Origin of the sequence: Streptomyces sp. NPDC057307 (genome assembly GCF_042667665.1) — a bacterium.
Lineage (GTDB): Bacteria > Actinomycetota > Actinomycetes > Streptomycetales > Streptomycetaceae > Streptomyces.
This window is the reverse complement of sequence record NZ_JBHUZM010000035.1, coordinates 1-57671: the sequence shown is the minus strand read 5'-3', so window position 1 is coordinate 57671 and position 57671 is coordinate 1. Positions and strand designations below refer to the sequence as shown.

At 71.1% G+C, this 57671-nt stretch carries 30 protein-coding genes and 1 pseudogene (1 of these 31 running past the window's edge); 11 read left to right on the top strand and 20 right to left on the bottom strand.

The window, feature by feature from the left end:
- The 7 genes from ACFUN8_RS15785 to ACFUN8_RS15755 all read right to left on the bottom strand — a co-directional run.
- A protein-coding gene (locus ACFUN8_RS15785; RefSeq protein ID WP_383636767.1) for an aminotransferase class I/II-fold pyridoxal phosphate-dependent enzyme crosses the window boundary here: on the bottom strand, nt 1-3180 show its 5' portion. 852 nt of this gene lie to the left of the window's left edge; 3180 of the gene's 4032 nt are visible here — the first part of the coding sequence; its start codon is at nt 3178-3180; its stop codon lies beyond the left edge, outside the window.
- Nucleotides 3177-4298: a DNA alkylation repair protein gene (locus ACFUN8_RS15780; protein WP_383636764.1), complete on the bottom strand. Its 1122-nt coding sequence runs from the start codon at nt 4296-4298 to the stop codon at nt 3177-3179. The genes ACFUN8_RS15785 and ACFUN8_RS15780 overlap by 4 nt, the downstream gene beginning before the upstream one ends.
- Nucleotides 4291-10416, bottom strand: a complete 6126-nt coding sequence (locus tag ACFUN8_RS15775) for a beta-ketoacyl synthase N-terminal-like domain-containing protein (protein WP_383636761.1) — start codon at nt 10414-10416, stop codon at nt 4291-4293. The genes ACFUN8_RS15780 and ACFUN8_RS15775 overlap by 8 nt, the downstream gene beginning before the upstream one ends.
- A gap of 26 nt (nt 10417-10442) precedes the next feature.
- A complete protein-coding gene (locus ACFUN8_RS15770) occupies nt 10443-19616 on the bottom strand; it encodes an SDR family NAD(P)-dependent oxidoreductase (protein WP_383636758.1) in 9174 nt (3057 codons plus the stop codon).
- Entirely contained in the window at nt 19613-29107 is a 9495-nt protein-coding gene (locus ACFUN8_RS15765) for an amino acid adenylation domain-containing protein (protein ID WP_383636755.1), read from the bottom strand. Before ACFUN8_RS15765 ends, ACFUN8_RS15770 begins: the two co-directional genes overlap by 4 nt.
- 2 nt (nt 29108-29109) lie before the next feature.
- The gene (locus ACFUN8_RS15760; protein WP_383636752.1) at nt 29110-30423 is read right to left on the bottom strand and encodes an SRPBCC family protein; all 1314 of its coding nucleotides are present in this window, start codon (nt 30421-30423) and stop codon (nt 29110-29112) included.
- A 381-nt stretch (nt 30424-30804) separates the two neighbouring features.
- A complete protein-coding gene (locus tag ACFUN8_RS15755; protein WP_383636749.1) occupies nt 30805-32049 on the bottom strand; it encodes an NAD(P)/FAD-dependent oxidoreductase in 1245 nt (414 codons plus the stop codon).
- 697 nt (nt 32050-32746) lie between these two features.
- Between ACFUN8_RS15755 and ACFUN8_RS15750 the strand changes: the two genes are divergently transcribed.
- Nucleotides 32747-33295, top strand: coding sequence for a GNAT family N-acetyltransferase (locus tag ACFUN8_RS15750; RefSeq protein WP_383636746.1), 549 nt, complete (start codon nt 32747-32749; stop codon nt 33293-33295).
- A 57-nt stretch (nt 33296-33352) separates the two neighbouring features.
- On the opposite strand, the gene ACFUN8_RS15745 is transcribed toward ACFUN8_RS15750, so the two are convergent.
- Both ACFUN8_RS15745 and ACFUN8_RS15740 read right to left on the bottom strand, forming a co-directional pair.
- Complete coding sequence (locus ACFUN8_RS15745) at nt 33353-34300, bottom strand: aldo/keto reductase (protein WP_383636743.1); 948 nt, start codon at nt 34298-34300, stop codon at nt 33353-33355.
- 47 nt (nt 34301-34347) lie between these two features.
- Complete coding sequence (locus ACFUN8_RS15740) at nt 34348-34908, bottom strand: ester cyclase (RefSeq protein WP_383636740.1); 561 nt, start codon at nt 34906-34908, stop codon at nt 34348-34350.
- A 139-nt stretch (nt 34909-35047) separates the two neighbouring features.
- On the opposite strand from ACFUN8_RS15740, the gene ACFUN8_RS15735 reads away from it, so the two are divergent.
- Complete coding sequence (locus ACFUN8_RS15735; RefSeq protein ID WP_383636737.1) at nt 35048-35815, top strand: TetR/AcrR family transcriptional regulator; 768 nt, start codon at nt 35048-35050, stop codon at nt 35813-35815.
- Nucleotides 35816-36048: 233 nt separating this feature from the next.
- Here the strand turns inward: ACFUN8_RS15735 and ACFUN8_RS15730 are convergent, their stop codons facing one another.
- Nucleotides 36049-39402 carry a BTAD domain-containing putative transcriptional regulator gene (locus tag ACFUN8_RS15730; protein ID WP_383636734.1) on the bottom strand — a complete coding sequence of 1118 codons (3354 nt, stop codon included), beginning with the start codon at nt 39400-39402 and terminating at the stop codon, nt 36049-36051.
- A gap of 158 nt (nt 39403-39560) precedes the next feature.
- Between ACFUN8_RS15730 and ACFUN8_RS15725 the strand changes: the two genes are divergently transcribed.
- Both ACFUN8_RS15725 and ACFUN8_RS15720 read left to right on the top strand, forming a co-directional pair.
- Entirely contained in the window at nt 39561-40322 is a 762-nt protein-coding gene (locus ACFUN8_RS15725; RefSeq protein ID WP_383636731.1) for an SDR family oxidoreductase, read from the top strand.
- A 40-nt stretch (nt 40323-40362) separates the two neighbouring features.
- Entirely contained in the window at nt 40363-40884 is a 522-nt protein-coding gene (locus ACFUN8_RS15720) for a nitroreductase/quinone reductase family protein (RefSeq protein ID WP_383636728.1), read from the top strand.
- A gap of 139 nt (nt 40885-41023) precedes the next feature.
- Here ACFUN8_RS15720 and ACFUN8_RS15715 read toward each other — a convergent pair whose 3' ends face one another.
- From ACFUN8_RS15715 to ACFUN8_RS15675, 9 genes are all read right to left on the bottom strand, one after another.
- Nucleotides 41024-41152, bottom strand: a complete 129-nt coding sequence (locus ACFUN8_RS15715; RefSeq protein ID WP_383636725.1) for a hypothetical protein — start codon at nt 41150-41152, stop codon at nt 41024-41026.
- A gap of 104 nt (nt 41153-41256) precedes the next feature.
- Nucleotides 41257-41937, bottom strand: a complete 681-nt coding sequence (locus tag ACFUN8_RS15710; protein ID WP_383636722.1) for an N-acetylmannosamine-6-phosphate 2-epimerase — start codon at nt 41935-41937, stop codon at nt 41257-41259.
- Nucleotides 41934-43031, bottom strand: a complete 1098-nt coding sequence (gene nagA, locus ACFUN8_RS15705) for an N-acetylglucosamine-6-phosphate deacetylase (protein ID WP_383636719.1) — start codon at nt 43029-43031, stop codon at nt 41934-41936. Before nagA ends, ACFUN8_RS15710 begins: the two co-directional genes overlap by 4 nt.
- Complete coding sequence (locus ACFUN8_RS15700) at nt 43028-43873, bottom strand: GntR family transcriptional regulator (protein ID WP_383636716.1); 846 nt, start codon at nt 43871-43873, stop codon at nt 43028-43030. The genes nagA and ACFUN8_RS15700 overlap by 4 nt, the downstream gene beginning before the upstream one ends.
- Nucleotides 43874-43978: 105 nt before the next feature.
- The gene (locus ACFUN8_RS15695; RefSeq protein WP_383636713.1) at nt 43979-45004 is read right to left on the bottom strand and encodes an SIS domain-containing protein; all 1026 of its coding nucleotides are present in this window, start codon (nt 45002-45004) and stop codon (nt 43979-43981) included.
- Nucleotides 45001-46239 carry a sugar ABC transporter permease gene (locus ACFUN8_RS15690; protein WP_383636710.1) on the bottom strand — a complete coding sequence of 413 codons (1239 nt, stop codon included), beginning with the start codon at nt 46237-46239 and terminating at the stop codon, nt 45001-45003. Before ACFUN8_RS15690 ends, ACFUN8_RS15695 begins: the two co-directional genes overlap by 4 nt.
- A gap of 2 nt (nt 46240-46241) precedes the next feature.
- On the bottom strand, nt 46242-47063 hold the full coding sequence (locus tag ACFUN8_RS15685) for an ATP-binding cassette domain-containing protein (protein ID WP_383636707.1): 822 nt from the start codon (nt 47061-47063) through the stop codon (nt 46242-46244).
- Nucleotides 47060-48025 (bottom strand): ROK family protein, encoded by a 966-nt coding sequence (locus ACFUN8_RS15680; RefSeq protein WP_383636704.1) that lies wholly within the window; start codon nt 48023-48025, stop codon nt 47060-47062. Before ACFUN8_RS15680 ends, ACFUN8_RS15685 begins: the two co-directional genes overlap by 4 nt.
- Nucleotides 48026-49108 carry a substrate-binding domain-containing protein gene (locus tag ACFUN8_RS15675; RefSeq protein ID WP_383636701.1) on the bottom strand — a complete coding sequence of 361 codons (1083 nt, stop codon included), beginning with the start codon at nt 49106-49108 and terminating at the stop codon, nt 48026-48028. It abuts the gene before it with no gap.
- 687 nt (nt 49109-49795) lie between these two features.
- Between ACFUN8_RS15675 and dhaK the strand changes: the two genes are divergently transcribed.
- The 6 genes from dhaK (at nt 49796) to ACFUN8_RS15645 (ending at nt 56439) form a co-directional block, all read left to right on the top strand.
- Complete coding sequence (dhaK, locus tag ACFUN8_RS15670) at nt 49796-50788, top strand: dihydroxyacetone kinase subunit DhaK (RefSeq protein ID WP_383636698.1); 993 nt, start codon at nt 49796-49798, stop codon at nt 50786-50788.
- An 81-nt stretch (nt 50789-50869) separates the two neighbouring features.
- Nucleotides 50870-51499, top strand: coding sequence for a dihydroxyacetone kinase subunit DhaL (dhaL, locus tag ACFUN8_RS15665; RefSeq protein WP_383636782.1), 630 nt, complete (start codon nt 50870-50872; stop codon nt 51497-51499).
- Complete coding sequence (locus ACFUN8_RS15660; protein ID WP_383636695.1) at nt 51496-51906, top strand: PTS-dependent dihydroxyacetone kinase phosphotransferase subunit DhaM; 411 nt, start codon at nt 51496-51498, stop codon at nt 51904-51906. The genes dhaL and ACFUN8_RS15660 overlap by 4 nt, the downstream gene beginning before the upstream one ends.
- A gap of 147 nt (nt 51907-52053) precedes the next feature.
- Nucleotides 52054-54096, top strand: coding sequence for an FAD-dependent oxidoreductase (locus ACFUN8_RS15655; protein WP_383636692.1), 2043 nt, complete (start codon nt 52054-52056; stop codon nt 54094-54096).
- A 29-nt stretch (nt 54097-54125) separates the two neighbouring features.
- Nucleotides 54126-54713 (top strand): PadR family transcriptional regulator, encoded by a 588-nt coding sequence (locus ACFUN8_RS15650; RefSeq protein ID WP_383636689.1) that lies wholly within the window; start codon nt 54126-54128, stop codon nt 54711-54713.
- A gap of 226 nt (nt 54714-54939) precedes the next feature.
- Nucleotides 54940-56439, top strand: coding sequence for an NAD(P)/FAD-dependent oxidoreductase (locus ACFUN8_RS15645; protein WP_383636685.1), 1500 nt, complete (start codon nt 54940-54942; stop codon nt 56437-56439).
- Here the strand turns inward: ACFUN8_RS15645 and ACFUN8_RS15640 are convergent.
- A pseudogene (locus tag ACFUN8_RS15640) lies at nt 56440-56940 on the bottom strand (aminoglycoside phosphotransferase family protein); the annotation flags it as partial.
- A 184-nt stretch (nt 56941-57124) separates the two neighbouring features.
- Here ACFUN8_RS15640 and ACFUN8_RS15635 point away from each other — a divergent pair.
- Complete coding sequence (locus ACFUN8_RS15635) at nt 57125-57580, top strand: tellurite resistance TerB family protein (RefSeq protein ID WP_382563979.1); 456 nt, start codon at nt 57125-57127, stop codon at nt 57578-57580.
- Nucleotides 57581-57671 lie beyond the last annotated feature (91 nt).

The following is a 57671-nucleotide window of genomic DNA, read 5'->3' as shown; positions in this document are numbered from 1 at the left end:
GTAGCCGCTGGAGAAGACGATGGCGTCCTCGGTGCCGAGGAAGCGGGCGAGCGCCAACTCCAGTTCCCGGTGCAGATGCAGAGTGCCCGCCAGCAGCCGTACCCCGTGCGCGCCGGTCCCGTGCCGCTCCACCGCGCGCAGGGTCTGGTCCTCGATGTAGTCGTGCCCGATCAGTCCGAGATAGCTGTAGGAGGCGAAGTTGAGGAACCAGCGGCCGTCGAACTTGATCCGGGGACCCGTCGCCTCTTCGATGACGGGCTCGTAGAAGTACTCGTCCTTGGCGACGATCAGGCGGTCCTCCGTCGACAGGGCGTCGATGCGCCGGTCGAGGAACCTGCCGTGCGGGGCGTCGGCCAGCCGGCCCGGCAGGGTCCGCCGCGGAAGGCGAGTAGCGGCAGCCTGGGCGGGAGCCGGGGTCGGGGCTGGGGCCGGAACCGGGGCCGGGCTCGGGGCGGAGGGCGCGGCACGGGGCGGCGACACCGGCGGGGGGACTGGCAGGGGCACCATGACGGGCGCGGCATCGACGGGCGCGTTGTCGACGGGCAACGTATCCCTGAAGCGGTCCCAGTCCGGGACGAAGGAGTCGGCGGTGCCCGGCGCCGTGGCGGCCGGCGGCTGCCACGGCGGTGGTGGCGGCGACGGGATGTGCGACGCACGAGCCGGAGGTGTCGCGGGCGACTGCGGTACGGGCAGGGGCGCGGGGACGGGCGCGGGCGCCGGGACGGCGGCGGGGGCCGCGGCCGGGGCGGTGCGCGGCAGCGATTCGAGGTGGGCGAGCAGCCCGCCGACGTTGGTGCGCTCGAAGAACACCATGGGGTCGAGGTCCAGCCCGTCGGCGTTCAGCGACGCCGCCAGCTCGACGGCCATCATCGAGTCGAGGCCCAGCTCCAGCAGGTCGTCCTCGGCGGACACTCCGTCGAGATGCAGGACGCTCGTGAGCGCGTGGGTGAGTGACGGCCACAGCCCGGATTCCGGTGTGACAGCGGTCATGGGTACATCCTTCGCTTCAGTGGCGGCGGACAGGACGTAGTGCGCGGGGGGCCGGCCGAGGGCCATGCGGAGCAGGTCGATGCCGTCGTCCCCGGTGAGGGCCGGGATGCCGTGCGCGGCGGCCTTCGGGGCGATGGACTCTCCCATCCCGACGGTCCACAGGCCCCAGCCGAGGCTGTACCAGGCGCGGCCTTCGGCGCGTTGGCGGGCGGCGTAGCCCTCCAGATAGGCGTTGGCCGCGGCGTAGGCGCTCTGGCCGAGGTTCGCCCGTACGGCAGCGACCGAGGAGAACAAGGCGACGAAACCCGGCTGTTCGTGACCGGACATCAGGTCGGTGAGCGCGTGTACGCCGCCGACCTTGGGTCCGAGGACGGTGTCCACCTGCTCGGGCGTCAGGCTGCGCGCCAGTCCGTCACGCAGGACTCCGGCGGCGTGGAACACCCCGTCGTACCGTGCTGCGCCGGCCAGTTCCTCGCGAAGTGAGCGGACGTCCGCCGCGACGACCGTCAGGTCGCAGCGCGCTCCGAGCCGATCGAGGCGTTCCCGGGCCGGGCCCTGCTTCGGCGCGGTTCGCCCGACCAGGGTCAGATGGGCGCAGCCCTCGTCCGCGAGGAACTCCGCGACGCGCAGGCCGATGCCGCCCATCCCTCCGGTGATCAGGAAGCGGCCACCGGCGTATCGCACCGGGGTGGTGGTGCTCGTGTGCTGCGGCCGTACTGAGGGCTCGTACCAGACGTCGTCGCGCAGGGCGAGTTCCGGCGACCGGTCCTGGCCGAGCGCCTCTCGGAGGACGGCGGCACCACCGTCGTCGGGGCCGGTCGCGCTCTCGGGGCCAAGATCGACCAGGCGGATCCTGGTACGGGGGTGCTCGACGCGCAGCGTGCGGCCGAGGCCCCACAGGGCGGTCATGAACGGGTCGACGACGTCCGCCGCCGCCACCTGGTGCGCGGCGGAGGTGACGATCAGCAGGTCGGACATCGGCGGGCGCGCCGCGAGTCGGCGGACCAGTGTGAAGACACCTTGCAGAGCGTCCGTCACCTGCGCCTCGCCGCGCAGCCCGCGCGGTGCCACGTACACGACGTCTCGGAAAGCGGCGTCGGCCGGCAGTGTGTCGAGGCCCCCGTCGGACAACTGCGCCGGCGTCAGGTGTATGTCGTGCCGGTCTCCCGGTGGACGGAGGTCGTGCTCGGACACGATCAGCACGGGAGCTTCGGGTGCTTCGGGTACTTCTGGGGCTTCGGGCTTCTGGGGCCCTTGGGCTGCTTCGGTCGCTTCGAGGGCGGTCGGGTGTACGGGAGTGGCGTCGGCCTTCCGCCAGACGACGGTCTCGATCAACGCGGCTCTCGGCAGCCGCTGTTCGGCGGACGCCGCAGGCGCACCGGACGCCTTGGGGACTCTGGGTACGTCGGGCTTGGCCGCCTTGAGGGTGATGCGGTCCAACTCCAGCAGGACCTCCCCCTGTTGGTTGCAGACCGTGGCCCGCCCCCGTACGACACCCCCCTTGCCTCCGGTGTCGCCCGGCTCGTCCCGCTCGACCAGGGCGATCACCGTGCCGGAGATCCTGCGGCGGGCCACCAGCCGGCCGACGTACCAGGGCAGGCACGCCCCGGCCGCACCCGCGTCGAGCATCCCGAGCGCCTGGAAGACGCTGTCGAGCAGTGCCGACGGTACGAAGGGAGGAGCCGACGCCGCGTTCGCGTCGTCCCCGGCCCGGAGCATCAGCAGCATCCGGTCCGGGCCCCGGTGCGCCGACCGGATCACCTGGTACGCCGGCCCGTACGCGATCCCGCTCGCCTCGCGCCACGCGGTCACGTCCGACAGCGGCACCTGCTCCGAGCACCCGGCCCGCAGGGCGGCCATGTCGACATAGCGCGGCGGCGGCAGTTGGCTGCCGGACACCCGGGCGGTGCTGTGCACGACCGGTACGCCGTCCTCGGGCCGCACGGAACGGACCGCGCAGTCGCCGTCCTCGCCCGTCCGGATCTCGATCTCCGCCTCGGAACCCGCGACCAGCAGCGGCACCCGGAAGGCGACCTGCTCAAGGGTCCACCAGCAGTCCGGGCGGCGGGCGTCGCCGGCGGACAGCATGGCGTCGATCTGCGCGGCGGCGGGTAAGACCGGGATGCCGCCGATCCGGTGGTGGGAGACCAGCGGATCGGCAGCGCTGAGGACGGACCTGACGCCGGTCATGTGAGTAGGCCGAATCTCTCGGTGGCCTGGACGAGGCCGTTCACCTGGATGTCGACGGTGTGCTCACCCGCGTAGTACTTACGGGTCTGCACCTCCTTGATCGAGTGGGTCTTCTCCAGTGACCGCCGCTCACCCGGGCCCAGTTCGAGGGTGGTCAGCTTGAAGACCTTCGGGATGCTGCGCCCGTTCTTGCGCACGTGGTGCACCACATAGTCGATCGCGATGCTGTGCACCCGGTCGTCGGTGTTCTCGATGTCGAAGCTGATGACGAGGGTGTCCCCGATGGTCACCGTCTGGGGGGTGATGCTCAGCCGGGGTACGCGGACGTGCTCGCCGCCCGTGGCCCCGAGGATAGCGAGTGCCTGCTGATCGCCCTTCTTCACCAGGGTCCGCAGCCCGTGCTTGACGATCCAGTTGGTCTCGGGGGTGGGACTCTCCGCCAGCCACCGCAGAGCCGTGGCGAGCGCGAGATCGGGGGCGTCCTTGGAGATGTCGTTGAGGTTGTTGGCGACGGACTTGCGGACGTATTCCGACGGGTCGCTGCGCAGTGGTTCGAGGATTTCCAGAACCGGCCGGGGGTCCTTGACGAACACGGTCAGGGTCCGGGCCCAGGGCAGTCGGGAGCGGACGCCTTCGGTCGCCAGGCGCCGCACATTGTGGCTCGGGCTCTGTGCCCACCGGGCGACGCGCTCCATCGTCGGCGCGTAGTGCTGTTCGACGTAGGGGCGGATCGCGTACTCGCCGGTGTGCCGCTTGGTGATCTCCTCGATGGCGTCCAGCGACAGGTCGGGGTGGTCGAGGCCGTACTCCTCGACGAATCGCGCGACCGGCATGAGGAACCAACTGGTGTTGAACATGCCCTCCCCTTCGGCGAGTTCGTCGCCGAGGACGGTGAGGAGGATCGGTACGGCGCGGGTGTAGTCGGCGGGCAGGCGGGTGCGCAGGCCCTCGGCCAGGACGAGGACGCGGTCCTTCAGTTCTCTGTCGGGGATGCGCGACTCGACCTCGGCCGCGTAGCCCTCCACGTCGAACTCGGGGTGGACGGCCCGGATCCTGTCGCCGATCAGGCGTGCCGCGTCGCCGTTGAAGTGTCGCTTGAGTCCGTATTCGCTAGCCATGGTTCAGGTGCCTCTTCGTCTCGTTCGTGTGGTTCGACTCGTGCTGGTGGTTCGACGCGGTCTCGGGCGGGCCGGAGGAGATCCAGAACCGCTGTCGGTTGAAGGGGTAGGTGGGGACGGCGGTGGCGCGCCGGCCCGTGCCCTGGTGCAGCCCGGCCCAATTGAGGTCGGCGGAGGTCTGGTTGACGTACGCGGCGACCGCGGCGTGCAGTTGGGCCTGGTCGATGCGGTCGCGGCGCAGAGTGCTGAGCCAGACGGGCTGTGTCTCGCCCCATGACGCGCGGGCGAGCGAGGTGAGTTGGGGGTGGGAGCCGATCTCCCACACCGATCCCGCGCCGATCTCACTCAGCGCGGTTACGGCCTGGCTGAAACGGACGGGCTCGCGGATGGCGCGGCCCCAGTACTCGGGGTCGGTGGCCGTCTCGGCGGAATGCCAACCACCGGCCACCGTCGAAGCGAAGCCGATCACCGGAGCTGCCAGTCTCCTTTCGGTGATCGCCTGGACGAAGGGGGCGACGGCGCCCCGCATCGAGGCCGAGTGGAAGGCATGACTGACCGTCAACTGCTGGGTCCGCAGACCGGAATCCTGACAGAAACCCGATACAGCGTCCGCCGGACCCGTGATCGTGACCGATCGACGCGCGTTGAACGCCGCGACCTCCACCCCCGGATACGCGGCAACCGCAGCCAGAACAGCCTCCGACTCCACATGCACCACCGCCATCGCACCCTCACCCGGCTGCGACTCCATCAACCGCCCACGCACCGCCGTCAACTCCAGCAGATCCCCCAGATCCAGCACACCCGCCACCCACGCCGCCGTCAGCTCACCCAGACTGTGTCCCACCACCACATCCGGACGCACCCCCACCGACTCCAGCCACCGCACCAACGCCACCTGCACACTCACAATCGCCGGCTGCGCACACTCCGTACGATCCAGCCGGCCCACAGACCCCTCACCGAACAACAACTCCAACAACGGCACATCCACATGCCCGGCCAACAACCCCGCACACTCGTCCAACGCCGCCCGAAACACCGGCTCCACCTCATACAACCCACGGCCCATACCCACATACTGCGAACCCTGCCCCGTAAACATGAAGGCGGTCGGAGCAGTAGTGCCGCCGCGTCGGGACGCGGGGATCCGGCCCGCGGCGACATCCCGCAGACCCGCTGCCAGTTCACGGGCGTCGCCACCGTGCACGACGGCACGCAGGCGGTGGGCGGCACGGCCGGTGTTGGCGGTGTAGGCGAAGTCGCTGAGCTGGTCGTCGGGTGTGTCGGTCAAGGCTTCGGCGTAGGTGCCGGCGAGGGTGCGGAGCGCGGTCTCGTCGGCGGCGCTGACCCGTACGACATGCGAGTCCCGAGGCGGTGTCTGCGGTGTCTGCGGTCTCGGATGTGCGGGAGGTTCTTCGACGATCACATGGGCGTTGACGCCACCCATACCGAACGCACTCACCGCCGCACGCCGTGGCACCCCGTTCCGGGGCCACTCCACCGCACGGTCAGCCAGATAGAACGGCGTCTCCTCGAACCGGATGTGATCATTCGGCCGCACCACATGCAACGACGGCGGAACCATCTCATGCTCCATCGCCAGGAGGACCTTCACCAGTCCGGCCAGCCCGGCGGCCGGCTCCAGATGACCCACATTCCCCTTCAACGAACCGATCGCACAGAACTGCGACCTGTCCGTCACCCCACGCCACGCGCGCGTCAGACCCTCGATTTCGATCGGGTCACCCAGACTCGTCCCCGTCCCATGAGCCTCCACCAACCCGATCGACTCGACCGGTACACCCGCGTCCCGGAGCGCGGCGGAGATGACTGCCGCTTGGGCCCGGGGGCTGGGTGCGGAGTAGCGGGTGGTGCGTCCGCCGTGGTTGACGGCGGCTCCCTTGATGACACCCCGGATCCGGTCGCCGTCGCGCCGGGCATCGTCGTACCGCCGCAGCACCACGGCCACGGCACCCTCCCCCGGGACGAACCCGTCCGCGGTGCTGTCGAACGCACGGCTGCGGTGCCGGGGCGACAGTGCCCTCAGGTCCCCCATCGACCGGAAGTACTCCGGGCTGATACCGGCGTGCACGGCCCCGATGACCGCCGTGTCGATGTCACCGGTGCGCAGGTGCTGAAGTGCCGAGTGGATGGCGACCAGAGACGACGAGCAGAGGGTGTTGACGAGTCCGCTCGGGCCGTGCCAGTCCATCAGGTAGGACAACCGGTTCGCGATCATCGCCTCAAGTCCGAGGCCACGTCCGTCGGGTACGCCGTGACGTACCCGCTCCTCGTGGTAGTGATCGTGGCTGTACGCGATCCACAGGCCGGTCTTGCCGCCGTCGGCCCGGCCGCCGATCCGGCCGCCGTCCTCCAGTGACTCCCAGATCGTCTCGTACACGATCCTCGCCTGCGGGTCGATCAGGGGAGCTTCGCGGGCCGAGATCCGGAAGGGGGCAGGGTCGAACTGGTCCACGCTGTCGAGGAACGAAGCGTACGGGGCCGGCCCGGCCGCCTTGTCCCAGCGGCCCTCGGGCAGCGGGCGGACTGTGTCCCGGCCTTCGGTGAGCAGTTCGGCGAAGGCGGTCAGGTTGCCCGCGGTGGGCAGTCTGACCGCCGCTCCCACGACTGCGATGTCGCGCGGTCGTGACGCCGGGGCGGTCTCGGGGAGCGCGGCCGGGGGCTCGGGTTCGGGGCTTCGTGACGTGACGGTTGTCCGCGTCACGGGCGCGGGCACTTCCGGTGCGGGCACTCCCGGTGCGGCCGGGGCGGCCAGCGTGTCGATGAGTTGCGGCGCCTCGTCGACCAGGAAGTCGGCGAACTGGCGGGGCGTCGGATACTCGAAGAAGACCGTCGGGTAGAGGGACAGGCCGTGCTCCTGGGAGATGCGCTCGCTCAGCGCCACCAGGCCCACCGAGTCGAACCCGGCGGACAGGAACTCCGTATCGCTGTGCTCGTCGGAGGTGCCGGTCAATGCCAGGAACCAGCTGAGCGCCCGTGCGGAAGGGGAGGCGGCGGGGGCGGCAGGACGAGGTGACGCCGGCGCGGTTGGCGCCGGCGCGACCGGCACCACCGGTGCGACCGACAGCACCGGAACCACCGGCGCGGGCGTCTCCCCCGGCGCGGGCGTCTCCCCCGTGCTGAACGCCTGGACGGGAACCCGCTTGGACGCCATGTCACCGAACACCAGCAGCGGCGTGCCCGCCTCGTCGGTCACGGTCTGGGTGACCCGGCAGGCTTCGTCGTTCCAGAAGGCGATCTCCGTACGTACGAAGGCGGCGTCCGCCAGCGGCCCCAGGACATCCAGTCGGCCCACCGAGAGCGGGATGAACGCGGACGCGTCCGCCGCGCCGAACACCGGGTTGGCCGGGTCGATCGCCGCGACCGTGACGCTGTCCAGGAGTCCGGGGAACAGCTCCACGCCGGGTGGGTTCAGCTCCCGCTGCCGGGCGCCTTCGATACGGGCGAGGGTGCCGCCGTCCGGCAGGCTCGCCACCCAGGAGATGTTCCGGTAGTAGCGGCCGTGGTGGTAGCCGATCCGCCGCAGCCACCGGTAGAGGCCCGAGCCCGCGTGTACGGCGGAGCCGGCGCAGTCGGCCAGCAGGGCGGCCAGGGGAACCGGCAGCGGCGGCTCGGGCGGTGGCGCGGTGGCGAGCCGGCCGGTGACGAAGAGTTCCCCGCTCTCGGGGTCCTCCACCCTGAACCGGTTCTCCGCGTCGACCCGGCCGATGACCCGGTGGGCCCCGGACGGGATGAGCGGGCGGTGGAAGAGGATGTCCCGCGCCCCGTGGAAGGGTTCGCCGCGCAGGGCGGCGCCTTCGCGCAGGAAGTCGAACCACGCCACGCCCGGAAGCATGAGCGTGCGGTACACCGCGTGCTGGGCGATGGGCGCCTCGGCCGGACCGAACACACGGGAGAACGTGTACCCGGCCTTCCCCTCGTCCGACACCAGCTCGGCGGGTGCTCCGGGTTCGGCCGAACGCTGGGGCTCGGCCAAGTTCAGCGCGGGCCCGCGAAGTTGGGCGGAGGGCAGCAGGCGCTTGCTCCACCGCACTCCCGTGGACCGCTGGAACGCCGCCCAGTCGATCTCCTGGCCCTCCTGGAAGAGTTCGGCGGCGAGCGCGGCGAGTGCCGACGTGACGTCCCATTCGTCGCGGGCTTCGGCGAGGCGTGCGCCGATGTCGTGGCTGCCGGGGGCGGCGTGCCCCTGGGTGGCGCGCGCGAGTTCGTTGTCGCCGCGCAGGACGTCGGCCAGCGCCTGCTCCAGCGGGACGCGTCCTCGTACGAAGTCCCCGACCGCCCCCCAGCCCGGGGGCAGGTCGACCACTCCCTCCGGAAGTCCCAGGTCACGCAGCGCGACGGCGAGGGCGACCCCGGAGACAATCCGCAGCAACTCACCGTTGAACGTGGCCAGTTGGGTGCCGGTGGCCGCCTCGAACTGGCCGACGACCTCGTGGACGGCTGGCGCCGAGCGGTCGAGCGCGGTCAGCCAGGCGGGCGGGGCCTCGGCCGCTTCGGGGCATATGGAGACGGTGGTGCGGATCTCCTGGACGGCGTCGGCCCGCAGCAGCCAGGTGCGCAGCGCGGCGGCCAGTTGATCCGCGTCCGCGCCGACGACGGCCAGTCGCTCGGTACGGTGCGGCCTGGCCAGGCGGGCCGTGGCGCACACGTCGCCGATCTCACGAGGCCCCGTCGGCACGGTCGGCAGGAACTCCAGCCATTGGGCGGCCAGTTCGCGCAGCGCGTACGGGGTGTCGGCGGAGAGCGGCAGTACATGGACGGCCGGTGCGGACGGCCCGCCGGGGGCGCCGTCCACCGGGGGCGCGGCCTCGGCCACCACATGGGCGTTGGTGCCGCCGAAGCCGAATCCGCTCACGGCGGCCCGGCGCACCGGAGCGTCCGGCCAGGGGAGGTGCGTCTCGGGCAGGTGGAAGGGGCTGCCCGCGAGGTTGAGGCGCGGGTTGGGTGACTCCACGGCCACGGCCGGGACGGTTCCTTCGCGCATCGCGACGATGATCTTCGCGAGTCCGGCGAGCCCCGACGCCGAGTGGAGGTGGCCGATCCGGCGCTTGATGGAACCGAGCGCGACGGAGTTCCTGGCGACGCCGTGCCCGGCGAACACCTCGGTGAGCGCCCGTACTTCGATCGGATCGCCGATGGCGGTACCGGTGCCGTGTGCCTCGACGTACTGGACGGTCGCCGGGTCGATGGTCTGGTACGCCTTGCCCAGCAGGTCGATCTGGGCTTCCAGGTTCGGTGTGGTGACGCCCATGGTGCGGCCGTCGTTGTTGACCGCGACCCCGCTGATGGCTCCGAGGATCACGTCGCCGTCGGCCAGCGCCGCCGGCATCGGCTTCAGCACCAGGGCGGCGGCTCCCTCCCCGGGCACATAGCCGTTGGCCCTGCTGTCGAAGGTCTGGCACAGCCCGTCCGGGGAGAGGGCCCCGGTGCGGGAGAGGAGTACGAACGTCAGCGGGTCGATCAGCAGGTCGACCGCGCCGACCAGGGCCAGCTCGGAGGTTCCGGCCGCGAGGCTCTGGCAGGCGAGCCAGACCGCCGACAGGGAGGACGAGCAGGCGGTGTCGACCACCAGACTCGGGCCCGCCAGATCGAAACGGTCGGACAGCCAGGCCGCCATGAAGTTCTGCGACCGCCCCCACAGGGCGGCCGGCCCGGGTATGCCCACGGGGCCGGCCGGGCCGGGCGGAACAGTGCCCCGGCCCTGGTCGAAGCCGTACGCGTTCATGCGCGCGGCGATGAACACGGCGGCGTCGAGGCGACGGCGTACCCCCAGATACCCGGAGTCCTCCAGGGCCCGCGCGCCGACCTCCAGCATCACGCGCTGCTGGGGGTCCAGGAGCACGGCGTCCTCGGCGGTCATGCCGAACGCCTCGTGGTCGAAGGAGAACGGGTCCACCAGGAAGCCGCCTCGGTGGTGCGTGCCCTGGTGGGGGCCCTCGCCCCGGTACAACTCGCGGGCCCACCGGCTCGGCGGGACCTCACCGACCTCGACCCCGTCGCGGCCCAGCAGGGCCGTCAGGTCGACGGCGTCCTCGGCGCCCGGGAGCCGTACCGCGAGGCCGATCACGGCGATGCGGGTGTCGAGCTCGCTCACAGCGGTCCTTTCGTTCGGCTCTCGGGTCATGCCTGTCCCCGCCCCCGGTGTCCGTCGTGCACGAGCAGAGGACGCAGCAAGGCGCTCAGAGCGGAGATGGGTACGGACTCGTGGTCGCGGTCGTTGTCCTGCTCGTGGTCTCGCTCGTTCTCGGGCGTGGGCGTGGGCGTGGGCATGGGCGTGGGCATGGGCATGGGCGTGAACGTCGTTGTGGGCGTGGGCGGATGGTCTGGGGCCGACGCTTCATGGGTGGCGAGGTCCGCGGCGATCTCGTCGGCCGTACGCGCCCGCATCAGCAGCGACGGATCGACGGTTCGACTACTGCGCTGCTCAAGGGCCGTGGTCAGCTCGGCGATCACCAGAGAGTCCAGGCCGAGTGTCTGGAGCGGACGGTCTCCCGGGTCCTCCCCGAGCACTTGGAGGAAGGCTTCCCGGACCCGTGTGCGCATCCCCGCGACATCACCCCCGGTGCGCGCCACCGCCGCCGGGACGGAATCGGCGGGCACAGCGGACTCGGCAGGCTGGGCAGCCTCCGGTGGGGTGGTGGCGGGAGCGCTTCCCGGGAAGATCACGGCGCCACCCGACCGCAGGTGGTCGAAGAAGGCGTCCAGTGCCTGCTCGGCGCTGACCGAGTACGCGGCGGAGAACGACTCGTCAGCCCGCATGCCGATGCCCGTCCAGTTCGGCCACGCGTGTGCGGTGACCGTGGTGACGGCGTCGTTCTCCCGCTCGGCCAGGGCCAGTTGGTAGGCGTTGGCGAGGCTGTAGTCGACCAGACCCCGGCCGGCCGCGGCCTGTGTGCCGGCGATCGAGGACACCAGGACGGTGAAGTCGGCGCCCTGCTCCTTCGCCAGCCGTACGACGTTGAGCGAGCCGGGGACCTTGGGCGCGAGCACCTTCTCGGCGTCACCCCATGCCCGGCGGTGCATGGCCCCGAACGGGTTGACCCCGCCGGAGGAGTGCACGACGCCGACCAGCCGGCCCCAACGCCGACCGAACCGCCCGGCCGCGGCGGCGAGCGCCGCCGGGTCGGACACGTCGCAGGCCAGGTACTCGACCTCGGCGCGCCCCGCCAGCTCCCGCAGAGGGGCTGAGGTCCCGGCATCGACCACCGACCGGCCGATGATGCCGATCCGCCTGGCTCCCCGGTCGATCAGCCGTTCGGTCAGACGCAGCCCTACGGCGCCCAGTCCTCCCGTGACCAGGTAGTACCCGGAGGCGGGCAGGGCGTACGACGGGCCGGCAGGCGCGGGCACCGGTTCCGGGGTGTACCTGACGCCTCGCCGGTAGGCGGCGACCACCGTCCCGGCGTCAGCCCCGGCCGCCGGACCGGCACTCAGGGCGGCGTACTCGGCCGCCAGGCGGACGGCCTGCACCTCGGCCGGGTCGGCCGGGTCGAGATGGACAACCGAGGTGGGCTTACGGTTCTCCGCCCCGGCGGCCCGTACGGCCATGGCCATGGCGACCCGCGCCGGGGACAGCTCGCCACGCTCGTCGGGATGTACGGCCACGCCGTGGAATCCGGCCCAGAGCAGTTTCCCGTGTGCGGGCAGCGCCTTCATCAGGTCGCCCAACTCGGCCCAGAAATGGTTCAGTTCGGCGGTCCTGCCGCCCTGGTTCAGCTGACTGACCCGGGCGTCGACCACGATGGTCGCGTCCGCCTGTCGACCGGGCTCGGCGACGGTCACGCCCCGGTCCCGGAGGGCCGCCGTCAGCGCATGCCCGATCTCGGGGTCGGCGGCGACCACGCGTACCGTGGCCGGGCCGGCCACGAGCGCGGGGGCCAGTTCGCGGGCGCGCCACTCGATACGTACCGCCTCGCTCCCGGACGGCGCCGGACCCGGCACGACCGTGGGACCTGGCAGGACCGTGGGGTCGGTGGTGTGCCAGTACGACCCTCGCGCGAAGGGATAGGTGGGGAGGTCCGTGACGCGGGCGCCCTTCGCGGAGAGCCCGGCCCAGTCGGTGTGCGCGTACCCCGACCTGACCAGATCCACGACGTCGGCGGTCCGGGGCGCGGCCTCCTCTGCCGTCAGGTCGATGTCGACGCGAGCCACCGGAGTGTTCCCGGCGGCGACGGAACGTAGTGCGGCCGCGAGTTCGGCGGAGTCACGTCCACGCACCGCGGTCTGGAACTCCAGTGGTGAGCGGCCGGTGTTGGCGGTGTGGCAGAGATCGGCGGTGTCCCAGGCGTCGCGTGCTGTCTCGAAACGTTCCGCGTAGGTGTCGGCGAGGGTTCGTAGTGCGGTCTCGTCGGCGGCGCTGACCCGTACGACATGCGAGTCCTGAACCGGCATCTCACGCACCGGCACCACAGGGGCTTCCTCCACGATCACATGGGCGTTGACCCCGCCCATACCGAACGCACTCACCGCCGCACGCCGAGGCACCCCGTTCCGGCGCCACTCCACCGCACGATCAGCCAGATAGAACGGCGTCTCCTCGAAACGAATGTGATCATTCGGACGCACCACATGCAACGACGGCGGAACCGTCTCATGCTCCATCGCCAGGAGGACCTTGACCAGTCCGGCCAGCCCGGCGGCCGGCTCCAGATGACCCACATTCCCCTTCAGCGAACCGATCGCGCAGTACTGCGACTTGTCCGTCACCCCACGCCACGCACGTGTCAGACCCTCGATTTCGATCGGATCACCCAGACTCGTCCCCGTCCCATGAGCCTCCACCAACCCGATCGACTCGACCGGTACACCCGCGTCCCGGAGCGCGGCAGACACCACCTCCTGCTGCGCCGCACTGCTCGGCACCGTCAACCCACTCGTACGACCACCATGATTGACCGCACTCCCCCGAACCACACCCCGCACCCGATCACCATCACGCAACGCCGCACCCAACGGCTTCACCACCACCGTCACCACACCCTCCCCCGGCACAAACCCATCCGCCCCCGCATCAAACGGCCGGGATGTGCCCGAGGGAGAGAGTGCGCGCAGGTTCTTCATCGCGACGTAGTGCAGGGGAGAGAGTGCGACGCGGACACCGGCGACGATGGCCTGTTCGCACTCGCCGTCACGGATACTCCGCACCGCCGTGTGCAACGCCACCAACGACGACGAACACAACGTGTCAATCGTCATGCTCGGCCCACGCAGATCCAGGAAGTAACTCACCCGGTTGGCCAGGAACGCGTTGTGGTTGCCCAGACCGCTGGGCGCGTCCAGCTCCGGCGCGATGTTGTAGTCCTTGTAGTGCTGATAGCTGGCGCCCACGAACACACCGGTGGACGGGGACAGTTGGCGCGGCGGGAGGCCGGCCGACTCCAGCGCCTCCCAGGTCGAGCGGAGCAGCCAGCGGGCCTGTGGGTCGAGCACCTCGGCCTGCTTGGGGAAGAAGTCGAAGAACCGGGCGTCGAACTCCTCTACGTTGTCGAGGAATCCGCCGACATCGGGCTCGTGTCCGTTGGCGTACCGGCCCCAGCGATGGGCCGGCGCCGGACGGATCTCCTGGCCCGAGCCGGCGAGCAGCGACCAGAGCCGTTCCGGGTCCGGGGCGCCGGGGAGCGCCAGGGCCAGCCCGATGACGGCGATGTCCTGTTCCTGATCGTCGGCGGTGCCGGGGGCCGGCTCGCGGACCGTGGCCACGTCGCGAGTGGCCGCCGCGTCGCGAGCGGTCACCGCCGGGGCGAACACGCCCTCGTCGTCGGCCAGTTCGGCGACGAGCGCGGCGAGAGTGCGGCAGTCCGCCGCGTCCAGAACGTCCGTCGGGCTCAACTTCACCCCGTACGCCGCCTCGACGTCGGCCGCGATGGCGGTCGCCAGCATGGAGTCGAGACCCACCGTGGACAGCGAGGTGGTCGCCATGACACCGGGGTCGCGGAGAACGTCCCGTACCACCGTGAGGATCGCCGCCTCCGCCGCCGCGTCCTTCGGTGCGCGGCGGGTGGGGGGTGCGGGTGGTGCGGTGTCGTTCGCGGCCACGGTCTTGTACTCGATGTCGTCCAGCCGGACGAGCACCCGGCCGTCGGCGGCGAGCAGGGACGCGTCGCCGCGCCGCGTACCGTCGCTGTCGGGCTCGGCGCCTTCGAGCAGTACGAACTCCGCCCGCGCCGCGTCCGCCCAGCGCACCGCCCGGCCGATGGAGACGGGCAGATAGGTGGCCGAGGGTGCCGCGGGATCCGCCAACGTGAGTACGGCCATGGCCTGGAGAGCCGCGTCGAGTGCCACCGCCTCGGCCTCCAGGACACTGCCGACCGGGAGGTCGATCCGCGCGAGTACCCGGCCGGACCCGTAGCGCACCTCGGCGACGGACCGCAACGGCGCGGTGAGTTCCATGCCCTTCGCCGCGAACCAGGCGTAGAGACCGGCCGGTTCCAGCGTCCGGTCGAGCACGGCACGCAGGGTGTCGAGATCCACGGCGGCGGGCGGCGTGGCGGGGACCTCGGTGGTGGTGAGCCGGGCGATGACCCGGTCGGCGTGCCGGAAGATGGCCGGTCCGGTACGGGTGAGGTCGTCCAGATCGGTCGTGAGGGGATGGTCTCCGGTCCCCCGGCCGGTGAAGGTGATCTGCCGCAGGGCACCGCTCGCCCGCAGACCGAGGGCCACCAGCAGTGCTCCGGGCACGGTCTCCTCGCCCAGGACACGGTGGGCGCGCGAGAGTCGCCGTACGACGTCGGTCGTGTCCGACGGTGTGACCCACGTCTGCGTCGCGACGGGCGTGGCGGCGAGCGACGCGACGGGCGTCACGGCCGGCGTCGCGACTTCCTCGGATCGCGGGCCGAACGGATAGGGCGGGAGGGCGGCTCGGCCCGTCGTCGGGCCCGGGTACACCGTGGTCCAGTCGACGGTGCCGCCACCGACGTAGCGGAAGGCCGGGCCGCTGAGCCCGGTCGACGCGCTGTCCAGCACTCTTCCGCCGCGTACGACAGTGCCGGGCGCCCGGTCCGCCAGGCGCAGCGCCTCGGCCAGCCCGGCGCTCAACTCGCCGGCCGTGGCTCCCAGAACCGCGACCCGGTACGCCTGGTGGTCGCGTCCGACGGCGCTGGAACGGCACAGGGCGCCCAGTCTCGGCGCGTTCTCCTGCCGCAGCAGTGACCGGACGTCCGCCATGCGCCGGGCCAGAGTGTCCGGGGTGTGCGCGGACAGGACCAGCAAATGCTCGTCCGGTACGGCGCCGACGGCCGGACGGCTCTCCTCGCCGGGCGCCTCGTGCGGGGACTTCCCGACGTACTCCTCCACGACGACATGGGCGTTGGTCCCTCCCATGCCGAAGGAGCTGATTCCCGCCCGGCGCGGCCCGTCCGAGTTCCACGGCTGCGGCTCGACGGGGATCACGAACGGCCCTGCGGACAGGTCCAGATGGCTGCTTGGGGTCTCGAATCCTGCGACGGGCGGGATCTCCCGATGCCGCAGGCACAGCAGTACCTTTACCAGTCCGGCGAGTCCGGCCGCGGGTTCCAGATGACCGATGTTGCCCTTCACGGTCCCGATGTGGCACGGGTCGCCCCGGTCCGGGTCACCGCCGAACACCTCGGTCAGCGCGGCGATCTCGATCGGGTCGCCGAGCCTGGTCGCCGTGCCGTGCGTCTCGATCAGGGAGACGTCCGCCGGGACCAGTCCGGCATCGTCAAGTGCCGCCCGTACGACCGCGGCCTGGGCCTCGCTGCGGGGCACCGGCAGGGCGCTGCCACGGCCCCCGTGGTTGACGGCCGTACCGCGGATGACACCCCAGATCCGGTCGCCGTCCCGTTCCGCGTCGGCGAGCGGCTTCAGCATCACGGCCAACGTGCCTTCGCCGGGGAGGAATCCGTCCGCCCGCTCGTCGAAGGGCCTCGGCCGCGTGCCGGACAGGGCACCGAGCTGGCTCAGGCTGCGGTAGTACCACGGAGTCAGACCGACCTGGCAGGCCGCCACGATCGCGGCGCCGCAGTGTCCCGCGCGCAGCGCGGCGACCGCCTGCTGGATGGCGACGAGGGACGACGAGCACAGGGTGTCGACGGTCTGCGAAGGTCCGGTCAGATCAAGCGCGTACGAGATCCGGTTGGCCAGTACCGCGTTCATGGAGCCGAGCGCGGTGTGCGGTCCGACGGTCTCCAGTCCCTGCGCGTCGCGGTGATGGGTGTAGGTGGCGCCGACGAAGACGCCGATGTCGCGGCGGCCGGCGAGACCGCTGTCGTCCCGCACCGTCCAGGCGTGCTCCAGCAGGAGTTTCTGCTGTACGTCCATCTCGTCGGCCTCGCGTACGGAGATGCCGAAGAAGGTCGGTTCGAAGCGGTCGATGCCGGTGACGAAGGCACCCGTACGGCAGTAGGTGCCCGTCATACGGGGACCGCGTTCCTCGAAGTGGGCGTCGATGTCCCAGCGTTCGGCCGGCACTTCGGTGAACGCGTGACCGCCGGAGCGGAGCAGGGGCCACAGCTCCGCCACACCGCCGACCGCGCCCGGGAGATCACCGGACACGGCGACGATCGCGACGTCCGCGTCGCGACCGGTGGCTGTGTGCCGTCGCGGGCGCGGGGGGTTCGGGGAGGGCGTCGGGGTGGGAGTCGCCGCCAAGGTCGGCTCGATGGTCTCGGCCGTGTCGCTGCTCTCGACGGTCGCGGGCTCGCCGGCTTCCGGCGCCGTAACCGCGACGGCCGCGCCGTAACGGCCGGTCAGGGCCTCGACGAGTTCGGTGAACTCGCCATACTCCAGGAAGAGCGTCGCCGGAAGGTGGATACCCCACTTGCCGGACAGGTCCTCCGACAGCTCGACGCTCATGATGGAGCTCATGCCGTAGTCCGACAGCGGGGTGTCGCGGTCGAAGGATGTGACGCCCAGCCGCTCGGCCAGGAACCGTTCCAGCGCGTCCGCGACGCGCTCCCCGTCGCCCTCACCCGTGGAGTCGGTGGCTTCCTGTGTACTGGTGGGCCCGCCGAACTCCGGCCCGGTGTTGTCGAGTTGCGGTTCGAGTTCAACAACCACGTCGCCGGCGTCCGGGTGGGCAACAATCACCTGGTGGGGGCCGTCTTGCGTAGCCAGTAGCGCGATCAGGGCGTCCAGACCCTCCGCGGTGTCCAACGGCCTGACTCCGCGCCGCCGCAACTGTTCCGCGACCGCCGTGCCCATGCCCACCTCGCCCCACAGGCCCCAGTCGACACTCAGCCACGGCGAGCCGTGTGCGTGCGCGAACGCGTCGAGGTAGGCGTTGGCCGCGGCGTATCCGCCCTGCCCGAGATTGCCGAACGTGCCGGAGACCGACGCGAACAGCACGGCGAAGTCCAGGTCGTGCCCGGCCACCGCGGCGGCCAGTTCCCGAACGCCGTCGGCCTTCGGTCTCATCACCGCCGCGATGTCCTCGGCGGTGGCGCTGCGGATCAGTCCGTCCTTGAGAGTGCCTGCCGCATGGACCACGCCGTGCAACTCGCCGAACTCCGCGCGGACGCGCTCCACCACGGCCGCCAGGGCGCCGGGGGTGGTCACGTCCGCGCTGTAGGACGCGACCTCGCATCCCCGCGCGCCGATCGCGGCCGTACGCTCGTGGTCGGCACCGGCCGCTCCGGAACGGCTGACCAGCGCGACGACTCCGGCGCCTTCCCGTGCGAACCGGTCGGCGACCTCCAGGCCGAGCCCGCCGTGTCCGCCGAGGACGAGGTAGCGGCCGCCCTGTCTGATGGGCCCCTGCCCCCTGTGGGGCACGGCGTACGCGGACCGGTCGCGCACCCGGACGGGTACGTGGCGAACTCCCTGCCGGTAGCCGACTTCGGTCGGGCCGCCGGCGGCGCCGAACTCCACCAGGACTGCGCGGAGCGTGTCGTCGGAGGGTTGGTCGATGTCGAGTAGGCGCGGGTGGAAGCCCGGGTGCTCGATGGCGGCGGTGCGGACGAAACCCCAGATGGCGGCGCGCGCGGGCACCGGACGGTCGCCGTTCGCGACCGGCTGCCCATCCCTGGTCACCAGGAAGAAGCGGGACTTGCGCTGCCGCTCGCCGAGGGTACGGAGGGCGGCCAGGCAGCCGTACAGGCCGAGGCGGAGCTCCGCCTCCTCCCCCGGAGCGCCGTCGTCAGGCGCGCCGTCGGCGTTCCAGAGGTGCACCACACCCGCGACGGGGTCCCCGATCTCGTCCCAGAGCTGCCGGAACGCCTCCTCGTCCGGCTGCGCGAGAATCCGCCGATCACGGTCGTGCGCCTGTGCGTGTGCGTGTGTCTGTGTACGTGCTGCCGGTGCCGGTGCCTGTACTCCGGTCGGTCCGACGCCGACCTCCACCACACGGGCTCCCTCGGCCCGGAGTTGCCAGGCGGCGCGCTCACCGAGGCTGCCTGTACCACCGTTGTGCAGCACCACCCACGTTCCGGTCGCGGGGTCGTGCCGCTCGTCGGTCGCCGGCGCGGGCCGCCAGTCGATCCGGGTGATGGGCAGCATGGCCGCCCGCGACGGGGCCGGGGCGACCGGCGGTCGCGACACGGCGGTCGTACGACGCATCCGCAGCCCCTCGAACTCCGCCACGACCTCGTCCCCGGGCCCCAGCAGCTGGGCGTCCGCAGTCGCGTACGCACCGTCGACGCCCGTCCTGCGCACCAGGACCGTCACACCGGCCGACAGGACCGAGAGATCGGCGAGGACCGCGAACCGAGCGACGCCGATCGGCAGCATGGGATACGGGCCGACGTCTCCCGTGAGGTCCTGGAGCGCGCAACTGACGACCTGGAACACGCCGTCCACCAGCAGCGGATGGGCGTACCAGGGCATGGGCTCGGCGTCGGACCGCAACGTGGCCCGGGCCACGCCTCCCTCTCCGACCGCGAGTTCCCTGACGGTACGGAAGTCGGGACCGTACTGCAGGCCCTCACGCGCCCAGCTCTCGTACAGCCGCTCCGAGGTGATCGTCCGCGTACCCGTCATCTGCCGGGCGGTATCGGCGCGTGGCGCCTGGACGGCGCCCTGGAGCAGTCGGCCGGTTCCGGTGGACAGCGGCTTGCGGTCGCCGGCCACCACGGTGCTCAGCTCGAAGCCGGTCTGCGGGCCGAAGGACACGTCGAGCCGGACAGGAGCCGCCGCGTCGTCGGCGATGGTGAGGGGTCGCAGGAATGTCACATCGGTGAGCTGCAGCGGGGTGAACGGCCGACGTTGGGCGACGCCCACCATCGCCATCTCCAGCTGCACCGCCGCGGGCAGCAGCCCGATGCCCATGGAGCGGTGCTGGGCGATGAAGGGCTCCTGGCCCGTGAACGTCTTCTCGTAGGTCTCGCCGGGGTACGTCACTGTCCCTCACTCCGGTGCTCGTAGTGACGGTCGAACAGCGGGTGGCTGAGTGTGCTCGTCCCAGTACCGCTGCGGCGAACAGGCGGCGCGGCCAGCTCCTGTCGGTTGAAGGGGTAGGTGGGGATGGTGGTGGTGCGCCGGCCCTGGCCCTCGTGCAGCCCGGCCCAGTCCAGATCGGCGCGACTGTGGTTGTAGTGCTCGGCAACCGCCGCATGAAGTTGGACCTGATCGGTTCGGTCACGTCGCAAGGTGCTCAGCCACACCGGCTGTGTCTCGCCCCATGACGCCTTCGCGAGCGACGTCAGCTGAGGATGCGCACCGATCTCCCACACCGACCCCGCACCGACCCCGGCCAGCGCGGTGACGGCCTCGGAGAAACGCACCGGCTCTCGAATCGCACGCCCCCAATACGCCGGATCGCAGGCCGTTTCGGCGTCATGCCACCCGCCCGTCACGGTCGACGCGAACCCGATCACCGGAGCCGACAGCGGCCTGCCCGCCACCGCCTCGGCGAACGGCGCGACCGCACCCTCCATCGCGGCCGAATGGAACGCATGACTGACCGTCAGCCGCTGGGTCCGCAGACCGGAATCCTGACAGAAACCCGATATAGCGTCCGCCGGACCCGTGATCGTGACCGATCGACGCGCGTTGAACGCCGCGACCTCCACCCCCGGATACGCGGCAACAGCGGCCAGAACAGCCTCCGACTCCGCATGCACCACCGCCATCGCACCCTCACCCGGCTGCGACTCCATCAACCGCCCACGCACCGCCGTCAACTCCAGCAGATCCCCCAGATCCAGCACACCCGCCACCCACGCCGCCGTCAGCTCCCCCAGACTGTGTCCCACCACCACATCCGGACGCACCCCCACCGACTCCAGCCACCGCACCAACGCCACCTGCACACTCACAATCGCCGGCTGCGCACACCCCGTACGATCCAGCCGGCCCACAGCCCCCTCACCGAACAACAACTCCACCAACGGCACATCCACATGCCCGTCCAACAACCCCGCACACTCGTCCAACGCCGCCCGAAACACCGGCTCCACCGCATACAACCCACGGCCCATACCCACATACTGCGAACCCTGCCCCGTAAACATGAAGGCCGAAGGCTGTGCCTTGCCGCCCTTCCGGGACAGGGCACCACGGCCCGTTACGACGTCCTTCAGCCCGGCAGCGAGTGCGCGGCCATCGGCACCCTGCACCGCCACCCCGTAACGGTGCGCGGCACGACCGGTGTTGGCGGTGAACGTGAAGTCCCCGACCTCGTCCTCCGGAGTGTCGATCAGAGTCTCGGCGTAGGTGTCGGCGAGGGTGCGGAGCGCGGTCTCGTCGGCGGCGCTGACCCGTACGACATGCGACTCCTGAACCGGCATCTCACGCACCGGCACCACAGGGGCTTCCTCCACGATCACATGGGCGTTCACGCCGCCCATACCGAACGCGCTGACCGCCGCACGCCGAGGCACCCCGTTCCGAGGCCACTCCACCGCACGATCAGCCAGATAGAACGGCGTCTCCTCGAACCGGATGTGATCATTCGGACGCACCACATGCAACGACGGCGGAACCATCTCGTGCTCCATCGCCAGCAACACCTTCACGAGCCCCGCCAGCCCGGCGGCCGGCTCCAGATGACCCACATTCCCCTTCAGCGAACCGATCGCGCAGTACTGCGACTTGTCCGTGATCCCGCGCCACGCCCGCGTCAGACCCTCGATTTCGATCGGGTCACCCAGACTCGTCCCCGTCCCATGAGCCTCCACCAATCCGATGGACTCGACCGGTACGCCCGCGTCCCGGAGCGCGGCAGACACCACTTCCTGCTGCGCCGCACTGCTCGGCACCGTCAACCCACTCGTACGACCACCATGATTGACCGCACTCCCCCGAACCACACCCCGCACCCGATCACCATCACGCAACGCCGCACCCAACGGCTTCACCACCACCGTCACCACACCCTCCCCCGGCACAAACCCATCCGCCCCCGCATCAAACGGCCGCAGGGCATTGGAGGGAGAGAACGACCGCAGTCGTGCGCCCAGTTGGAAGTACTGCGGTGACATCGCCAGGTGCACACCGGCGACGATGGCCTGTTCGCACTCGCCGTCACGGATACTCCGCACCGCCGTATGCAAAGCCACCAACGACGACGAACACAACGTGTCGATCGTCATGCTCGGCCCATGCAAATCCAGGAAGTAACTCACCCGGTTGGCCAGGATCGCGTTGTGGTTGCCCAGGCCCGCCGCCGTCTGTACGACGTCCCCGACGACCATGTCGCGGTAGTGCTGGTAACTCGCGCCCACGAACACCCCCGTGGACCGCTGGGTGGTTCCCGCCAGGCCGGCGTCTTCCAAGGCCCGCCAGGCGGACTGGACGAGATGACGCTGCTGGGGGTCGATCCACTCCGCCTCGGCGGGCGAGAGCCGGAAGAACCCGGCGTCGAAGTCGGTCAGCCCTTCGATGAAGCCGGCGCGCCTGAGGTAGACGGTGCCGGGCTTGCCCTCCGTGCCGTAGTACGAGTCGATGTCCCAGCGGGACGCGGGCACCTCGCTCAGGCAGTCCACGCCCTCCAGAAGTACCCGCCACAGCTCGTCGGTGTTCGCGGCGTTCGGGAACACCCCGTCGAAGCCGATGATGGCGATGTCGTGCACATCCGCGTCCAGATCCGCGGCGTCGCGCACCGGGGAGAGGGGCGGCTCGACCACCTGCACCGGGGCCGGGTCGCGGGGCGCGTCCGGTACCCGAACCGGCGGCGGGGCCATGGCGGGCTCCGGGTGCGCCTGGGGCGCGGCGGCCGCTGGAGCGCCGGCCGTGCCCTGGGAGTCCTCGGCGGGCGCCGCGGTGGCGCCGTACTCGTCCCTCAGCTCGGCGGCCAGGCGATCGACGGTGCCGACCTCCAGGACCAGCGTCACCGGTATGTCCACGTCCAGCTTGGCCCGGATGTCCTGCGCCAGCGAGACCGCGAGCATCGAATCGAGCCCCTGCTCCTGCAGGGGTCGGTCCGTCTCCAGGTCGTCGACGTCCAACTCCAGGGCGGCTGCCACCCATTGGGCCACGGCCGCGTCGAGACCTCCGGACGCCGGGCGGCCGGGGCCGGGCACGGGACGGTGACCGTTGGACACGGACGCCGGGATCCGTACGGGGGCGGGCGACGAAGGCGTCGCGGCACGGTGGCCGCTCCGCGTGTCGCCTCCCGTGGCCTGCGACGGCGGCGCCTGCGAGAGCCGCTTCCAGGTGACCCCGCGGGCCTCCAGTACGGGTTCGTCACCGTCGAGTATCACCAGACTCGCGGTCAGCAGACCGGAGTCGGGCCCGGAGTCCCGGTCCCGCCGGGCGTACACGCGGGCGGTGTCGGGGAGCCGGCCGAGGACGGTGAGCCGTTCGACGGTGAACGGCACATACAGTCCCTGCGCGCCGCACGCGGCGAGCGCGATCTGGAAGGCACCGTCGAGAAGCCGGGCGTCCACCGTGTCGGCGGTCCGCGCGCCGGCGGTCCCCGCGCCGGCGCGCAGCACACCCGTCGCCTGACCGGGCGCCACGGACAGCGTGGATACGGTACGGAAGCCGGCGCCGTAGCTGAGTCCGGCGCGTTCGAACGCGTCGTACATCGCGTCGAGGGCGACGGCGGTGAAGCCGTCGGTGGTGGCCGCGGGGGTGAGTGTCGCCTGCTCGGGGCCGGTCACCTCGGCGGTGCAGACGAGGGCGCCGGTGCCGTCGCGGAAGGCGATCGTGGCGTTGTCGCGCTCGGCGGTGAGGGTTGTGGGTGCCTCGACGGCCGCCCGGAAGGTGAGGTCCCGCAGACCGAACCGGTCCTGGCCGATGACCTCGGCCACCTTGCCGGGGTACCCGGCGCCGGGCAGTGTCGGCTTGCCGAGCACCACGTGTTCGGCGGCCTCCGGGTGCTGTGTCCAGGTGCTCTTCGTACGGAGGGACGCGCCGTCGTGGACGGGTGTGTCGGGCTGCTCGGCGGGTTCCAGCCAGAGGTACTTCTCCGCGTGCGGCGCGGTCGGGAACCGTACGCCCGCCCGAGTCCGCCGTCCGGCGGGCAGAGCCGCACCGGCGACGAACGCGCGGGCGGCCTCGGTGAGAGTCTCCCGACTCGCCCCGGCGCCGACCGGCTCCGTGGCACCGACCGGTTCCGTGGCAGCGGTCTCGGACAGCGCCCCGACGCTGAGGGAGCGGATGTCCGTGACCCCGGCCAGGAACAGCCGCAGCTTGTCCTCCAGTTGCTCGACGCTGTCCGCCACGCAGGCCAGCCGGTGTGCGGCGGCGGGCCGCCGTCGGCTCGCCTCGCTCAGCTCGTCCAGGGACGGGCAGTACGCGGAGCGCAGCATCAGCACGAGCCGGTGGGCCAGGGTGCGCAGCGCGTCGTCCGATCCCGCGGAGAGGATCAGCAGGCGCGGGCCGGGCTCCGTACCGTCCGGTGCCGCACCGTCCGGTAGACGGACGGGTCCCGCCTCGACCACTGCGTGGGCGTTCGCGCCACCGAAGCCGAAGCTGCTGATCCCCGCGACGCGCGGGCCGCTGCCCCACGGCAGCAGCCGGTCGGCCACGAACAGGGGCGAACGGTCGAAGTCGAAGGACTTGTTCGGGGTGCTGAAGTTCAACGACGGCGGGATGTGTCCCGCTTGGAGCGCCAGGATCGTCTTGATCAGTCCGGCGATGCCGGCGGCGGGCTCCAGATGACCGATGTTGGTCTTCACCGAGCCCACGGCGACCGGCCGCCGGCCGGCCGGTTCGCCCAGGACCGCGTGCAGGGCTTCGAGTTCGATGAGGTCGCCCAGCTGCGTTCCGGTGCCGTGCGCCTCGACGTAGCCGATGTCGGCCGCCGTACGACCCGAGCCGGCCAGCGCCTTGCGAAGTACCGCCTCCTGGGCCGGCCTGCTGGGTGCCGTGAGGAAACCGGCGCTGCCCCCTGTGTGGTTGACAGCGGTGCCTCGGATCACGGCGAGGACGGGGTCGCCGTCGCGTTCGGCGTCGGCGAGCCGCTTGAGGATGACCGCGCCGGTGCCCTCCCCTCGTACATAGCCGTCGGCGGCGTCGTCGAAGGTGCGGCATGTGCCCTGCGGGGAGAGCATCCCGTTGCGGGCGAAGGAGCGTGTCTTGGTCGGGGTGAGAACCAGGTTCGCGGCCCCGACCACGGCGGCGTCCACGTCGCCCGCCCGCAGATGCATGGCCGCTTGGTGCAGGGCGACGAGGGAGGAGGAGCAGGCGGTGTCGATGACGAAGCTCGGCCCCGACCAGTCGAAGACGTGCGACAGCCGGTTGGCGACCATGGAGGCGGCCGTGCCCGTCGCCACGTGCGGGTCGCGGTATCCGATGCTCCGCGCCACGATCTCCGGGAAGTCGCTCGCGATGGCACCGATGAAGACACCGGTGGCGGCGCCGAGAGACGTGTGGTCGTGGCCGCAGCTCTCCAGGGCCTCGGCCGTGACGCTCAGCAGGGTCCGCTGCAGAGGGTCCATGCGGCGGGCCTCGCGGTCGGTCAGGCCGAAGCGGGCGGCGTCGAAGTACTCGACACCGTCCACCCAGGCCATCGGCACATCGTCGGCCGCCGCGGCGTCGGCTTCGGACCACAGGTGGGCCCAGCCGCGCTTGCCGTCCGGGGCTTGCCGGACGCCGGACACCCCGCCGACGAGGTTCTGCCAGAACTCGTCCGGCGTGGCGGCGCCGGGGAACCGGCACGCCATGCCGATGACGGCCAGGGCGCCGTCGTCGGCCGGCCGGGCGGGCCGCGCGGGCACGGGCTCTGTCGGCGCGGTCTCGGACTCAGGCGCAGGCACAGACACAGGCACGGACGCCAGCTCAGACTCGGGCACGGACTCGTGCTCGGGCACGGCCGGCGTCCGTACGGTGGCGGCCTCCTCGGCCTTCTCGGTCTTCGGGGCGACCAGCCGTACCACGCCTTCCGCACCCAGCAACCGGGCCAGCTTCACCGGCGTACCGGTGGCGAAGATCGACGGGGCGGTGATGGTCGCACCTAGCTCACGGCCGAGTTGTACGGCGGCGAACGTGACGTTGGCCGAATCGCCGCCCAGGTCGAAGAAGTTGGCGTGTACGTCGAAGCCGGAGTGGCCCAGCGTGGCCGCGAACACCCCGGCGATCGACTCCGCCAGCGCCTCGACCGTCACGCCCACCGCCGACTCCGAAGCCACAGCCGACTCCGAAGGCTCCGAGGACTGTGACGGCTGCGAGGACTGTGAGAGCTGGGAGGGCCGCGAGGGCTGCGAAGACTCCGACGGTTCCACGGACTCCGCCCGCGTCGCGGCGGATTCGGGGGCCGAGAGGATGACGGTGTCCCTCGTCGGCACCGGCAGCGCGGCGCGCGCCACCTTGCCGTTGGCGGTCAACGGCAGCGCGTCGAGGGCGACATAGGCGTCGGGCACCATGTAGCGGGGCAGGGAGCTGCCGACGAACGCGTCGAGCCGGGACTTCGTCGGCGTACCGTCGCCCACCAGGTAGGCGGTCAGCCTCGGTTCGCCGCGTCCCTCGAACCGCGCCGCGACGACCACGGCGGCGGTGACACCGTCGAACCTCTCCAGCGCCCGCTCGATCTCCGCGGGCTCGATGCGATTGCCTCGCACCTTCACCTGGGCGTCGCCGCGCCCGAGCCATTCGATCGCGCCGTCCGCGTGCCGACGTACCTCGTCACCGGTCCGGTAGAGCCGCAGACCGGTCACCGGGTGGACGATGAAGACGTCCGCCGTGAGATCCGGCCGGCCGGCGTAGCCACGGGCGAGTCCGGTGCCGGAGAGGTACAGCTCGCCGGTCGCTCCGGCCTCGCACGGCTCCAACTCCCCGTTCAGAACGTGGAGTTCCATGTTCGGCAGTGGTTCGCCCAGCGGCAGGAACGAGCCCACGGAGGTGACCTCGTGGCACGAGGCCCAGATCGTCGCCTCGGTCGGACCGTACAGGTTCCACAGGGCGCGGGCCGGTCCGTGCAGACGCTCGGCGGTGGCGGGCGGGAGGGCCTCGCCGCCGGAGAGCACGGTGAGTTGCGCGTGCGGAGTCCAACCGGTGCCCAGCAGCAGGCGCCACAGACTCGGTGTCGCCTGAGCCACCGTCACATCAGCGGTCAGTTCGGCCAGTTGGGACGGGTCGGCGGCGGTCTCACGGGAGGCCAGTAGCACTGTCGCGCCGACCGTCAGCCCGAGGAGCAGCTCCAGCAGGGAGATGTCGAAGGCCACGGTGGTGTGCGCGAGCACGGTGTCGTCGGCCGAGACGCCCAGGCGCTCACCGATTCCGCCGAGGAAGTTGGCCAGCGCCCCGTGTTCGACCTCCACGCCCTTCGGGTCGCCGGTCGAGCCGCTGGTGAAGAGGAGGTAGGCCAGGCCGGAGGCGGCGACCTGGGGCGGCACCGCCTGCGCCGAGCCGTCCGGCGCGGGCACGCTACGCGCGTCACCGAGCGAAGAACCCAGCTCATGCGTACGGGAGTCGGTGAGGATCAGATCGCACCGCGAGACTTCCACGTACCGCCGCAGCCGCTCCTCGGGGTATCCCGGGTCCAGGGGCAGGAAGGCCGCCCCGGCCCGCAGGATGCCGAGCATGGCGGGGAGCAGCGGGAGGTCCCGCTCCATCAGTACGCCGACCACCGAACCGGACTCGATGCCCTGGTCGTGCAGGCGGGCGGCGACGGCGTCGGCCCAGGCGTCCAGGCCGGCGTAGTCCAGCGTGCGGTCGCCGCTGCGGACGGCGATGGCCTGCGGCCGGTCGGCCACGGTGGCCGCGAACAGGTCCAGTACCGTTCCGGCGGCCGACGGGGTGGCGGAGTTGACGGGCCCCACCGTGAGCGGTTCCGGGGACGGCGCGTCGGACGACGCTTCGGGCCCTGCCGCGCCGTGGGACTCGGGGGCGGGCCGAGGCTCGGAGTGGTGCCCGGAGTCGGGCGCGGGGTGCGGCTCCTCGCCGTGGAGCAGGGCCGTCAGGACCAGGTCCTCGACCTGCTCCGTGAACTCCAGCGCCTCCTCCTCCCCCATCGCGGTCTCGCGGACGAACACGGTGGGCGGACCGTCCCGCAGACACAGCAGGGCGATCTCGGTGTGCGGTTCGGCGGACGCCTCCTCCCCCGCGTCCCGGTCCAGCACCATGACGCCGGTGAAGCTGGGCTCGTCGGAGCCGAGCGGGCGACCGGCGAGGCCGAGCCGGAGTTCGAGGTCGCCGGCGTAGCCCTGGTGCGCGGCCGCCTCGTCCAGCTTGTCCCGCAGGGACTGGGAGGTGTCGCCGTCGAACCGTACGGGGAATCGCGTGGCGGCGATGCCATGGGTCTGCTCGGCGAGGACCCGCGCGGCCGCCGGTGACCAGGCGAAGTCGAAGGTCCGCTCGCCGGTGCGTTCGGCCACGACGGTGAGGAAGGCGCGGACGACCGCGACGGCCTCCTCCCGTGAGCCGGGGGTGAGGGCCAGCTCGTAGCGGCCGTAGTGGGCCCCCGCGGCTGAGAAGTCGTCGGTGGTCAGCGGGGCGGGGCGCAGCTCCTCCAGCCGTGCGCGCCACCACGGTTCGTGTACCCGCAGCGTCTTCTGGGCGGCGGCGATGTCCGCCAGCCGCTCCGCCGAGGCGGCGGGCAGCGGGGAGCCCGGCGTGATGCCGAGCCGCTGCGCGGCGGCCTGGCCGCTCAGCGCGCTCCCGTCGACGGCGGTGCAGTCGCTCAGTACGAGGTCGGCGTCCGGGGCGGCCAGGGTGATGGCCGATGTGGTCACGGACAGCACAGTGGTCTCGGTACGGGGGTCCTCTCGCGGGATCAGCCTGACCTGGCGGGTGAAGACCGCGCCCTGTTCGGTGACGAGGGTCGGTACTCCGAGCGGGTTCGGGAAGGAGCCGTAGTCCAGGGCCTTGGAGATCCGGACGGCCTCGACGGCGGTGGTGCCCGCGTGGATGACACCGCCGGACGCCATGCGGGCGGACCGTCGGTAGAACCGCCGCTCGCGGTCGCTCGTGTCGACCGGCTCGGGCAGGGTTCGCGCCACCACGTGGGGTACGAGATCGGCGAAGAGGTCGATGCCCACCTCGGCCGTCTCGTACGTCAGCGACAGGGCGGTGGAGTGGTCGCGTACCGGGAACCAACGTTCCAGCAGTACGCCGCCGGCGTCGACGGCCTCCGTCATACGGTGCCAGGTCGCCGCGTGCCGGGTCGCGCCTTCGTACAGCGCCCAGGCGGGAACGTGGCTGCCGGAGTAGCGGGGCAGCGGCCCGTCGTGGAAGTTGATCGCGGCCGTTGTCGGGAGGTCGAGGACCTCGGCGGGCAGGATCCGGAAGTTGACCATGCTGAACAGGTAGTCGAACGGCTGCGCCGAGAGCGTCGCGCGCAGGTCGCCGTGCGGATCGAGCACGGGGATCTCGTGTGTGTCCGCCCAGGCGGCCACGGCGGGGTCGTCGCTGAAGACGCCCTCGATCCGTACGCCGGCGTCGAGGAGTTGTGCGGCGCACTGGGTGAGGACCCGGGTGCCGCCGATGATGAAGCAGTTGGTTGCCATGCTCACTCCGCGGCCTTCCCGGTCTCGGAGGTGGACGCGCCGTTCCCGGCTGTCGCGCCGGTCTCGGTCTGCCGGCCGTTCCCAGCCGTCGCGCCGGTCTCGGTGTACGCGTCGTCAGCGGCTTTCGCGCTGTTCCCGGTGTCCGCGCCGTTGGCCGCGGTGTCCGGGCTCCCGGCCTCCGCAGTCTCGACGGCGACCCAGGCGTCGATCTGCGAGACGACCTCCTCGTCGAGCGAGAGCTGACCGGGTGTCCAGAGCGGGTTGGACAGGCCGCGGTGCGTCCGCTCGCACATCTCCCAGTCCTCGTAGTTCGCCTTGTCCCACAGTGCGAACACCGCCTCGTGGGAGAAGTCGCTCTTGGCGGTCTCGGAGGGGTGGAAGAGCCAGAAGTGCCGGACGAAACAGGTGCCGGGGCTCTCGGGCCAGACCCACTGCATCATCACGTAGTCGGCCGTGAACCCGAACAGCAGATTGGGCAGGATCGTGATCCAGTTGATCTTCTGCCGGTCCGCCTCGGGGACCAGTTCCATCGGCGTCCGGCCGCTGCGTCCCGTCATGGAGACGGAGTTGTAGGCGTTCCGGATTCCCTGCCAGGCGCCGACGATGTCGCCCTTGAGGTCGTAGGTGCCCGCGTCGTCGAAGTCGGTGATGCGGTGCAGGTCCTTGTGGGCCGTGGGGAAGTGCAGGCTCTCGTTGACGTTGTGCGCGACGAGCTTCCAGTTCGAGGCGACCGGGTAGTCCTTCGCCTCGACGCACTCCAGGTCGGCGAGTTCGTAGACGCGTGCGAACTCGCCGAACTCGCCCAGTGAGGCGTCGAGATCCGGGGCGTCGTCGGACAGGGCGATGAACACGACCCCGAACCGGACCTCGGTCCGCACCGGCAGCAGACCGTTCTTCTCCTTCTCGAAGAAGTGGTCGAAGTAGGTGCCGTTGAGGCTCTTGAGCTTGCCGTTCCGGTCGTACACCCAGCAGTGGTAGAGGCAGACCAGGCTCTGGCGCTTGCCGGCGGCCTCCTCCACGAGTTTGTAGCCCCGGTGCCGGCAGTAGTTGTGGTACGCCTGGATGCCGTCGTCCCCGTGGATGAGCAGAACGGATCCGGTGCCGATGTTCAGCGTGGTGTAGGCGCCTTTGTCCTTCAGCCGGGAGACGTGGTCCACCGGGAGCCAGCGTCGGCCGTAGATACGGGACATCTCCCGGCGGTACTGCTCCTCACCGGTGTAGAACCCGTGTGACCTGCCGATGCCGCCCGTCTCGAAGTATGGCCTTTCCTCGCCCTGGTCGCTGATGAGATCGAACATGCTGGACGCACGCGTCATCTGCTGGTCTCCCTCAGAGGGTCAAGCGCATGGAATGCGGTGCGGGAACACCGAGGCGTCGGGGCCCGCGAGAAGGCCGCACCGAGCCCCGGCGTTGGTGGGACTGCGTGACGAGCGATGGCTGAGAAGCGAGGCCGGCCGGCCCGGCCGAGGCGCCGGGGGCCGGCCGGCGTGCGGGCGGCTGTGGAAGGGGCGGGGACCGACGGGCCGGTCGCCTTCGAGGGGAACTCGGAGACGGCTCACCGGAGTACGTACCGGCTCAGTGCCAGGTGTACGCGCGTAGCGCCGGAGCGAGAGCAGGTGACGGCACGCCGGTCCGGCGGCGTTCGGCCTGGTGGGTCCCCGGCTGGGGCAGCGGGTGCGGCGAACCCCCTCCGGTCGTTATCCGGCTGCCGGGTCGTAGATCCGCTTCTCCTCCGGCACGTTCGCGGAGTCGTAGAGACGCTCAAGGGCGTCGGGCGCGTAGACCTCGTAGTCCGGTACGACTCCGCCGATCAGGCCGAGCATCCTGTCGGTCCACTCCTGGGTCGCGCTCATCGCGGACATCGTCGCCTCGAAGAACGGCGGGAGTTCGGTGAGTTCGCCGAGCGTCGTCGTGAAGTCGTAGACGCCCGCGCTCTCCTCGTCGCGCAGCTTGTTGTACTCGGCCAGCGCCTCTTCCATCGGCCGCTCGCCGGCCAGGCCCTGGTGGACGCGCTCGGCCAGGAGTTCACCGTGTGTGAAGGCGTCGGTGATGCCCCATCCGGTGTAGGGGTCCTTGTGGTATCCGGCGTCGCCGACCAGCGCCCAGCCGGGGCCGTAGGCGCGGCGGTAGTAGTTGTCCGGGTAGCGCATGGGCTTGAAGGGCTCTTCGCGCCTGCCCTGCTCGCGCAGTTGCACGCCCATCTCCGGCGAGACGTCGTCGAACACGCCCTGGAAGCCGGCCTCGACGTCCTGGCGGAACTCCTTGAGGTGGCGCTTGGTGCAGATGACGGCGAGCATGCTCACGTCGTCGTTGGTCGGCCAGGTGCCGAACCATTTCTCGTTGAAGCCGGTCTTGTGGTGCAGGCCCCAGTCGAGACCGCTGTAGTACGAGTAGTAGATGAAGCCCGCGGCGGGGCGCACGTTGTACAGCTCCGCGCCGACCTTCTTGGCGACCGTGGAGTGGAAGCCGTCGGCGCCGATGACGACGGTGGCCCGGAACTCCCGTTCCTGCCCGTCCCCTTCGCGCCCTCGGATACCTGTCACGCGGCCGTCGGTGAAGACCAGGTCGGAGACGGTGAACCCTTCGATCACCTCGGCGCCGGCACGGCGGGAGGCGTTGATGAGGATCTCGTCCAGCACGGTGCGGCGCGGGCAGTAGACGGCGTCGACGCCGTCCACCGGTTCGGCGAAGCCGTTGAGTTCGATGCCCCGGTAGGAGTAGTTCATCTTCCGCAGCGCCGGGGTCTTGGCCGCGATTATCTCGTCGAGCAGCCCCCAGGACTGGAGCCGCAGCAGCCCCGCCTGGTGGATGTAGTGGGTCGAAACCGCGTCGCTCGGGAACGAGGCACGGTCCACGACGAGAACCCGGTGCCCCTCCCGCGCCAGCAACATGGCAACCGGCGAGCCGGCGCAGCGTCCACCCACAACGATGACGTCGTACATAGATCCCCCATCAATTTGGTTTGAGGAACTGACGCACCGCTGTCAGCGGCGGGAGCACGACCCGGAGGCTATGGAAATCGACAGATGAAGGTCAAGTAGGGGTAATAGTGAGGCAATGCGAGGTCATCGAAATCACGCCAACTGAATGATTCATTCCGCCCACTCGCCGCCCCTTATAAGCTATTTAGGCCATACTTGACCACCGGCGAATGTGGCGTGCGTCACAATCTAACACCCCTCTGAATCCAGCCAGCCATAGCGAAGAATTCAGCCCTTCTAGCAAAGCGAAGTTTTTCAGTCCTGAACTAAAAAGCGACCGGGCGCGAGCGGCATATTGGATTGTTAACGGGGCCGTACGTTTATTCAGCTCGACCATGCGAACGCCGAGGCCACGGCCACTCCTCACCCCCTCGCCCCGCACCGTCGGTCAGGGTCTGACGCCACTGGACGGGGACGGTTGCGGAGGCCGCCCGGACGGAGCCCATGCCTACCGTCCGGAATCACGCGATCACTTTCGCAAAGTGAAGATCTTCCGTGCCCACTCCCCGCCATCCGGGATCAGTACGGCATGCCGGAGACCGAACTGCCGGGAACGTACGAGGAGTTGGTGGGGCCGCGAGCGCATCCGCGTGACATGCCCGGGCAGATCCCGCGGCCCGGGCGCCGCCCGCCGACAGCTCGGTCCTAGCATTGACCCATGTCCCCTACACCGTCCCGGGTCGAACTGCGCCCGCTCACCCTCGCCGACCAGGACGAGTTCTGCTCGCTCGTGAGGGCCAGCGCCGAGCTCCACACTCCGTGGATACAGCTGCCCGCGGCCGCTGAGGAGTTCCAGGAGTGGATGCGCCGTTTCGCCGACGGCACCAACCGGGGCTTCCTGGTCCGCGTACGGGAGACCGGCGCTGCCGCCGGCATGGTCAACATCAACTCGATCATCCGGGGCCGTTACCAGGGCGCGTCCCTCGGCTACGCGGCTTTCGCCCCGTCGGCGGGGCGGGGCTACATGGCCGAGGGGATCGCCGCCACCCTGCGGCACGCCTTCGAAGACCTACGGCTCCACCGGCTGGAGGCGAACATCCAGCCGGCCAACAAGGCGTCGCTGGCCCTGGTCCAGCGCCTGGGCTTCCGCTACGAAGGTCTGTCGCCCGCCTATCTCTACATCGACGGGGCCTGGCGCGACCACGAACGCTGGTCCGCCTCCGCACCATCTCCCTGGACGCCCGACCCTTCCCTTCCAGAGGTCTAGTGCCGCGCGTCGGGCAACGTCCGCCCTGCTTGTACGGTCGGAAGGCCCGCTCCGGGTCTACGCCGCCGCGGCCGTGAGTCCGGCGAGTTCCGCGTCGGTCAGCTTCAGATCCGCGACCGCGGTCAGGGCCGGCAGTTGGTCCACGGTCCGCGCGGACGCGATCGGCGCCGCCACCGTCGGCCGGGCGGCGGCCCACGCCAGTGCCACCGTCGCGACCTCGGCGTCATGCGCCCGCGCCACCTCGTCCAGGGCGGCGAGGACACGTACACCCCGGTCCGTCCGAAGGTGCTCCCCGGCGCCCTCGGCCCGTGCGCTGTCCACCCGCGCGCCGGGGCGGTACTTGCCGGTCAGGAAGCCCGAAGCCAGTACGTGGTACGGCACGGCGGCGAGACCGGAGCGGGCGGCCACCTCCTGGAGCGGGCCCTCGTAGGTGTGCCGGGACACCAGGCTGTACTTCGGCTGGAGGGCGACGTACCGGGCGAGGCCCTCGCGGTCGGAGAAGTCGAGGGACTCCTGGAGGCGTTCGGCGGAGATGTTGGAGGCGGCGATGGCCCGTACCTTGCCCGCCTTCACCAACTGGTCGAGGGCACCGATGATCTCCTCGACCGGGATCGTCGGATCGTCGTCGAAGTGGGTGTAGTACAAGTCGATACGGTCGGTGCCCAGCCGGCTCAGGGACGCGTCGGCGGCGGCCCTGATGGTGTCGCCGCGAAGGCCCCAGAACTCGGGGTGGTGGGCGACCTTGGTGGCGATCACGACCTCGTCGCGGTTGCCACGCGCCTTCACCCACCGGCCGATGATGGTCTCGGACTCGCCACCGGAGTTTCCGTCCACCCACGTCGAGTAGGAGTCGGCGGTGTCCACGAAGTTGCCCCCCGCCGCGGCGTACGCGTCGAGCACGGCGAAGGACTGTTCGAGATCGGCTGTCCAGCCGAAGACATTGCCGCCGAGGGCGAGCGGGAACACTTCGAGATCGGATCGGCCCAGCTTGGCGAGAGACGTCATGTCGTTGTCCAACAACGTGACGGATCAGCTATTCCGCACCGCCGGTGTCAGTCACCGAGGTCGGGTTCGGCGGTGTTCAGAAGCCTCGGGTCGGGTTCGGAGCCGGCCATGGACAGCGCCCCCTTGACGGCCCGCGCGAGTGTGAGCAGGTCACCGGGCTTGCGCTTGTCGAGCCCTGCGACGAGTTGCCTGAGGATGGTGAGCTGGTCGAAGTAGACGCGCTCGGTGACGAGGTTCTCGTGCTCGTCGAAGATGAAGTACGCCGTCATACGTGTGCGATGGCGGCTGCCGGTCGCCGGAATCTTCCCCAGCGGCCCGTCATGGGTGCCCAGGAGCCAGAACTCCGCGATCACGGCGTCGTGACTGTGGCGGAGCGCGATCAGTTCGTGGTCCTGGTCGGGGAACGCCACGCGTGTGTCGTGGTAGTACTCGCGCACATCCCCCTCGCCGTCGTGGACGAGCATCTGCGCGATCAGCTCGTAGTGAGGATGCGGGAACGTCGACAGGGTGGCGTCCCAGTCCTGCAGCACCTCGTCACGGAAGTGGTCCAGGACGAGCTTCTCCCGGGCGCGCAGTACGTCCTCCGGGGGCAGGGTGAAGCGCGACATCGGTGTGTCCTCTCGTCTGCTCAAGCTGCCAGGGCCGTCCGGGCCGTCCGGGCCCGTATTTACCCACGCCGTGGATTATCAGGGGTGAAGCTATACCCACAGTGTGGTTTTGGACAAGCGGCATGCGCACAATGGGCCCATGACCGAGGCCCGCCCCGACGCACTTCCCCACCCCGACCAGCCCGACCAGCCCGACAGCCCCAACCACCTCAACCGCCCCAACCGCCGCGGCCGCCCGCCCAAGGGCGCGGCGCAGCTCTCACGCGAGTCCATCGTCGCGGCGACCTTGAGGGTCGTGGACACCGAGGGTGTCAGTGCGGTGGGCATGCGATCGGTGGCCCGCTCCCTCGGCGTGGACGCCAAGAGCCTCTACAACCACGTCGAGGGCAAGGACGGGCTGCTCGACGCCCTCGCCGAACACATCCTCGGGGGCCTGGCCCTTCCCGAACCGACCGGCGACGCAAGCCGGGATCTGCACGCGATCGCCCGCGCGTTCCGCGACCGCGCTCTCCTGCACCCCGAGGCCGCGTCACTCGTCCTCACCCGGCAACTCGCGTCGTTCGAAGGGCTCGCCCCGGTGGCGACGGTCCTGCGTGTCCTGCGCGGGGCGGGCTGCCCGACCGGGGAAGCGGTCCACCTTCTGCGCGTACTCCTCGCCACTCTGATCGGCACCCTCCTGCGCGAACTCACGGCGGGTACGGCCTTCGGCGTCGGCGACACCGCCGGGATCGCCGCCCGTCAGGAGGCACTGGAAGGGTCGGGATTCCCCGTTCTCGCCGAGGCGGCTCCGCATCTCGCGCGCTTCGACAGGGAGTCGGAGTTCACGTACGCCGTGAATTTCGCGGTCGACGCGGTCGTCACGCGCCTCCAGGCGCCGGACTCACGCCAGGCGCCGGACCCGCGCTAGGAGGCGGCACCGGGGCGCGGACTCCGGGGCCGGCTGTCTGACGAGCGGCGTGCTCGGTCCACAGGCGCGGCCAGCCCCGATGCCGCGAGAGTGTTGTCGGGGAACAGGGGCCGCCGCGCGGTGCCACCGCAGTTCACCGACACCGGCCGGTCCGCAGCATTGGGAGACGGGGCTCATCCGGGGCGCGAGATCACGGCACGCCCAGGCGCACCGTACGCCCAGGTCAGCCGGCGCTACGGCGTTTCCGTGTCCTTCGCGTACGCGGCGGCGAAACCGCTGTCGCCCAGGTCGGCCTGTACGGCCGCCGTGACGCGGTCGACGTCACCGCGTTCGGCCGGCGGCAGCGGTGCGCCCAGCGAGGCTCGCGTCCGGGTGGCGGTGCCCAGCAGGCCGGCGGCGCGTTCGGGTCGGCCCGTGAGCTGCGACGCGCCGGCCAGTCCTTCCAACGCCAGGGCCACCGCCCGTGGATCACCGGTGCTCCGCGCCGCGGTCAAACCCTCCATGTGCAGCTTCAGAGCCGCTTCGGCATCACCCCGCTGTTCGGCGACGAAGCCGAGTTCCGCCAGGATCAGCGCCGCGCCGTTCTCCGCGTCGAACCGGCGGTTCCACTCCAGCCAGGTACGCAGATACGCCTCGGCCACGTCGAGCCGCCCCTGCCGGCGGGCGCCCAGCGCGAGACCGATCTCGGCGAACTCCTGTGCCCGTCGGTCCCCGTGCTCCACGGCGACCAGTCGGCCGTGTTCGTGGAGTTCATCGGCTCGCCCGTGGTCCCCGATCAGCAGAGCGATCCTGCCCAGCTCCGACCAGCGGGTGGATACGTCGGTCCACAGGCCCAGATCCTCGGCGATGCGCAGGGCTTCCCGGTGCCCGGCCTCCGCCGCCGCGTAGTCGCCCTCGATCTCCGCGAGCCTGCCGAGCACCCCGGTGGCCTGGAGCTGTCCCCACCGGTCGCCCGTCTCGCGGAACAGCGCGAGGCTCGTCGCGCCGTCGGACCGGGACGCCGCCAGTTCGCCACGTACGTACCGCTGCACGCCTCGTACGCTCAGCGCCGCCGCGACACCCCAGGGGTCCTCCAACTCACGGAAGTCGTCCAGCGCCCGGCGTACGAGTTCCTCTCCGTCCGCCATGGCACCGAACAGGGTCGCGGCGTAGCCGAGGAACCAGCCGGACCCGGCCCGGTCGCGCCGGTCACGGACAGCCTCGTAGAGCCGCAGCGGAGAGTGGCCCGCCTTGAGGGAGCCGGGCCCGTCACCGCACAGCAGCGCCATCCCGGCGTGCCAGGCGGCGACGGCCGCGCCGTCCCCGCCGCTCTCGTCGGTCCCAGGGGTCGCCCCGGACAGCTCCTCGACGGCCAGGGCTGCGGCCATCGAGCGTCTGGCCTCCGCGAACCGGCCGCGCAGGAACCAGTACCAGGCCATCGCCCGCACGAGCCGCCTGGCGAGCCGGGCGAGGCCGGTGGCCGCCGCGGTGTCGAGCGCGGCACGGACATTGGCCTTCTCGGCGTCGAGCCGGCGCAGCCAGCGCTGCTGGTCGCCGCCGCGCAGATGGGTATCGGCCCGGTCGGCCAGTGCGGCGTAGTAGTGGGCGTGGGCGCGGCGGAGTCGGTCGTACTCAGTCCCGGACGTGCTGTCGTCCGCCGTGGTCCGCAGCCGGTCGGAGCAGTACGCGGCCACCGACTCCAGCAGTTGGTAGCGGGGTCCGTCGGCGCCATGCGCGACGACCACCAGGGACCGGTCCACGAGCCGGGCCAGCAGGTCCACGACCTCGCCGGCCTTCACCCCGCCACCGGAGCAGAGCGCCTCGGCGGCCTCCAAGGCGCAGCCGTCGGAGTGGATCGCCAGTCGGCGCAGGACCGTGCGCTCGGCCGCGGTCAGCAGTTCCCAGCTCCAGTCGATCACCGCCCGCAGAGTCCGCTGGCGCGCCGGTGCGTCGCGCCGCCCGTCCGTCAGGAGCCCGAACCGGTCGTCGAGGCGCTCGGCGAGCCCCGCCACACCCAGCACGCGAACCCGGGTCGACGCCAGCTCCAGGGCGAGCGGGATCCCGTCCATGCGACGGCATACGGTCGCCACCGCCTCGGCGTTGGCGTCGGACAGGGCGAATCCCGGCGACACCGCGGTGGCCCTGGCCGCGAACAGCCGGACCGCACTGGAGCGCACGATCTCCGTCGGCGCGGCTCCCTGCTGGGGCACGTCCAACGGCGGTACCGGCCACAGTTGTTCGCCCGATATACCCAGGGGCTCCCGGCTGGTGGCCAGGACACGCACCCCCGGCGCGACCGGCAGCAGGGTCTGGGCCAGGGCCGCCACCTGCTCGACGACATGCTCGCAGTTGTCCAGTACGAGCAGAAGCCGCCGGCCGTGCAGGGCGTCGGCCAGCCGCTCCGCCAGGGACCGGGAGCCCGTGATCGACGCCGGGCCGGGCCGGGCGTCGTCCCGGATGCCCAGGGCGGCGGCCACCGCCTCGGCCGGGCCTTCCGCCGCCCCTGCCGGACCTTGTTCGAGCGCTGCCACGCCCGTGGAACGCGCGAGTCCCGAGAGTTCCACCAGCCACACGCCGTCGGCGAAGAACTCGGCCGACGAGTCGGCAACCTCCAGTGCGAGCCGGGTCTTGCCGACCCCGCCGGGGCCGGTCAGGGTCACCAGCCGCTCGGACGAGAGCAGCGCCCGTACGTCGGTGACGGATCGCGACCGCCCGATCAGGCCGGTGACCGGGACCGGGAGATTGGTACGGCGAGGTGTGTCCGTACGACGGCGGGGAGCCGTGGTACGCGAACCAGGCTCCGATGTACGCCCGTCGGGAGCGTCCGCCCGCGGGTCAGGGGTGGCGGTGTCCGCGCCGGTCGTCAGGGCCGCCGGGTCCTGGCGGAGGATCTCGCGCTGGAGTGCGACCAGCGCCGGGCCGGGTGCCAGGCCGAGTTCCTCGGCCAGCCGACGGCGTACATCCTGATAGGCGTCCAGCGCCTCGCTCGGGCGACCGGCACCGTACAGGGCGCGCATATGAGCCGCGCGCAACCGCTCCCGCAGTGGGTGACGCTCCGTCAGTTCCTGGAGATCTCCGGACAACGGGCCATGGTCTCCCAGGCGCAGCCGGGTCTCGGCGTACTCCTCCCAGACCAGCAGCCGCTGCTCCTCCAGGCGCGTCACCGCCGCACGGACGAACGGCTCGTCCGCGAACCCGTCGAAGGCGGGCCCCCGCCACAGGGCGAGGGCCTCGGCGAACCGCGCGGCCCGCTCCCCGGGGTCCGTGGTACTACGGGCCTGTTCTGCCAGCGAGTCGAACCGTTCCGCGTCCACCGCGTCACCGGGCACCCTCAGCAGATATCCGGGCGGTCGGTGCACCACCATGCCGTCTCCCCCGGCCGCCGACAGGGCTTTGCGCAACCGGGACACCAGGGTCTGCAGCGCGCTCGCGGGACGGGCCGGCGGCCTCTCGCCCCAGAGGTCCTCGACCAGCCTGTCCGCGGAGGCCGTCCGCCCCGGCTCCGCCAACAGGGCCGCCAGCAGGGCGCGGACCTTCGCCTCGGGCACCACGACGGGATCACCGTCCGCCGTCCACACGGCCAGTGGACCCAGTACCCCGAAGCGCATCGGGCCAGCGTAATGCGGGTCCGCCGACGGGGGCGGCGCACCACCGTGCCGTCCCCCCGGCCGATGGCGATCCGACAGCGAAACGAATGCCGACCGAAAGCGCCGTGCCGCACAGTCGTCCCGTAACGCCTCACCACCACTACGCACAGGGAGCAACGATGAACAGGTTCGAGGGCAAGAAGGCCGTCGTCACCGGCGGAACCCACGGGATGGGTCTGGCGATCGTCACGGCACTCCTCGCCGAGGGGGCCGAGGTCGTCCTGACGGGCCGCAACGAGAAGACCCTCGAAGAAGCGCGGACCGAGCTGAAGGGTGAGGCGGCCCACGTAGTACGCTCCGACGCCGCGAGCATGGCCGACATCGCGGCCCTCCCCGACACTGTCCGGAAAGCGCTCGGCCGCGTCGACCACCTCTTCGTCAATCACGGCATCGCGGAGTTCGCCGAGCTCGGAGAGGTCACCGAGGAGTCCTGGGACCGGCAGTTCGCCATCAACACCAAGGGCGCCTTCTTCACCGTCCAGGCCCTGGCACCCCTGATCGAGTCCGGTGGCTCGATGGTCTTCACCACGGTCGCCAACGACGCCATCCTGCCCGGCCTGAGCGCCTACTCCGCCTCGAAGGAAGCGATGCGCGCGTTCGCCCACGTTCTGGCGGCCGAACTGCTGCCTCGCAGGATCCGGGTGAACTCCGTGGCCCCGGGATTCATCAAGACACCGACGATGGGCGTGCCCGGCCTGACCGAGGACGAGCGACGGGAGTTCGAGCGACAGGGCGACGAGATGACCCCGCTCAAGCGCAACGGCACGGTCTCGGAGGTCGCCACCGCCGCGCTGTTCCTGGCGGCCGACGCGACGTTCACCACCAACGTGGAACTCGCCGTCGACGGAGGCTACGCGCAGGGTCTCGTCAGCACGCACTGAGAGAGCGCGAACACCCGGAGAAAGCAGTCAGGAAGTGCCGATGAGAGAGGGCGACCACGTGCCGGCTCACGACTCCGGAGGCGCGGGGAACCCCCCGCGCTCCTCCGAGATCTCCGTCGAAGGGACCGACAGCCCCGACCCTTCGGTGGCGGAACACGTGCGCCGCTATCTCGCGACCAACGGCGCGAACGGCTACCGGGAAGGAGGGATGACGAACCTCGTCCTCACCCACCGTGGCCGGAAGTCAGGTGAGCTCTACCGGACCGGCCTCTTCTTCGGCGAGGACAACAGTCGCTACATCCTCGTCGCCTCGGGCTCGGCCATCACGCACACCCACCCCCAGTGGTATCTCAACGTGGCGGCCGATCCTGAGGTGCACGTACAGATCCTCGCGGAGCGGTTCGCCGTCCGCGCCCGCACTGCCGAGGGACAGGAACGGAAGCGGCTGTGGGAGCTGATGGCCGGGCTGGCCCCCGTGTACCGCACCTACGAGGCCCACACCCGCCGAGTCATCCCGGTGGTGATCCTCGATCGCGTCGAGCCCGCCACTCCATCGCCCTGACGAACCCTCGGCCGACGAGACCGGGGAACCATTGATCACCGTGTGGGTTCATGCTGGCGCCCAGCAGAAGCAGAACGACGGGCAGCCGTTTCCCCGGCCGACCGTCCGCGACGAAGGCCGGAGACTTCGGTCCTGAGCGTCACGCCTCGTCGGGCAGTTGGGCAGCCAGCGCCCGCAGGCCCGCCGGCACCTCGTCGGCGGTGGGCGCGGAGTCAGGGTCGGTGAGATGCCGCATCGTCAGGCCGTGTTGGCCCCGTTCGCCCCGCAAGCCGGCCTCGTCGGGCTGCCGGACCGCGTCCCCGGATCGCGGCGCCCCCTCCCGTGGCGTCCCGCCAGGTCCGGGAGGGGATACGGGACGGGCCGTGTGCCCGGCTACGAAGCGGTCGCCCCCGTCGCCTCGGCGAAGCGGGCCGTCAGCCAGACCGGGTCCACGATGGCCGAGCCCACCACCACCGCGTGCGCGCCCGCGGCGAAGGCCGCGCGGACCTCTTCCGGTGTCGCGTAGCCGCGTTCCGCGACGACCGGTACCCCGGCGGCGGCCACCAGGGTGTGTACGAGCGCCAGGTCGGGGAGCGGTCCGGCGTCGGCCTTGGCGGGGTAGCCCATGGTCGAGGAGCTGACGATCGCGGCGCCCGCCGCCACGGCGGTGCGCGCGTCGTCGATGCCCGGCACGCCCGCCTTGACCGGCCTGCCCAACGCGACGAACGACGCGACCAGTTCGAACAGGTCCTGTCCGTCGTGGCGGCGTGCCGCCGAGTCCGCCTCCAGCTCCACGACATCCGCGCCGGCGTCCGCGAGCGCTGCGGCGTGGGCCGGCGTCGGCGTGATGCGGACGACCCCGCCGTGCGAACCGTCGATGCTCACGGCGAGCACGAACAGACCGGGAACGGCGCGCTTCACGGCGCGTACGGCGTCCGGGCCGTCCACCTTCACGGCGACGGCGCCCCCGGCCTGAGCGGCGGCGGCGAGCCGGACGACATCTTCGACGCTCTGCCAGGGAGACCGCGGGGACGGGGTGAGCGAGACGATCAGCCCGCCGGGTATGAGGTTCACGCCGCGAACTCCTCGCCGTTCACCAGGACGCGCTCGACGGCGACGTCCTCGTCGGTCACGATCAGGTCGGCCGGTCCGCCGAGGGTCAGTTCCCCGGCGCCGGTGAGCCCGTAGAAGCGGGCGGGCGCGCGGCTGGCCAGGTTCACCGCGCGGTCGACGGGCCAGCCGTGCTCGACCAGCCCCCGTACCTGCTGAAGCAGCGTCACCGTACTGCCGGCGAGGGTGCCGTCGGGCAGGCGTGGGACGCCGTCGGTGACCGTGACGGAGAAGCCGCCCACGGTGAAGGCACCGTCGCCCGCCCCCGCCGGGGACGCGGCGTCGGTGACGAGCATGATCCGGTGCTCGGCGGCCTTCAGCGCGAACAGCGAGGTCTCGCGCGCGAGATGGATGTCGTCGGCGATGAGCTGGATGGCGACCTCCTCCCGGTTGAGCGTCGCGCCCGCGATACCGGGGGCGCGGTGGCTGAACGGGATCATCCCGTTGAACAGGTGCGTGACGGCGCGCGCGCCCGCGTCGAACCCGGCGTACGCGGTCGCCGTGTCGGCGCCCGAGTGCCCGGCCTGCACGATCACGCCCTGGCCGGCGGCCCAGGCGATCAGCCGGCGCGCACCGGGCAGTTCGGGGGCGACGGTGATCGTCCGCAGCGGCCCGGCGTCGAGGAATCGCCGCACGATGCCGATGTCGGGGTCGCGGAGGTACTCGGTGCGGTGTACGCCGCGGTGGTGCGGGGACAGGAACGGGCCCTCGGCGTGCACACCGACAACCTTCGCGCCGCGCGGCGCGGACCGCTGGAGCCCGCCGAGAACGCCGAGCTGCCGGACGACATTGTCCTCGGAGTCGGTGATGACGGTGGGCTGCACATGGAACACGCCGTCGCGGGTGAGCGCGGCGAACGCCCGCCCGAACTCCTCCTCCGTGGCGGCGTTGAAGTCGACCCCGCCGTACCCGTTGACCTGTAGGTCCACCAGGCCGGGCAGGACGTAACCCGTACCGGTCGACGGCAGACCGGCGCGTACCAGCCGTCCGTCGTCGACCTCGATGTCGCCCTTCACCCAGGCGCCGGCGATGACGGCGCCGCGTGCGGAAACTCTCATGGATACAACCTCGCTAGATGGGGGACAACGCCGCGGCCGGTGGATTCCGCCGCGGTCGGGGGGTGGTGCGCCGAGCCGGCCTGGCCCTCCAGGGCCGCGCGGAAGCGGTAGCGGTCGCCGCGGTAGACGCTGCGGCACCACTGCACGACACGGCGGTTCTCGTCGTACGTGGTCTGGACGATCTCCAGGACGGGGTCGCCCGGACCGAGGCCGAGCTTCTCGGCGAGGTCGGCGCTCGCGCCGCGCGCCTCGATGACGCAGTCGGCCCTCTTCGCGTGCAGGCCGTACCGCTCGGCGAGTGTCGAGTAGAGGGAAGCGGTGGTGAAGTCGTGTTCGCCCAGTCCGGGTGCCGGCCCCTCCGGGATGAGTGAGAAGTCGATCAGAGTGGGGATGCCGTCGAGATATCGCAGCCGGACCAGTTCGACGACGGGGGCGCCCGGCGCGATGCCCAGCAGGTCCGCCTCGTCGAGCGAGCCCGCGCGGGTGAGGCACTTCAGCACTTTCGAGCTGGAGGTCAGACCGTTCGCGGCGGCGAGGTCCGAGAAACTCACCAGCCCGGTGGCGCCCTCCTCGATCGACTCCGCGTCCTGCTCGCCGGGCCGCATCGAGGCCGGCGCGGACGCCGTCTCCGCCCGCACCCACCGGGCACCCGCGACGACCTTGACCAGACCGGCGACCTCCAGATCCTTCAGGGCCTGGCGGACAGTGACCCGGCTGACATCGAACTGATGGGCGAGAACCCGTTCGGAGGGCATTCTCGAACCCGGCGCGATGACCCCGGACTCGATGCGCTCCCTGAGGTGCTGCGCGACCTTGCGGTGCAGTGCTGGCGAAGTAGACATAGAACCGATTGTGTCCGTTGGGATGGAAGGGGATGAACGTATTCGGCGGCCCGTGCCGCGCCGTCGGGTGCGCGGGCGCGCGCCCGACGGCCGGGCCGGTGACGGCTATTCGCCGTCGTCGAGCTTGGTTCCGGTGTCGAGGAAGAGGAACTCGTCGGGGTCGATCCCGCGCGCCCGCGCGGAGCGCAGCGCCACCTGTTGCAGCAGGGCCGCCACGAAGATCGGGACCTCCAGGGCGCCGTGTGCCTCGATCGGTACGACGAGGGTCCGCTCGCCGTGGGCGACGGGTGCGCCGGTGCGCAGTTCGACTATCTGCCGGCCGAGCGAGCCGAGGGCCCGTACGATCTGCCCGTCGTCGGGGCCGTCGAGCACGATGTGCAGGGCCGAGGGGAGCGTCGACTCCATCAGCCCGTGCAGATACTGCCGCGTCTCGAACGACGCCGCGGGCACCCGCGCCACCTCGCGCAGCAGCAGCGCGCCGCCTTCGACCGCGCCGTACTGGTCCGCCGGCGCCACCAGGTCGAGGATCGACGCGGCCGACAGCCGGTCCGCGATCTCCTCGGTCCGCGGGGAGACGTCGGCGAGGAACCCGGCCAGCCGCTCCCCCAGGCTGAACCAGGACGCGGACGGTTCACCGTCGGTCCAGGTCTCGGCGAGCATCGACACGGCCATCGCCGAGGCGGTGAAGCCGATGGTCGACGCGAGGCTGTCCGGCAGATCGCCGAGGGTGAGCACCGAGTCGGCGGCGGACGCCATCGGCGAGTCGGTGACGTTGACGACCGCGAGCCGACGGCCCGTGGCGGCGCGCATCACGTCCACCGTCTCGCGGCTGCGGCCGGACTGCGACAGCGCCACGAGCGTGGCTCTCTCGTCGAACGGACCGGCCTCGGCCGCGTTGAGGCGGACGCTCGGGATGCCGCGTGCCGACAGATGGGCGGCCGGCGCGGCGAGCGCCGCGAGGCTCGCGCCGATGCCGATGAACGTGACCTGGGCGGGCCGCCCGGTGACGCCGGCGGCGGCGAGCGCCCGCTCGCGCAGGACCGGGGCGACCTCGGTGAGCCGGCCGGTCTGGTCCCGCACTCCCTCCTCGAAAGGGATGAAACCCTGGCGCAGAAACGCGTTGACACTCATCGGCCGCTAGCCGCCCTTCCTCGTCGTGCCAGGGAATCGATCACTACGGCGACGACGAGTACAGCGCCGGTGATCACGTACTTGACGGCGGAGGTCTGGTTGAGCAGATCCATGCCGTTGGACACCGCTCCGATGACGAGCATGCCGAGCAGCGCCGAGTAGGCGGTGCCGCGCCCGCCGAAGAGGCTGGTGCCGCCGATGACCGCGGCGGCGATGGCGTTCAGCAGGATGTCGCTGCCGCCGCTGGCCTGGTTGACCGCGAACAGGCGGGAGGCCGCGAGCACTCCGCCGAAGGCCGCGAGTGACGAGGCGATCGTGAAGGCGATGACCTTGACCGTGCCGACCTGGATGCCCGCGCGCCGGGCGGCCTCGGCGTTGCCGCCGACGGCGAACAGCTTGCGGCCGAAGGTCGTACCGCGCAGCAGGATGTCGACGATCACCACCAGCCCGACGAAGATGAGCAGCGACAGGGGTATGCCGTGCCACTGCGCGAAGACGGTGGTCGCCGCGACGATCACGAGGGTGATCACGGACGCGGGCACCAGCGCCCCGACGAGGGGGCGCACGGTCAGACCGCGCTCCCGGCGCCGGCCGGCGGTGCGCAGCGCCCTGCCGAACGTCACCACCGCGTAGAGGACCGCGATGACATAGCCGGTCCACGCCGGGAGCGTGGTGTTGGCGAGGGAGGCGATCGCGCCGTCGTAGGGGATGTTGATCGTGCCGTGGTTGCCGAGCACGAGGAGCTGGCCGCCCTGCCAGGCGAGCAGGCCGCCCAGGGTCAGTACGAACGACGGCACGCCGAGCTTGGTGAAGATGAACCCGTGGAACAGGCCGATCCCGGCGCCGAACACGATCGCCAGGACGATCGCCAGGACCGGCGGCCAGCCCGAGTTGACGCTCAGCACCACCATGGAGGCGGAGGTGATCCCGCTCACCGATCCGGCGGAGAGGTCGATCTCCCCGATGATCAGGACGAAGACGATGCCGAGCGCGATGACGCCGGTGGAGGCGATCTGGAGGCTCAGGTTGGAGAGGTTCTGCGGCGAGAGGAACCGCGAGTTCGCGATCTGGAAGACCAGCGAGATGACGACGAGTCCGAGGATGACGGGCAGCGGTCCGAAGTCGCCGGTGCGCAGGCGCCGTACGCGCTCCCGCGCCCAGTTCGTTCCCTGTGAGGGTGGTCCGGACGGCAGGACGCCGCGCTGAGGGCGGTCGGTGGCGGTGTTCGTGGTCACGGTCATCCTTCCTCGGTCCGGTCGCGGCGCAGCTTCCGGCGCTTCTGTGCACTGCTGTCGGCGATACCGGTGATGGCGGCGACGACCTGCTCCTCGGTGGTCCCCTCGACGGGGAACTCGGAGACGCTGCGCCCGAGCCGCAGGCAGACGATCCGGTCCGCCACGTCGAAGACGTCGGCGAGGTTGTGACTCACCATCAGGACGGCGTGTCCCTCGGAGCGGAGGCGCTCGATGAGTTCGAGCACCTCGGCGGTCTGCTCGACGCCGAGGGCGGCCGTCGGCTCGTCCAGGATGACCAGCCGCGGGTCACCGAGCAGGGACCGCGCGATGGCGACCGACTGGCGCTGCCCGCCGGAGAGCGACGAGACGGGGACCCGCAGGTCCTTGATCTTGACGGAGAGCCGCTTGAGCAGCCCGACGGCGACCTCCTCCATGTCGAGCGCGTTCAGGAAGCCACCGTGGTGCTTCTCGCGCCCGAGGAACAGGTTGGCGACGATGTCGAGGTTGTCGCAGAGCGCGAGGTCCTGGTAGACGGTCGCGATGCCGAGGCGGGTCGAGTCGATGGGTTTGCGCGGGGACACCTGTTCGCCGTTCACGGACATGGTGCCGCCGTCGCGGGGGTGCGCCCCGGAGACCGTCTTGATCAGGGTGGACTTGCCCGCCCCGTTGTCGCCGACGAGTGCGACGACCTCTCCCGCGGCGACTCTCATGCTGACGTCGCTGAGCGCGTTGACGGCGCCGAAGCTCTTGCTGATGTGCTCCAGTTCGAGGACGGGCGGCGGACTGTCTCCCGCCTTCGCGACGGTTGCGAGGGTCGGTGTCATCGGCTGTCTCCTTTCTTGTTCCGTTGGTCGGCGGTGGCGATCACCGCTGGTGCGGCGAGGTGCCAGGCCGCCGCGCCGGCGAGGCCGGCGTCGTCACCGCAGCGGGCGGCGCGTACCTCGACGTCCCAGGAGACGTTCGAGGTCGCGGTGGACCGGATACGGCGGTCGAGTTCGTCGAGCAGGTGGGCGCCGGCCGCGCGGGCGAGCCCGCCGCCGACCACCAGTACGTCGGGCGACACGACATGGCACAGGAGCGTCGCGGCGGCGGACGCCACGTCGGCGATGTCGGCGAGCGCGCCCGCCGCCAGGTCGCGGGCGTGCCGCTCCTCGGGGGCGGTGCCGGTTCCGGCGGCGAGTTCGGTCAGGGCGCGGTAGTCGACGTCCCTGCCGAGTTCGTCCGCGGCGCGGCGTACGCGCTGTCCCGAACCGAGGTCCTCGATCATGGGGCGCCCGGCGCCGAGCAGGTGCAGGAACCCGATCTGGAATCCCGACACCCGTCCTGACAGCACCCGGCCGTCGCTCACCACCGCGGCGCCGATCCCCGTGGAGAGGGTGAGGTAGGCCGTCGTCCCGACGGTGGTTCCGGCGCCGAAGTACGATTCGCCGATCGCGGCCAGTTCGGCGTCACCGGCCAGTTCGACGGCCAGTCCGGTGGCCTCGGAGAGGTACGCGGCCGACAGCCGGTCGAGGTCGGTGGCCGGCAGGTTACGTGCCACGTGCAGCCGTCCCTGGACGTGGTCCACCCGTCCGGGCAGACCGACGACCGCCGACCTCACGTCCGTACCGGCCGCGGTCCGGCTCATGAGGTCGGCGACCTGTTCGTGGGCCGCGCCGTGCCGGACGGGCTCCTTGAGCCGGCGGGTCAGGGAGCCGGCCGGGTCGACGAGCGCCGCGCGGGCCGTGGTGCCGCCCAGATCGACTGCTACGCGCCGGGCGGCATCACTGGTGGTCAGGGAGGTCACTTAGCGGAGTCCCGCCTTGACGCACGCCTTCTCGTAGTCGGCCGTGCAGATCTGATCGACGGTCAGGTAGCCGCTGTCGAGGAGGATCTCCTTCATGTTCTCCCTCGTCACGGCGATGGATTCGAGCAGGTACGCGGGCACCTTCGTGGTGCCGTCGTCGACGGTGCCGTTGAGCAGGTCGCCGGCGGGCTTCTTTCCCTGGGCGAGCGCGGCGGCGGCCTGGGCGGCGATCCGCGCCTCGGTCTCGACGGGCAGGTAGGTGCTCTCGTACAGGTCCCCGGCGACCATGTTCTGGATGGCGTCGAGCTGTGTGTCCAGGCCGGTGACGGGCGGCATCGGCTTGATGCCCGCGCTCTTCAGCGCGGCGATGACACCGGTGGCCATGCCGTCGTTGCCCGCGTAGACGCCGTCGATGTTGGCCGCGCCCAGCTTGGTGATGGCCTGCTGCATCTGGTTCTGCGCGTTGGCGGCCGACCAGCCCTTGGTGTCGTACTCGGCGGCGACGGTGAAGCCGGACTTGTCGATGACGCTGTGCGCGCCGTCCTTCTCCGGCTTGGCGCCCGAGTCGACGGGGTCGCCGTTCATCATCACGACGTTGCCGGAGGTCTTGCCGTCCTTCTTCAGCTTGTCGAGGAGCGACTGCATGCCGACGGCGCCCTGCTGGACGTTGTCGAACTTCACCGCGTAGTCCACGCCCGCCTTGTAGATGACGCGGTCGTAGCTCATGACCTTGGCGCCCTGCCGGCGGGCGCTGGCGACCGCGGCGCCGGCGGCGTTGGAGTCGACGGGGTCGAGCACCAGCACGCTCGCCCCCGCCGTCAGCGCGGATTCGGCCTGGCTGAGCTGCTTGCCGGCGTCTCCGGCCGCGTTGTAGTAGCGGACCTCGCACGAGGGACAGGACTTCGCGAGCTCCTTCTCGAACGTCGGCTTGTCCCGTGCCTCGTACCGGGCGGTGGCGTTCTCCGGGAGCAGGAACGCGACGATCGGGTTCTTCTTGGCGTTGCCGACGGCGGAGCTGCCGGACGAGCCGTCCGACCCCTCGGATCCGCTCTGCCCGCACGAGGTGAGCAGAAGGGCTCCCACCGCGGCCACCCCCACAGCGGTCATCTGTCTGCGACGTGAATGAGAACTGACGTTCATGAGGTTTGTCCCCCTCGGGCCATTTGTTACCGAGTGATGCGGAGCACGTTAAGACCGGCGACAACCACTGGTCAACCCTCTGGTATTACGGCTCGGTAACTGAAGTAGACCACTGGTATTACCCGTCCATGGCCAGGGGATCTTTACGCGTCCCGCTCGCGATCCCTACGGAGGACCGCCCTCCACTCTCTCCGCGCCTCCGCGTCGAGCCCCGTCGGCACCCTTCCGGTCTGAACCAGTGGTCATATACCTGACGTCTCGTCGGATCAGCGGCTTCGAAGAGGCGGTGCGGCGCTCGGCCGGAGAAGGACTGCCCGAGCACTTCAAGGTGAGCGGTCCTCGTCGGCGAGTGAGGCGCCACAGAGCGTCGACGGATCCGCGCGCGGCCTTCGACGTGTCACTTCCCGATTGGGTCGCGCCTCTTCGATACTGGACGCTGGCATCGCCCAGAACGACAGGACCTGAACACTCCTGACAATGCGTCAGGAACGTCGGCGTCGGGTCACATCAGTCCCGCCGGACACCCCCAGAGGCCGCCACCGACCACCAAGGACCCAGAACCCTAAAGGACCACTGACCAGGCAAAACCCTACTCAAGGGCCTGCCCGGTCCTCTTCCCAGGAGGAACCGTTGAGGATGCTCATCAATGTCCCGGAGACCGTGGTCGCCGACGCGCTGCGTGGGATGGCCGCCGCGCATCCCGAGCTGTCCGTCGATGTGGACAACCGTGTCGTCGTACGCCGCGACGCACCCGTCGAGGGAAAGGTGGGGCTCGTCTCGGGCGGTGGTTCCGGGCATGAGCCGCTGCACGGCGGCTTCGTGGGGCCCGGGATGCTCTCCGCCGCCTGTCCGGGCGAGGTGTTCACCAGCCCCGTACCCGATCAGATGGTGCGCGCCGCCGCCGCTGTGGACAGCGGTGCGGGTGTGCTGTTCATCGTCAAGAACTACACGGGCGACGTCCTCAACTTCGACATGGCCGCCGAGCTGGCCGAGGACGAGGGCGTCCGCGTCGGCAAGGTGCTGGTCAACGACGACGTCGCCGTGACGGACAGCCTGTTCACGGCGGGCCGACGCGGTACGGGTGCCACGCTCTTCGTCGAGAAGATCGCCGGCGCCGCCGCCGAGGAGGGCGCGCCGCTGGAGCGCGTCGAGGCGATCGGGCGGCAGGTGAACGAGAGCGCGCGCAGCTTCGGTGTCGCCCTCAGCGCCGTCACGACCCCGGCCAAGGGCAGCCCGACCTTCGATCTGCCGGACGGCGAGCTGGAGCTGGGCATCGGGATCCACGGTGAGCCGGGGCGTGAGCGGCGCGCCATGATGACCTCGCACGAGATCGCGGACTTCGCCGTCGACGCGGTGCTGGAGGACCTGCGCCCGTCGGGCCCGGTGATCGCGCTCGTCAACGGTATGGGGGCGACCCCGCTGCTGGAGCTGTACGGCTTCAACGCCGAGGTCCAGCGGGTGCTTGCCGAGCGGGGCGTCGCGGTGGCCCGTACGCTCGTCGGGAACTATGTGACCTCGCTCGACATGGCCGGGTGCTCGGTGACGCTCTGCCAGGTCGACGAGGATCTGCTGCGGCTCTGGGACGCGCCGGTGCAGACGCCCGCACTGCGCTGGGGGCGCTGACCCGGTAGCGGCGCAGAGACGCAGTCCCGTACGCCCGACGCTCTTCGAGGAGACCTTGTGTCCGACCAGGATTCCGAGCCGGTGCTCGACGTCGATTTCTTCCGCCGCTGGCTCACGACGGCGGCCGCCTCCGTGGAACGGGAGGCCGGCCATCTCACCGAGCTCGACTCGGCGATCGGCGACGCCGACCACGGCAGCAATCTCCAGCGCGGCTTCCGGGCCGTGACGGCGGTGCTGGACAAGGAGCCGCCGGCCACGCCCGGTGCCGTACTGGTCCTCGCGGGGCGGCAGTTGATCTCCACCGTGGGCGGCGCCTCCGGGCCGCTGTACGGGACGCTGCTGCGGCGTACGGGCAAGGCGCTCGGCGATTCCGCCGAGGTCACGCCCGCGCGGCTGGCCGAGGCCCTGGGCGCCGGGGTCGCCGCCGTGGCGCAGCTGGGCGGCGCGAAGGCCGGGGACAAGACGATGCTCGACGCGCTGGAACCGGCGGTGGCGGCGCTCGGCACCTCGTTCGCCGCCGCCGCGACGGCCGCCGACGAGGGCGCGGTGGCGACCGTACCGCTCCAGGCCCGCAAGGGCCGGGCCAGCTATCTGGGTGAGCGCAGCATCGGGCATCAGGACCCGGGCGCCACGTCCGCCGCACTGCTGATCGCGGCTCTCGCGGCGACGGCGGGCGAAGGCGTGGCGGACGGAAACGCGGCGGGCGAGTGAGTATCGAGCAGCCGGTCGGCATCGTGCTCGTGTCGCACAGCCGGGCGGTCGCGGAGGCCGTCGCCGAACTGGCCGTCGGGCTCGCGGGCGGTGGCACGACCGCCCCGGTGGCCGCCGCCGGTGGCACTCCGGACGGCGGGTTCGGTACGAGTTCCGAGCTGATCGCGGGGGCTGCCGCCGAGGTGGACCGGGGCGCGGGCGTCGCGATTCTGGTGGATCTCGGCAGTGCCGTGCTGACCGTCAAGTCGTTGCTGGCCGAGGGTGACGAACTGCCCGAGGGTTCAAGGCTGTTGGACGCGCCCTTCGTGGAGGGCGCGGTCGCGGCGGTGGTCACGGCGTCGGCGGGCGCCGGCCTGGACGCGGTGGAGGCGGCGGCCGTGGAGGCGTACAGCTACCGCAAGGTCTGAGCACCGCATGGGCCCCCTGCGGAGATCGGGCGCCGTCGGGCGGGGGCGGTACGCGGAGAGAGACGGGCCACACTTTGTGCAACTGGTTGCACAAAGTGTGGCGGCGGGTCTACTACTAGTGGGTAACCACCGCGCGAGGAGCCCCCCATGAGCCCGTCCCCGAGCCCGTACCCCCGTCTCTTCAGCCCTCTCGACCTGGGCTTCGTCACCCTCCCCAACCGGGTTCTGATGGGTTCGATGCACGTCGGCCTGGAAGAGGCCGAGAACGGCTTCGCCCGCATGGCCGCCTTCTACGCCGCCCGCGCACGCGGCGGCGTCGGCCTCATCGTGACCGGCGGCATCGCGCCCAACGACCGGGGGCGCCCGTACGAGGGTGGCGCCCGGCTCACGACCGAGGCGGAGGCCGAGCAGCACCTGCGGGTGACCTCGGCGGTGCACGCCGCGGGCGGCCGGATCGCGATGCAGATCCTGCACTTCGGGCGGTACGCCTACCATCCGGACCTGGTGGCGCCGAGCGCGCTCCAGGCCCCCATCAGCCCCCATGTCCCGCACGCCCTCACCGACGACGAGGTGGAGGAGACGGTCGAGGACTTCGTACGGGCGGCGGAGCTGGCGCGGCTGGCCGGGTACGACGGCGTCGAGGTCATGGGCTCCGAGGGCTACCTCATCAACGAGTTCATCGCCGCGCGCACCAATCGGCGCGAGGACCGGTGGGGCGGCAGCTACGAGAACCGCGTCCGCTTCCCGCTGGAGATCGTCCGCCGGATCCGGGAGCGCGTCGGACCCGACTTCATCCTCATCTACCGGCTGTCGATGCTCGACCTGGTGCCGGGCGGCTCCTCGCTCGCCGAAGTCGTCACGCTGGCCAAGGAGATCGAGGCGGCGGGCGCGACGCTCATCAACACCGGTATCGGCTGGCACGAGGCCCGGATACCGACGATCGCCGCGTCCGTGCCGCGCGGCGCGTACACCTGGGTGACCAAGGCGCTGATGGGGTCGGTCTCCCTGCCGCTGATCACCAGCAACCGCGTCAACACCCCCGAGGTGGCCGAGCGGTTGCTCGCCGACGGGTACGCCGACATGGTCTCCATGGCACGGCCCTTCCTGGCCGATCCCGACCTCGTCGTGAAGTCGCGCGACGGGCGGGCCGACACGATCAACACCTGCATCGGCTGCAACCAGGCGTGCCTGGACCACACGTTCAGCGGGAAGATCACCTCCTGTCTCGTCAACCCGCGGGCCTGCCACGAGACCGAGCTGATCCTCTCCCCCACCCGGCGCGCCAAGCGGGTCGCCGTCGTCGGGGCCGGTCCCGCCGGTCTCGCCTGCGCCGTGTCCGCCGCCGAACGCGGGCACCAGGTCACGCTGTTCGACGCGGCGGACGAGATCGGCGGACAGCTCGACGTCGCCAGACGGATCCCCGGCAAGGAGGAGTTCAACGAGACGCTGCGCTACTTCCGGCGCCGGCTCGAACACCTGGCGGTGGACGTACGGCTCAACACCCTCGCCACGGTGGAGGAGTTGACGCACGGTACGGCGGCCGCGTTCGACGAGATCGTCGTGGCGACCGGTGTCACGCCCCGTACGCCGCCGATCCCCGGCATCGACCACCCCCGCGTGGTCAGCTATCTCGACGTCCTGCGCGGCGACGCCGCCGTCGGTGAGCGCGTCGCGATCATCGGCGCGGGCGGCATCGGTTTCGACGTCGCCGAATTCCTCACCGACAGCGGCGAGCGGGCGAGCCTGGACGCGGACGCCTACTTCCGGCAGTGGGGAGTCGACACGGACTACCGCTCCCCCGGCGGACTGCGGGAGCCCGTACGGCCGAAGCCGCCGAGGACGGTCCATCTGATCCAGCGGAAGACGGGGAAGGTCGGCGCCGGGCTCGGGAAGACCACCGGGTGGATCCACCGCACCGAGCTGCGCCACCGGGGAGTCACCACCGTCGCGGGCGCCGTCTACGATCGCGTCGACGACGAGGGACTGCATCTGACGGTGGAGGGCACGCCCACCGTGCTGCCCGTGGACACCGTCGTCCTGTGCGCCGGGCAGGAGCCACGGCGCGAGCTGTACGACGCGCTCCGCGCGGCCGGGGCCTCCGCGCATCTCAACGGCGGCGCGGACGTCGCCGCCGAACTCGACGCCAAGCGCGCCATCGACCAGGGGACGCGGCTGGCCGCCACGATCTGACCGGCGGCCCGAACTTTTAGGATGCCGTCATGTCCCTCCCCCACGCCATCCTCACCGCTCTCCTCGAAAGACCGTCCTCGGGCCTGGAACTCACCCGGCGCTTCGACCGCTCGATCGGCTACTTCTGGTCGGCGACGCATCAGCAGATCTACCGCGAGCTGGGGAGGCTGGAGCAGTCCGGCTATATCCGCGCCCTGACCTCGGCGCGGCCGGCCCGGGGGCGGAAGAAGGAGTACGAGGTGCTGCCGGCCGGTCGTGAGGAGCTGACCGGCTGGGTGTCGGGCAGGGAGGATCCCAAGCCGGTCCGGGACCCCCTGCTGCTGAGGATGCGGGCGGCGGCGGTGGTCGGCACCGACGGGCTCCCCGACGAGCTGCGGCGCCATCTCGCCCTCCATGAGCGGCAGTTGGCCGAGTACACGGACATCGAGGCGCGGGACTTCGCCGCGGAGCCCAGGGAGAGGACGGAGGCATCGGGCACGGCCGGGAGGACGGAGGCGGACCGGCTGCGGCATCTGGTGCTGCGCGCAGGGATGGATCTGGAGCGCATGTGGGTCGAATGGCTCACCGAGGCGCTGCGCGGGGCGAGCGCCGCTCCGGCCGGATCCGACGGCCCGTAGGACCGGATCCGGGCCGAAGACGCCCCACTCACCTTCCGAACACTGTCCGGCACCGTGCGTCACCTCCGACATACTGGGCTCCAGGTCCTGTCCGGGCGTTCCTGTCGGACAGCCCTGACACGGCCTAGGGCCTGTCTTCAAAGTAGCGCCGTCCGCCCGTAGGCCAGGCGGGACTTTGAAGACAGGGCCTAGCGATCAACTGCCGTACGGAACCGGAGAAGTGGCCATGGACGACGAGGCGGACGGCCGGGAATCCGGCCCCCAGGAGCGCACCCCTCCCTACCGGCACACGGGCCGGCCGGCGCGCCACGCGGTGGTGATCGGCGGCAGCGTCGCCGGCCTGCTCGCGGCACACGTACTCGCCGCGCACGCCGACCGGGTGACGATCGTCGAGCGCGACCGGTTCCCCGACGGGGCGCGGCCACGGTCCGGTGTGCCGCAGGGCAGTCATATCCATGTGCTGGTCGCCGGGGGCCAGTTGGCGCTGGAGACCCTGCTCCCGGGCATCGTCGCCGAGTTGCGGCAGCACGGCGCGCCCAGGGTCGGGATGCCGAGTGACATGATCCAGTGGCAGGCGGGCAGGTGGTATCGCCGTACGCCCGACACCGCCCATCTCCTCACCCCTTCCCGCCCGTTGCTCGAATGGCTCGTACGCCGCAGGGTCCTGGCGGATCCGCGGATCCGGACCGTGGAGGGTACGGAGGTCGTGGGCCTGCTCGGTGACGCGGTCCGGACGACCGGCGTACTGCTCCGGGAGCGCGGGGCCGGGGCCGGGACGAAGGCCGACTCCGAGGCCCAGGAGGCCGCCAAGGCGCGGGGAGGCGTCGTCACCCGCGCGCTGACCGCCGATCTGGTCGTGGACGCCTCCGGCCGTGGCTCGCGGGCGCCCGACTGGCTCGCGGCCGTCGGCGCCGAACCGCCGCGGGAGGAGACGCTCGACAGCGGACTCGCCTACGCCACCCGCGTCTACCGCCCCGGCGCGGACGACGGCACCACCGACACCGTCGGCTACTTCGTCATTCCCAACCCCACCCAGGTGCACGGCGGAGTCGCGGTGCCCATGGAGGACGGCCGCTACCTCGTCACCTTCTCCGGGCTGCGCGGCAGCGAACCCCCTTCGAACGAGGAGGAGTTCGCCGACTTCGCCACGCTGCTCCCGCACCCGTTCCTGCACGACTGGCTGACGCGGGCACGGCCGGACTCGCCCGTGCGCTCGTTCCGCGCCACCGCCAACGTCCGGCGCCGGTACGACCGTCCGGGCCGCCGCCCGGCCGGCTTCCTCGTCACCGGGGACGCGCTCTGCACCTTCAATCCCGTCTACGGCCACGGCATGAGCGTCGCCGCCCTCGGCGCCGTCGCGCTCCGCGAGGCGCTGACGGACCGGCGCCGTACACCCACGACCCTGCGCGTACAGCGGGCGCTGCTCGCCGCCTCGCGACAGGCCTGGGACATCGCGGCCGGGGCGGACAGGGAGATGCCCGGCGCCATCGGCGACGCGGCCCGGACCCGCGCGGCCGACCGGCCCGCGGCCTGGTATCTGGCGCGGGTGCAGCAGCGGGCGGGCGGCGATCCGGTCGTCGGTACGGCGTTCCGTTCCGCGCTGCACCTCACCGCGCCGCCGCGGGTGCTGTTCACGCCGCGCGTCGTACGTGCCGTGCTGTTCCGGCCGGCGCCGCGTACCCCCGTCGAGCCGCCGATGTGGCGGGAGTCCGACGGGCGGGGGTGATCAGCCGAAGCGGCGGAAGAGCTGTTCGAGGTAGTCCTCCAGCCTGCTCGTGAGCAGGGCCGAAGTCAGGTCGGTACGCCCCAACTCGCGCCAGGGCACCGCTACTTTCTCGGCGTCCGGCGCGAACGCGAGGGCGTCCAGGACACGCCGGTACAGGTGAGCGGCCGGGTCCTCGCTCAACGTACCGCCGGAAGCCGGACAGCGATCGGCCAGTCGCATTCCCTCCTGGGCGCCGCGCAGGAGAGCCAGGGCCGTGGAGCAGTGCGCCACGTCCAGATCGGCCGGTCCCCGGGACGTCTCCACCCAGTCGACGACACCGCTGATGTCCGACCGCACATCGCCGGGCAGCAGCGGCATCAGCAACGACGGGTGGTCGCACCGCACCTCCGTCGCGTCAACGGCGTGCAATGCCGCCGCCGGCACCTCGGTCTCGTCCAGCAGCCGCAGGATGTCCGCCTCGCGGGTGAGCAGCCCCTCCGCATGCCGGACCGGCCCCGGTCGTCGATGCCCGCCCCGACGACGGACACGCCCTCATTCGCGACCATGCGCCACAACCTGTCGATCACCGTTACGCACCGCCGGGATCGAGGGCAGCCTCTGATAACTTCTACATCACTGTAGAAACAGACACTGTCCGTGCCACCCCTTCCCCCGGTACGGGCAGCCCGAGACATACGGAGCACTCATGGCCCTGTGGGATCGCATCAAGGAATCCGCCCAGACGATGCAGACCCAGCTGGAGGCGAAGAAGAACGACCTCAAGAGCGGTTCGTTCCGCGACGCCAGCATGGCGATGTGCGCCCTGGTCGCGGCGGCCGACGGGTCCATCGACCCGGCCGAGCGTCAGCGCGTCACGCAGCTGATCACCAGCAACGACGTGCTGCGGAACTTCCCGCCCGCCGATCTGCAGAAGCGCTTCGACGACTACCTGAACAAGCTCATCGCCGACCCGTCGCTCGGCAAGGTCAATGTGCTCCAGGAAGTCGCCAAGGCGAAGAAGAAGCCGACCGAGGCGCGTGCCGTCATCCAGATCGGCATCGTCATCGGCGGCGCCGACGGCAACTTCGACGCGCAGGAGCGGGCCGTCGTACGCGAGGCGTGCTTCGCGCTCGACCTCCAGCCGCAGGAGTTCGACGTCTAGGGCGTGTCCGCAAAGTAGCGCCGTCCGCCCGTAGGGCGGGGCCTGCGGCGGCTGGTGCGGTGCATCGCAAGGCGGAGGATCGGCCTCGTAC

What these genes read in the sequence shown, in the direction of transcription:
- ACFUN8_RS15780 (WP_383636764.1), bottom strand. Translation starts at nt 4,298, where the DNA reads ATGGCTAGCGAATACGGACTCAAGCGACACTTCAACGGCGACGCGGCA.
- ACFUN8_RS15765 (WP_383636755.1), bottom strand. Translation starts at nt 29,107, where the DNA reads ATGGCAACCAACTGCTTCATCATCGGCGGCACCCGGGTCCTCACCCAG.
- ACFUN8_RS15760 (WP_383636752.1), bottom strand. Translation starts at nt 30,423, where the DNA reads ATGACGCGTGCGTCCAGCATGTTCGATCTCATCAGCGACCAGGGCGAG.
- ACFUN8_RS15755 (WP_383636749.1), bottom strand. Translation starts at nt 32,049, where the DNA reads ATGTACGACGTCATCGTTGTGGGTGGACGCTGCGCCGGCTCGCCGGTT.
- ACFUN8_RS15750 (WP_383636746.1), top strand. Translation starts at nt 32,747, where the DNA reads ATGTCCCCTACACCGTCCCGGGTCGAACTGCGCCCGCTCACCCTCGCC.
- ACFUN8_RS15745 (WP_383636743.1), bottom strand. Translation starts at nt 34,300, where the DNA reads ATGACGTCTCTCGCCAAGCTGGGCCGATCCGATCTCGAAGTGTTCCCG.
- ACFUN8_RS15740 (WP_383636740.1), bottom strand. Translation starts at nt 34,908, where the DNA reads ATGTCGCGCTTCACCCTGCCCCCGGAGGACGTACTGCGCGCCCGGGAG.
- ACFUN8_RS15735 (WP_383636737.1), top strand. Translation starts at nt 35,048, where the DNA reads ATGACCGAGGCCCGCCCCGACGCACTTCCCCACCCCGACCAGCCCGAC.
- ACFUN8_RS15730 (WP_383636734.1), bottom strand. Translation starts at nt 39,402, where the DNA reads ATGCGCTTCGGGGTACTGGGTCCACTGGCCGTGTGGACGGCGGACGGT.
- ACFUN8_RS15725 (WP_383636731.1), top strand. Translation starts at nt 39,561, where the DNA reads ATGAACAGGTTCGAGGGCAAGAAGGCCGTCGTCACCGGCGGAACCCAC.
- ACFUN8_RS15720 (WP_383636728.1), top strand. Translation starts at nt 40,363, where the DNA reads ATGAGAGAGGGCGACCACGTGCCGGCTCACGACTCCGGAGGCGCGGGG.
- nagA (WP_383636719.1), bottom strand. Translation starts at nt 43,031, where the DNA reads ATGAGAGTTTCCGCACGCGGCGCCGTCATCGCCGGCGCCTGGGTGAAG.
- ACFUN8_RS15700 (WP_383636716.1), bottom strand. Translation starts at nt 43,873, where the DNA reads ATGTCTACTTCGCCAGCACTGCACCGCAAGGTCGCGCAGCACCTCAGG.
- ACFUN8_RS15695 (WP_383636713.1), bottom strand. Translation starts at nt 45,004, where the DNA reads ATGAGTGTCAACGCGTTTCTGCGCCAGGGTTTCATCCCTTTCGAGGAG.
- ACFUN8_RS15685 (WP_383636707.1), bottom strand. Translation starts at nt 47,063, where the DNA reads ATGACACCGACCCTCGCAACCGTCGCGAAGGCGGGAGACAGTCCGCCG.
- ACFUN8_RS15655 (WP_383636692.1), top strand. Translation starts at nt 52,054, where the DNA reads ATGAGCCCGTCCCCGAGCCCGTACCCCCGTCTCTTCAGCCCTCTCGAC.
- ACFUN8_RS15650 (WP_383636689.1), top strand. Translation starts at nt 54,126, where the DNA reads ATGTCCCTCCCCCACGCCATCCTCACCGCTCTCCTCGAAAGACCGTCC.
- ACFUN8_RS15645 (WP_383636685.1), top strand. Translation starts at nt 54,940, where the DNA reads ATGGACGACGAGGCGGACGGCCGGGAATCCGGCCCCCAGGAGCGCACC.
- ACFUN8_RS15635 (WP_382563979.1), top strand. Translation starts at nt 57,125, where the DNA reads ATGGCCCTGTGGGATCGCATCAAGGAATCCGCCCAGACGATGCAGACC.